52 protein-coding genes and 1 pseudogene are annotated in these 51,582 nt (G+C 69.3%); 37 read left to right on the top strand and 16 right to left on the bottom strand.

Annotated elements, in window-relative coordinates; genetic code table 11:
- Nucleotides 1-763: 763 nt before the first annotated feature.
- The 6 genes from IEX47_RS16885 to IEX47_RS16860 form a co-directional block, all read right to left on the bottom strand.
- Complete coding sequence (locus tag IEX47_RS16885) at nt 764-2,101, bottom strand: APC family permease (protein ID WP_188785190.1); 1,338 nt, start codon at nt 2,099-2,101, stop codon at nt 764-766.
- Nucleotides 2,102-2,128: 27 nt separating this feature from the next.
- A complete protein-coding gene (locus IEX47_RS16880) occupies nt 2,129-2,326 on the bottom strand; it encodes a hypothetical protein (RefSeq protein ID WP_188785189.1) in 198 nt (65 codons plus the stop codon).
- Between the two features lie 94 nt (nt 2,327-2,420).
- The gene (locus IEX47_RS16875) at nt 2,421-3,152 is read right to left on the bottom strand and encodes a VIT1/CCC1 transporter family protein (RefSeq protein WP_188785188.1); all 732 of its coding nucleotides are present in this window, start codon (nt 3,150-3,152) and stop codon (nt 2,421-2,423) included.
- Nucleotides 3,153-3,213: 61 nt separating this feature from the next.
- The gene (locus IEX47_RS16870; protein ID WP_188785187.1) at nt 3,214-3,927 is read right to left on the bottom strand and encodes a flavodoxin family protein; all 714 of its coding nucleotides are present in this window, start codon (nt 3,925-3,927) and stop codon (nt 3,214-3,216) included.
- A 159-nt stretch (nt 3,928-4,086) separates the two neighbouring features.
- Nucleotides 4,087-4,929: a glucose 1-dehydrogenase gene (locus IEX47_RS16865; protein ID WP_188785186.1), complete on the bottom strand. Its 843-nt coding sequence runs from the start codon at nt 4,927-4,929 to the stop codon at nt 4,087-4,089.
- Nucleotide 4,930: 1 nt separating this feature from the next.
- Nucleotides 4,931-5,845, bottom strand: coding sequence for a sigma-70 family RNA polymerase sigma factor (locus IEX47_RS16860; RefSeq protein ID WP_188785185.1), 915 nt, complete (start codon nt 5,843-5,845; stop codon nt 4,931-4,933).
- 151 nt (nt 5,846-5,996) lie between these two features.
- Between IEX47_RS16860 and IEX47_RS16855 the strand changes: the two genes are divergently transcribed.
- A complete protein-coding gene (locus IEX47_RS16855) occupies nt 5,997-6,170 on the top strand; it encodes a hypothetical protein (RefSeq protein WP_188785184.1) in 174 nt (57 codons plus the stop codon).
- Between the two features lie 46 nt (nt 6,171-6,216).
- Nucleotides 6,217-6,450, top strand: a complete 234-nt coding sequence (locus tag IEX47_RS16850) for a hypothetical protein (RefSeq protein WP_188785183.1) — start codon at nt 6,217-6,219, stop codon at nt 6,448-6,450.
- On the opposite strand, the gene IEX47_RS16845 is transcribed toward IEX47_RS16850, so the two are convergent.
- Nucleotides 6,421-6,933, bottom strand: a complete 513-nt coding sequence (locus IEX47_RS16845; protein WP_188785182.1) for a DUF6328 family protein — start codon at nt 6,931-6,933, stop codon at nt 6,421-6,423. The genes IEX47_RS16850 and IEX47_RS16845 overlap by 30 nt on opposite strands.
- Nucleotides 6,934-6,972: 39 nt before the next feature.
- Between IEX47_RS16845 and IEX47_RS16840 the strand changes: the two genes are divergently transcribed.
- The 3 genes from IEX47_RS16840 to thrS all read left to right on the top strand — a co-directional run bounded on the left by IEX47_RS16840 (nt 6,973) and on the right by thrS (nt 10,215).
- Nucleotides 6,973-7,299 carry a plasmid stabilization protein gene (locus IEX47_RS16840; protein WP_188785181.1) on the top strand — a complete coding sequence of 109 codons (327 nt, stop codon included), beginning with the start codon at nt 6,973-6,975 and terminating at the stop codon, nt 7,297-7,299.
- 127 nt (nt 7,300-7,426) lie between these two features.
- Nucleotides 7,427-8,110: a GAF and ANTAR domain-containing protein gene (locus tag IEX47_RS16835; RefSeq protein WP_188785180.1), complete on the top strand. Its 684-nt coding sequence runs from the start codon at nt 7,427-7,429 to the stop codon at nt 8,108-8,110.
- 122 nt (nt 8,111-8,232) lie between these two features.
- The gene (gene thrS / locus IEX47_RS16830; protein WP_188785179.1) at nt 8,233-10,215 is read left to right on the top strand and encodes a threonine--tRNA ligase; all 1,983 of its coding nucleotides are present in this window, start codon (nt 8,233-8,235) and stop codon (nt 10,213-10,215) included.
- 10 nt (nt 10,216-10,225) lie between these two features.
- Here thrS and IEX47_RS16825 read toward each other — a convergent pair whose 3' ends face one another.
- Nucleotides 10,226-11,353: a hypothetical protein gene (locus IEX47_RS16825; RefSeq protein ID WP_188785178.1), complete on the bottom strand. Its 1,128-nt coding sequence runs from the start codon at nt 11,351-11,353 to the stop codon at nt 10,226-10,228.
- A 130-nt stretch (nt 11,354-11,483) separates the two neighbouring features.
- On the opposite strand from IEX47_RS16825, the gene IEX47_RS16820 reads away from it, so the two are divergent.
- From IEX47_RS16820 to IEX47_RS16760, 13 genes are all read left to right on the top strand, one after another.
- Nucleotides 11,484-12,026, top strand: a complete 543-nt coding sequence (locus IEX47_RS16820) for an HIT family protein (protein WP_188785177.1) — start codon at nt 11,484-11,486, stop codon at nt 12,024-12,026.
- A 100-nt stretch (nt 12,027-12,126) separates the two neighbouring features.
- Nucleotides 12,127-12,747: a hypothetical protein gene (locus IEX47_RS16815; protein ID WP_188785176.1), complete on the top strand. Its 621-nt coding sequence runs from the start codon at nt 12,127-12,129 to the stop codon at nt 12,745-12,747.
- A gap of 113 nt (nt 12,748-12,860) precedes the next feature.
- Nucleotides 12,861-13,568: a hypothetical protein gene (locus IEX47_RS16810; RefSeq protein ID WP_188785175.1), complete on the top strand. Its 708-nt coding sequence runs from the start codon at nt 12,861-12,863 to the stop codon at nt 13,566-13,568.
- A 100-nt stretch (nt 13,569-13,668) separates the two neighbouring features.
- Complete coding sequence (locus IEX47_RS16805) at nt 13,669-14,439, top strand: inositol monophosphatase family protein (protein ID WP_188785174.1); 771 nt, start codon at nt 13,669-13,671, stop codon at nt 14,437-14,439.
- A 12-nt stretch (nt 14,440-14,451) separates the two neighbouring features.
- Nucleotides 14,452-15,081 carry a phosphatidylinositol phosphate synthase gene (gene pgsA / locus IEX47_RS16800; RefSeq protein WP_188785173.1) on the top strand — a complete coding sequence of 210 codons (630 nt, stop codon included), beginning with the start codon at nt 14,452-14,454 and terminating at the stop codon, nt 15,079-15,081.
- Nucleotides 15,082-15,141: 60 nt separating this feature from the next.
- Complete coding sequence (gene pdxS, locus IEX47_RS16795; protein ID WP_188785172.1) at nt 15,142-16,041, top strand: pyridoxal 5'-phosphate synthase lyase subunit PdxS; 900 nt, start codon at nt 15,142-15,144, stop codon at nt 16,039-16,041.
- Between the two features lie 34 nt (nt 16,042-16,075).
- Nucleotides 16,076-16,627 carry a DUF6891 domain-containing protein gene (locus tag IEX47_RS16790; RefSeq protein ID WP_188785171.1) on the top strand — a complete coding sequence of 184 codons (552 nt, stop codon included), beginning with the start codon at nt 16,076-16,078 and terminating at the stop codon, nt 16,625-16,627.
- Nucleotides 16,628-16,696: 69 nt separating this feature from the next.
- A complete protein-coding gene (locus tag IEX47_RS16785; RefSeq protein WP_188785170.1) occupies nt 16,697-17,602 on the top strand; it encodes an acyltransferase family protein in 906 nt (301 codons plus the stop codon).
- A gap of 62 nt (nt 17,603-17,664) precedes the next feature.
- Complete coding sequence (locus IEX47_RS16780; protein WP_188785169.1) at nt 17,665-18,666, top strand: AurF N-oxygenase family protein; 1,002 nt, start codon at nt 17,665-17,667, stop codon at nt 18,664-18,666.
- A 32-nt stretch (nt 18,667-18,698) separates the two neighbouring features.
- On the top strand, nt 18,699-20,168 hold the full coding sequence (locus IEX47_RS16775; RefSeq protein WP_188785168.1) for an FAD-dependent oxidoreductase: 1,470 nt from the start codon (nt 18,699-18,701) through the stop codon (nt 20,166-20,168).
- A gap of 25 nt (nt 20,169-20,193) precedes the next feature.
- Nucleotides 20,194-20,913 (top strand): TetR/AcrR family transcriptional regulator, encoded by a 720-nt coding sequence (locus IEX47_RS16770; protein ID WP_188785167.1) that lies wholly within the window; start codon nt 20,194-20,196, stop codon nt 20,911-20,913.
- Between the two features lie 9 nt (nt 20,914-20,922).
- Complete coding sequence (gene pdxT / locus IEX47_RS16765) at nt 20,923-21,534, top strand: pyridoxal 5'-phosphate synthase glutaminase subunit PdxT (RefSeq protein ID WP_188785166.1); 612 nt, start codon at nt 20,923-20,925, stop codon at nt 21,532-21,534.
- Between the two features lie 47 nt (nt 21,535-21,581).
- A complete protein-coding gene (locus IEX47_RS16760; protein ID WP_188785165.1) occupies nt 21,582-22,349 on the top strand; it encodes a YebC/PmpR family DNA-binding transcriptional regulator in 768 nt (255 codons plus the stop codon).
- A gap of 73 nt (nt 22,350-22,422) precedes the next feature.
- Here the strand turns inward: IEX47_RS16760 and IEX47_RS16755 are convergent, their stop codons facing one another.
- Nucleotides 22,423-22,893, bottom strand: a complete 471-nt coding sequence (locus IEX47_RS16755) for a hypothetical protein (RefSeq protein WP_188785164.1) — start codon at nt 22,891-22,893, stop codon at nt 22,423-22,425.
- A gap of 118 nt (nt 22,894-23,011) precedes the next feature.
- On the opposite strand from IEX47_RS16755, the gene IEX47_RS16750 reads away from it, so the two are divergent.
- The 10 genes from IEX47_RS16750 to IEX47_RS16705 all read left to right on the top strand — a co-directional run bounded on the left by IEX47_RS16750 (nt 23,012) and on the right by IEX47_RS16705 (nt 33,216).
- A complete protein-coding gene (locus tag IEX47_RS16750; protein ID WP_188785163.1) occupies nt 23,012-23,374 on the top strand; it encodes a DUF1801 domain-containing protein in 363 nt (120 codons plus the stop codon).
- Between the two features lie 49 nt (nt 23,375-23,423).
- Complete coding sequence (ruvC, locus tag IEX47_RS16745; RefSeq protein WP_188785162.1) at nt 23,424-23,966, top strand: crossover junction endodeoxyribonuclease RuvC; 543 nt, start codon at nt 23,424-23,426, stop codon at nt 23,964-23,966.
- Complete coding sequence (gene ruvA, locus IEX47_RS16740) at nt 23,963-24,559, top strand: Holliday junction branch migration protein RuvA (protein ID WP_188785161.1); 597 nt, start codon at nt 23,963-23,965, stop codon at nt 24,557-24,559. The genes ruvC and ruvA overlap by 4 nt, the downstream gene beginning before the upstream one ends.
- A gap of 59 nt (nt 24,560-24,618) precedes the next feature.
- Nucleotides 24,619-25,650 (top strand): Holliday junction branch migration DNA helicase RuvB, encoded by a 1,032-nt coding sequence (gene ruvB, locus IEX47_RS16735; protein WP_229662961.1) that lies wholly within the window; start codon nt 24,619-24,621, stop codon nt 25,648-25,650.
- Nucleotides 25,651-25,717: 67 nt separating this feature from the next.
- Nucleotides 25,718-25,981 (top strand): preprotein translocase subunit YajC, encoded by a 264-nt coding sequence (gene yajC / locus IEX47_RS16730; RefSeq protein ID WP_188785159.1) that lies wholly within the window; start codon nt 25,718-25,720, stop codon nt 25,979-25,981.
- A 1-nt stretch (nt 25,982) separates the two neighbouring features.
- On the top strand, nt 25,983-27,527 hold the full coding sequence (gene secD / locus IEX47_RS16725; protein ID WP_229662960.1) for a protein translocase subunit SecD: 1,545 nt from the start codon (nt 25,983-25,985) through the stop codon (nt 27,525-27,527).
- Nucleotides 27,527-28,726 carry a protein translocase subunit SecF gene (gene secF, locus IEX47_RS16720; protein ID WP_188785157.1) on the top strand — a complete coding sequence of 400 codons (1,200 nt, stop codon included), beginning with the start codon at nt 27,527-27,529 and terminating at the stop codon, nt 28,724-28,726. Before secD ends, secF begins: the two co-directional genes overlap by 1 nt.
- A complete protein-coding gene (locus tag IEX47_RS16715; protein ID WP_188785156.1) occupies nt 28,723-29,286 on the top strand; it encodes an adenine phosphoribosyltransferase in 564 nt (187 codons plus the stop codon). The genes secF and IEX47_RS16715 overlap by 4 nt, the downstream gene beginning before the upstream one ends.
- 44 nt (nt 29,287-29,330) lie before the next feature.
- Nucleotides 29,331-30,764 (top strand): glyceraldehyde-3-phosphate dehydrogenase, encoded by a 1,434-nt coding sequence (locus IEX47_RS16710; RefSeq protein WP_188785155.1) that lies wholly within the window; start codon nt 29,331-29,333, stop codon nt 30,762-30,764.
- A gap of 127 nt (nt 30,765-30,891) precedes the next feature.
- Nucleotides 30,892-33,216: a RelA/SpoT family protein gene (locus tag IEX47_RS16705; protein ID WP_373289248.1), complete on the top strand. Its 2,325-nt coding sequence runs from the start codon at nt 30,892-30,894 to the stop codon at nt 33,214-33,216.
- A gap of 6 nt (nt 33,217-33,222) precedes the next feature.
- Here the strand turns inward: IEX47_RS16705 and IEX47_RS16700 are convergent, their stop codons facing one another.
- Genes IEX47_RS16700 through IEX47_RS16690 form a run of 3 tightly spaced genes read right to left on the bottom strand, consistent with a single transcriptional unit; the run spans nt 33,223 to nt 35,395 of the window.
- The gene (locus IEX47_RS16700) at nt 33,223-33,630 is read right to left on the bottom strand and encodes a VOC family protein (protein ID WP_188785154.1); all 408 of its coding nucleotides are present in this window, start codon (nt 33,628-33,630) and stop codon (nt 33,223-33,225) included.
- Between the two features lie 10 nt (nt 33,631-33,640).
- The gene (locus IEX47_RS16695) at nt 33,641-34,117 is read right to left on the bottom strand and encodes a helix-turn-helix transcriptional regulator (protein WP_308423287.1); all 477 of its coding nucleotides are present in this window, start codon (nt 34,115-34,117) and stop codon (nt 33,641-33,643) included.
- A 3-nt stretch (nt 34,118-34,120) separates the two neighbouring features.
- Nucleotides 34,121-35,395, bottom strand: a complete 1,275-nt coding sequence (locus IEX47_RS16690; RefSeq protein WP_188785153.1) for a DUF349 domain-containing protein — start codon at nt 35,393-35,395, stop codon at nt 34,121-34,123.
- Between the two features lie 93 nt (nt 35,396-35,488).
- Between IEX47_RS16690 and IEX47_RS16685 the strand changes: the two genes are divergently transcribed.
- The 6 genes and pseudogenes from IEX47_RS16685 to IEX47_RS18155 all read left to right on the top strand — a co-directional run.
- Nucleotides 35,489-36,199, top strand: a complete 711-nt coding sequence (locus tag IEX47_RS16685) for an MBL fold metallo-hydrolase (RefSeq protein ID WP_188785152.1) — start codon at nt 35,489-35,491, stop codon at nt 36,197-36,199.
- Between the two features lie 8 nt (nt 36,200-36,207).
- Nucleotides 36,208-37,560 carry a histidine--tRNA ligase gene (gene hisS, locus IEX47_RS16680; RefSeq protein WP_188785151.1) on the top strand — a complete coding sequence of 451 codons (1,353 nt, stop codon included), beginning with the start codon at nt 36,208-36,210 and terminating at the stop codon, nt 37,558-37,560.
- Complete coding sequence (aspS, locus tag IEX47_RS16675; RefSeq protein WP_188785150.1) at nt 37,557-39,329, top strand: aspartate--tRNA ligase; 1,773 nt, start codon at nt 37,557-37,559, stop codon at nt 39,327-39,329. The genes hisS and aspS overlap by 4 nt, the downstream gene beginning before the upstream one ends.
- 209 nt (nt 39,330-39,538) lie before the next feature.
- Nucleotides 39,539-41,338 carry an ABC transporter family substrate-binding protein gene (locus tag IEX47_RS16670; RefSeq protein WP_188785149.1) on the top strand — a complete coding sequence of 600 codons (1,800 nt, stop codon included), beginning with the start codon at nt 39,539-39,541 and terminating at the stop codon, nt 41,336-41,338.
- 64 nt (nt 41,339-41,402) lie between these two features.
- Entirely contained in the window at nt 41,403-42,965 is a 1,563-nt protein-coding gene (locus IEX47_RS16665) for an ABC transporter permease (RefSeq protein WP_188785148.1), read from the top strand.
- Nucleotides 42,962-43,882, top strand: a pseudogene (locus IEX47_RS18155) (ABC transporter permease); the annotation flags it as partial. The gene IEX47_RS16665 and the pseudogene IEX47_RS18155, both read left to right, overlap by 4 nt.
- Before the next feature lie 53 nt (nt 43,883-43,935).
- Here IEX47_RS18155 and IEX47_RS18220 read toward each other — a convergent pair.
- Complete coding sequence (locus IEX47_RS18220; RefSeq protein ID WP_229662959.1) at nt 43,936-44,421, bottom strand: PH domain-containing protein; 486 nt, start codon at nt 44,419-44,421, stop codon at nt 43,936-43,938.
- Here IEX47_RS18220 and IEX47_RS16655 point away from each other — a divergent pair.
- The 3 genes from IEX47_RS16655 to IEX47_RS16645 all read left to right on the top strand — a co-directional run bounded on the left by IEX47_RS16655 (nt 44,420) and on the right by IEX47_RS16645 (nt 48,751).
- Nucleotides 44,420-46,102 carry an ABC transporter ATP-binding protein gene (locus IEX47_RS16655; protein WP_229662958.1) on the top strand — a complete coding sequence of 561 codons (1,683 nt, stop codon included), beginning with the start codon at nt 44,420-44,422 and terminating at the stop codon, nt 46,100-46,102. The genes IEX47_RS18220 and IEX47_RS16655 overlap by 2 nt on opposite strands.
- Before the next feature lie 145 nt (nt 46,103-46,247).
- Nucleotides 46,248-48,053, top strand: a complete 1,806-nt coding sequence (locus IEX47_RS16650) for an Ig-like domain-containing protein (RefSeq protein ID WP_188785145.1) — start codon at nt 46,248-46,250, stop codon at nt 48,051-48,053.
- Between the two features lie 80 nt (nt 48,054-48,133).
- Nucleotides 48,134-48,751 (top strand): hypothetical protein, encoded by a 618-nt coding sequence (locus IEX47_RS16645; protein ID WP_188785144.1) that lies wholly within the window; start codon nt 48,134-48,136, stop codon nt 48,749-48,751.
- A gap of 493 nt (nt 48,752-49,244) precedes the next feature.
- Here IEX47_RS16645 and IEX47_RS16640 read toward each other — a convergent pair whose 3' ends face one another.
- The 3 genes from IEX47_RS16640 to IEX47_RS16630 are packed head-to-tail and all read right to left on the bottom strand — an operon-like array spanning nt 49,245 to nt 51,204.
- Entirely contained in the window at nt 49,245-49,688 is a 444-nt protein-coding gene (locus IEX47_RS16640) for a lamin tail domain-containing protein (protein ID WP_188785143.1), read from the bottom strand.
- 17 nt (nt 49,689-49,705) lie between these two features.
- The gene (locus IEX47_RS16635) at nt 49,706-50,470 is read right to left on the bottom strand and encodes a polyphosphate polymerase domain-containing protein (protein ID WP_188785142.1); all 765 of its coding nucleotides are present in this window, start codon (nt 50,468-50,470) and stop codon (nt 49,706-49,708) included.
- A 35-nt stretch (nt 50,471-50,505) separates the two neighbouring features.
- A complete protein-coding gene (locus IEX47_RS16630) occupies nt 50,506-51,204 on the bottom strand; it encodes a DUF4956 domain-containing protein (protein WP_188785141.1) in 699 nt (232 codons plus the stop codon).
- Between the last annotated feature and the right edge of the window lie 378 nt (nt 51,205-51,582).

Here is a 51,582-nt window from a genome sequence, read left to right as displayed (position 1 = left end):
GATTCACCCGGTGGCCGCGCCTACGTTGGAGGCACGCGCTCACTCAGGACGTCGTACACCACTCTGCTGGACTCCACTCCGTCCAGCGCGGTCGGGGCGGCGATGGGTGCGAGCTCGACCCCGCGCTCCGTCGGCTGATTGCTCATTAGGACCCCTCCTCCAAGCACAGAAGCCTTCCACACGGCGGAGGGCAGTTGGTGCGTTTTGCAAACAAGAACCGGTCGGCCCAGGGCATTGAGGAGGGAGGGGTCATGAGGTCCTTAGATCGCGACGCCCCAGCGGTACCGGTCTGCCGTGGTCACCCACAGTGGAGACGCCGTCACGATCTCCGGGGCCGCCCCGAAGCCTCACCCTGGGTGCGTGGTTACGGCTGTCGGTGGTCACCGTCGGCGAAGACAGTCACCACCGCAGGCGCAGCACGAAAGTGCAGCAACGCTGCAGCAGTTCAATGCTGCGAACGCTCGATATCGAGCGCACGCCACGCTCAGATCACCCACGTAGAGCCCCGTGGCTGTAAGTCCTCACCTAGCGCCCAAGCAGACCGCGTGGGGGACTAAGTGAGGGACTATCGAGTCCGACGGGCCGCACCGCGCGAGCCACTCAGTGCCCCTGATTCACGCTCGAAAGCCCATCCCGCTTGGCGACGCACGCGCTCTGGACGTAATTGACACGGAAGAGGTCACTGGTTCAAACCCAGTATCGCCCACCACCACGAAACAGCCCCTGACCAGCGGAGACGCCGGCAGGGGCTGTTTGCATCCGCCTAGCGAGCCCCGGCTTCTGCGACGCCGGTGGGCCTCCCGCGGGACACCCAGACCTGCCACAGGTACGCCGCGACGGCGGCCGAGGCGAGCAGGGCAACGACCCCGTCGACCCTCGTGGCGTTGACCGCCAGCACCATGGCGACCAGCAGCGCGCCGAGAAGGTTGAGGGCGAGCCGTCCCCAACGCCCCTCGCGCCACGACAACCGGGCACATCCGACCGTTGCGGCGAGGAAGCTCGCGAAGACGGCGACGGCGTAGAAGGGGACGAGCCGCTGCTCGCTGCCGCCCGCGGCGACCAGGATCGCGGCAGCCACCAGGACCAGGCTCACGCCCCACTCGGGGACGAGGAAGCGGTTGATGCGTCCGAAGGCGTGAGGGACCAGTCCCTGGCCGTTGGCGCCGAGGGTCGCCAGCGCCCGCAGCACCCCTGACCCGGCGAGGTAGGAGGACGCCGCCGCGGAGAGCAGCAACAGGGCGCTCATCGCCTGGAACGCAGCGAACGCACGACCGTCGCCGATCGAGCCGCGCGCGACCTCGGCGAGGAGGGTCGAGTCCTCCGGCGGCAGGCCCGTCCGGAGTCGAACTGCGGCCGCAGCGAACCCGACGGTCAAGGCGCCGACGATGCCGACCATGAGCCATAGGGTCCAGCGGCCGAACGTACGCCGGGTGGCGTCGTCGAGCTGCGCCAGCTGAGCGATCGCGTTCGACGGCGCCTCCACCCCGGTGGCGAGCGCCATCCCCAGGGGTATCGCCAGGGCGAGCGGCACGAGAGCGGCGTCGGAGACGAGCGGGGCCGTGGCCGCATGCGACGCTCCGGCCCGGTCGGGGTCGCCGAGAAGGGCGCTCCCGATCACAGCCGCGGCCAGCAGGATGAAGAGCTGCGTCGCGATCGCGAAAGCGACGCGCCCTGACTGCCCGAGCAGCACGACACCGGCCACGAGCACCACCAGGGTCAGCGCCAGGAGGATGCGGACGGGCTCGAGCCCGGGTGCGTAGGCGATCAGCGCGGATGCACCCGCAGAGCAGCTGACGGCGACCGTGAGGGTGAAGTCGACCAGCAGCGCGCCCAGCGGAATGAACGCCCAGTCCTCGCCGAAGGCGGCGGCGACACCCTGGGGACCTCCGCCGCCGCTGGGGAAGCGCTGGATCAGGTGGTCGTACGTCGCCGAGACGATCGCGATGACGGCGATCACGGCAGCCATCGTGGGGAAGAGGGTGGCCAGGTCGCCCTTCAGCCCGCGCAGTGTCGACTCGATGGCGTACGCCACCGATGAGACCGGGTCGGCCATCACCGTGAAGGCGAAGGCCATGAAGAGCTGGAGCCGGCGCAGTGTCATGGCGCCGACCCCGGCCCGGGCCATCCGTCAGCGGCGATGGTGGCGGTCCCGCCAGGAGTCGCGGGCGTGGATGACCCGGTTCGCCCCCTGGATGGCCGCGTACGTCGCGATGGCGGCGACGGCGAGGAAGGGCGATGCCAGGAAGCGGCCGACCTCCTCCACCTCGTCGACCGTCTCGTCGCGCCACCCCTCGACGATGTCGTGTCGCACCTTGCTGCTCGTCATGGTGCACCTCCGTTCACTCCGACCGTGCGCCTCTCCCGGTGCCGCACGGCAGGGGAGGAGGTCATCGCAGCGCGGGCCTGAGGTCCTGCGGGCGCTACACGATGCCGGTCGCGCCCAGTGCCCGGCCGACGGCGTACGTGATGGCCATCGCCAGGAGGCCACCGAGGAGGACGCGCGCCATCGCGCGTCCGCGCCGGGCGTCACCGAGGTGCGCGGAGATGTAACCCGTCGCGACCAGACCGAGCGCCACGGCCACGACGATGCAGGGCAGCCGGTGCCAGGCGATCAGCGAGGCGAGGATAGGGACGAGGGCGCCGAGGCTGAAGGCGATGGCGGAGGAGATCGCCGCGTGCCACGGGTTCGTGAGCTCCTCCGAGTCGATGCCGAGCTCGAGCGCGAGGTGCGCCTTGAGCGGGTCGGCCTCCGTCAGCTCGTGGGCCACGGTCCGTGACGTCTCGGGGGAGAGGCCGCGCTGCTCGAGCAGCCCGATCAGCTCGCGGAACTCCTCCTCGGGCTCGTGCTTGAGCTCGTGCTTCTCCTTGGCGATCAGCGCGAGCTCGGTGTCGCGCTGGGTGCTGACGGAGACGTACTCACCCAGTGCCATCGAGATCGCTCCGGCGGCCAGGCCCGCGATGCCTGCGGTCAGGATGGCCGTGGGCTCCGGGGTCGCCGCCGCCACGCCGATGACGAGGCCTGCGGTCGAGACGAGGCCGTCGTTGGCTCCCAGTACGCCGGCGCGCAGCCAGTTCAGCCGGTTGCCCATCGAGGCGGCGTGCGGCTCGTCCGGATGGGCCAGCGGTGGCTGCTCACTCATGTCGTTCGCCATGCCACGGACGCTAGCAGCGGCCGGCCTTCGGGAGGAGGAACGGCCTCCGCGACGCGGGGGCTCAGGACCGGTACTCCGGGTTCTCGAAGTCGAAACGGGCGCCGGCGTCCCAGTCGCGCCGCGACGTGCCGTACGCCGGGACCCCGCCCGCGTCCTTGAGCATCTGCGCGAGGTGCATCAGGTTCCAGGTCATGAAGGTGGTGTTGCGGTTGGTGAAGTCGTTCTCGGGGCCACCGCTGCCCGGGTCGAGGTACGACGGCCCCGGGCCGGCCTCGCCGATCCAGCCCGCGTCGGCGTTCGGAGGGATCGTGTAGCCGAGGTGCTGCAGCGAGTAGAGGACGTTCTGGGCACAGTGCTTGATGCCGTCCTCGTTGCCCGTGATGACGCACCCGCCGACGCGGCCGTAGTAGAGGTACTGGCCCTTGTCGTTGAGCATCCCGCTGAGCCCGTAGAGCCGCTCGATGACCCGCTTCATGACGCTGGAGTTGTCGCCGAGCCAGATCGGGCCGGCGAGCACGAGGATGTCCGCCGCGAGCACGCGCGGATAGATCTCCGGCCAGGCGTCGGTCTCCCAGCCGTGCTCGCGCATGTCCGGATAGACCCCGGTCGCGATGTCGTGGTCGACCGCCCGGAGCACGTCGACCTCGACGCCGTGCTTCTGCATGATCTCGACGCTCGCGTCGAGGAGGCCCTGGGTGTTGCTCACCTCCGGCGAGCGCTTGAGCGTGCAGTTGATGTACATCGCCTTCATGCCGGTGAAGTCGGGGGCATCCATCGGGGCTCCTCCTGTGTCGAGGCTTCGACCATGGCACGGCGCCGGTCAGGCCGCCAGAGCCCGACAGGACCGACGCGCAAGACGGTCGGGCAGGACGGGCGGGAAAGGACGAACGGCCCCGGCACTCGGACACCGGGGCCGTTCGCGATGGGGGCGGCCTCAGAGGACCGGGCGACCACCCGTCACGGCAAGCCGCGCGCCGGCGACGTACGACGCCTCGTCGGAGGCGAGGAAGACGTACGCCGCGGCGAGCTCGGCCGGCTGGGCAGCGCGGCCGAGCGGAGTGTTGTCGCCGAACTCCTCGACCTTCTCCGCGGGGAAGGACGACGGGATGAGCGGCGTCCAGACCGGGCCGGGGGCGACGCTGTTGACCCGGATACCGCGCGGGCCGAGCTGCTGGGCCAGCGAGGCACAGAAGTTGGCGATCGCGGCCTTCGTCGCGGCGTACGCGGCGAGGGTCGGGTTGGGGTCGTCACTGTTGACCGACGACGATCCGATGATCGAGCTGCCCTCCCCGAGATGGGGCAGCGCGGCCTTCACGAGGCGGAACATCGCCCCGATGTTGACGGCGAACGTGTGCTCCCACTCCTCGTCGCTCACGTCGGCGATCGAGTCGTGGGCCATCTGGTACGCCGCGTTGCAGACGAGCACGTCGAGCTTGCCGAGGTCCGACACGGTGCGCTCGACGAGGCTCCGGCAGTACGCCGGGTCCGCGAGGTCGCCGGGCAGGAGGAGTGCCCGCTGGCCGGCGTCCTCCACGAGGCTCGCCACCGCCTTGGCGTCGGGCTCCTCGGACGGCAGGTGCGAGATCGCCACGTCGGCGCCCTCGCGGGCGAAGGCGATCGCGACCGCGCGCCCGATGCCACTGTCGGCGCCGGTGATCAGGGCCACCTTGCCGGCGAGCCGGCCCGAACCGCGGTAAGTCTCCTCACCGCAGTCCGGGACCGGCTCCATCCGACCCTGCAGACCCGGCGGTGCCTGGTGCTGTGCAGGGAATCCCATGTCAGCTCGCCGGCCTCAGCTCTGCCGGGAGCGGACCGCGCGGCCGCGGGACCTGCAGCGGCTTGACCGCTGCGGGAGCACCGGGCGGCGTGCTCGGCGGCGTCGGCCGGGTGAGCTCCGCACGCAGATCGGTGAGGATCCGCGTCAGCAGGCGGGAGACCTGCATCTGCGTCACGCCGATCTCGTGACCGATCTCCTTCTGCGTCAGCCCGTCGAAGAAGCGCATCCGCAGGATCCTGCGGTCACGCTCGCCGAGCTTGGCGATCGCCGTGCTGAGCATGGCGCGCGCCTCGGCCGCCTCGAACCCGGGGTCCTCGTCGGCCATGAGGTCGCCGAGGGAGGTCCCGGACTCGGAGCGGATGGGCTGGTCGAGCGAGCTGGGGGAGAAGCAGCCGTCGGCGGCCATGGCCTCCGCGACCTCCTCCACGGGCTCGCCGATCTGCTCCGCGATCTCCGCCAGGTCCGGCTCGTGGCCGGTGGTCTGCTGGAGCTCGGAGCGGGTACGGACCACCTCTGCCTGCAGCTCCTGGATCCGGCGCGGCGGCCGGACAGTCCACCCGTGGTCGCGGAAGTGCTTCTTCACCTCACCACGGATGGTCGGGACGGCGTACGCGAGGAAGTCGCCCGAGCGGTCGGGGTGGAAGCCCCGCGCTGCCCGGACGAGTGCCATGAACGCGACCTGCTCGAGGTCTTCGAGCGGAATGCCACGTCCGGCGTACGGCGCCGCGAGGGTGCGTGCGACGGGCATGTTGATGCGAACCACTTCGTCGAGCGCCTGGTCGCGCTCGGCCTGCGAGGTGGTGGCGTGCGCGAGGGCGAGGAGCTCCCTCGTGCGCTGGCGCCGCTGGAGGCGGCTGGGAGTGGTGCCGTGCGGAACCAGAACCGCGGTAGGTGCAGAAACGGAAGAGAGGTGCATGACGATCCTTGAAAGGTTCGTGCCGGCCTGCCCACGTCTTGAGCAGGGCTGAGTCACCTGTACTGCTCTTCGAACCTAGACCGGTCCAGACCACCTGTGCAACCCCGGACACACGATGCATGAAGGTTCGTCCCGGGGGTACGCCTACTCCATGAACTGGACCTACTGGCTTGCCGGAGCGATCGCCCTCGCGTTCATCGCGAGCATCCTGATTTTCGCTGCCATGCGCGACCGAGGACGGGGCAAGGAGGTGGTCAGCGACCTTCCCGCACGGACCGCGCCGGACCCGGCCGCCGACCCGCATGAGCCCCGAGCCCGCGGGTAACTGCGCCGTGAACGGCCTGTTCCCGACCCCCAGGAGGGAGAGCCCGATGGCTCAGTTGACCGAGGCCGGTGTCGTCACCGGCACCGCTGACAAGGACTACAACCTGATCTGGTTCACCGAGACCTGCCTGAGCAACGCGCTGCGTCTCGAGACCTACATCGAGGACGCGCGTCGCTCCGGCGACGACGAGGCCGCCGCGCTCTTCGTGCGGGCCCAGGAGAGCTCCATCCGCGGAGCCGAGGAGGGCAAGTCACTCCTCCGGGGTCGGCTCTCGGCCTGACTCCACGCGCCGTCCGGCCGTCCGGGCGGCGCCCACCAGCGGCACGGCCGCCCACAGAGCGCAGAACAGGACGAGGGCGAAGGCGAGACAGCCGTAGGCGACCGCCCGCGAGGCCACCAGGTCGATGACGAGGAAGAGGATCCCGCTCGTCACGAGCGCCAGCACCGCGAGGCCGCCGAGGGCGCACCAGTTGGCCGCCTCGACGACCAGCCTCCGCTGGCGGCGTCGGAAGAGCACCCGGTGGAACGCGACGGGCGCAACCAGCAGCGACGTCGCCAGCAGCGAGCCGCAGAAGACCACGACGTACGCCGTGAGCTGGACGTCGTCGAGTGTCTGGAACCGGTCCGAGAAGGGGACCGTCAGCAGGAAGCCGGAGAGCAGCTGGACGCCGGTCTGCGTGACGCGCAGCTCCTGGAGCAGCTCGTGGAAGTTGCGGTCCAGGGTCTGCGGGTCGTCCGGGTCCGGACCGGGTACGTGCCTCATGACGGTGACGTACCCCGATGCGGAGAACGGAGAAACGTGATGCCACAGCGAGCCTGGAGCAAGAAGCGCGAGCGCCAGTACGAGCACATCAAGGAGGGCCTCGAGGAGCGGGGCAAGCCGGAGGACCTGGCGGAGGAGATCGCGGCGCGCACCGTCAACAAGGAGCGCGCCCGGCACGGCGAGGCCAGGGAGTCGAGCCGGACCTCGACGGACGACATCTCGTCCGGCCGTCGTGGTGGCCTCCGGTCGCACAGGGGCGAGGGCGGACGGACCCGTGACCAGCTCTACAACGAGGCGCGGCGGAAGGGGATCAAGGGCCGCTCGAAGATGACCAAGGCCGAGCTCGAGCGCGCCGTCGACAGCTGAGCGGGCGTGACGCGGGTCAACCCGTGGGACGGAAACGGCACGCGGGCCCCGGGTGGGCGCTACGGTTTGGAAGGGGGCAGGATGGCTGCCGACCCCTGTCCTGTTGATCCCGTTCCGGAGGTGGCCCGTGCCCGAGTCCCGCTCGGCGCTGAGCTTCGCCCAGCTTGCCCACCAGCTCCACGAGCAGGGCGGCTTCGAGGAGACGATCGACCTTCTCCTCGACTCCGCTCCGGCCCTCGTGGGGACTGACTGCGCGAGCGTGCTGATGCTCCGCCACGGCCGTCTGGTCGAGAGCGGCCCGCGCACCGCCGAGGTCGCCGACAAGGCCGACCGGTACCAGGTCGACCTCGCCGAGGGTCCGGCCTTCGTCGCCGTCGGCGAGGAGCACTCGGTCGTCGTCAAGGACAGTGCCACTGACCCGCGCTGGCCGCAGTGGGGACCTGCCGCCGCCAACCTCGGACTGCACAGCGCACTCTCGGTGCGGCTATGGACCTCCAAGCACACGCTCGGTGCGCTGACCTTCTACGCCAGCCGCACGTCGGCGTTCGACGTGGACGAGGTCGCGATCGCCGAGATCATCGGTCGCCACGCCTCCGTCGCGCTCGCTGCGGCCCGCCAGGAGGAGTCGCTCACCCAGGCCATCGACGCGCGCAAGCTCGTCGGCCAGGCCCAGGGCATCCTGATGGAGCGCTACGACCTGGACGACGCGCAGGCGTTCGACGTGCTCCGTCGCTACTCGCAGACGACCAACACCAAGCTCAACGAGGTCGCGCGCCAGCTGGTCTCGACGCGCAAGCTGCCCGACCTCTGAGGGGTCAGCGCGCAGGTCAGCGCGCGGGGCAGCCGACCGTGGCGTCACGCGGCGGCGTACGTCGCTAGGATTCCGGGCGAGGCGGGGCCGTATCCCGCACGCCGTCTTTCGAGGGAGTCCCCGTGTCCGACATCAAGATCGCCATCGTCACCGCCAACGGGACGGAGGAGCGGACCGTCGAGACGGGCACGAGGGCGTGGCAGCTCTTCGTCGACAACGCCGACGTCATCGCCGCGCGTGTCGGGGACCAGCTCAAGGACCTCTCCTATGAGCTCGTCGACGGTGACACCGTCGAGGGCGTCGCGATGGCGAGCAAGGACGGCCGCGACATCCTGCGCCACTCCTGCGCCCACGTCCTCGCGCAGGCCGTGCAGGAGATCTTCCCCGAGGCGAAGCTCGGTATCGGCCCGCCGATCGACAACGGCTTCTACTACGACTTCGACGTCGAGACGCCGTTCGTGCCGGAGGACCTCGAGAAGATCGAGGCCCGGATGAAGAAGATCATCAAGGACAACCAGAAGTTCTCCCGCCGCGTCACCAACGACGACGACGCGCGCGTCGAGCTCGCCGACGAGCCCTACAAGCTCGAGCTGATCGGCCTCAAGGGCTCCGCCGCCGAGGCCGCCGAGGGTGCCTCCGCCGAGGTCGGCGCGGGCGAGCTGACCATCTACGACAACCTGAACCGCAACGGCGAGACGGTCTGGAAGGACCTCTGCCGGGGCCCGCACCTCCCGACCACGAAGCGGATCCCGGCGTTCAAGCTGATGCGCTCGGCCGCGGCGTACTGGCGGGGCAGTGAGAAGAACAAGCAGCTGCAGCGCGTCTACGGCACCGCGTGGGAGTCGAAGGAGGCCCTCGAGGAGTACCTCCACCTGCTCGAGGAGGCCGAGCGTCGCGACCACCGGAAGCTCGGCAAGGAGCTCGATCTCTTCTCGTTCCCCGACGAGATCGGCTCGGGCCTGCCGGTCTTCCACCCCAAGGGCGGCGTCATCAAGCGGGTCATGGAGGACTACGTCCGCCAGCGCCACATCGAGGAGGGCTTCTCCTACGTCGGCACCCCGCACATCACCAAGGACGGCCTCTTCCACACCTCGGGCCACCTGCCGTACTACGCCGACACGATGTTCCCGCCGATGGAGTTCGAGGGCACGAACTACCAGCTCAAGGCGATGAACTGCCCGATGCACAACCTCATCTTCAGCTCGCGCGGGCGCTCCTACCGGGAGCTGCCGCTGCGCCTGTTCGAGTTCGGCCACGTCTACCGCTACGAGAAGTCCGGCGTCATCCACGGCCTGACCCGCGTGCGCGGCTTCGCGCAGGACGACTCGCACTCCTACTGCACCAAGGAGCAGGCCCCGGCCGAGGTCAAGCACCTGCTCAACTTCATGCTGACGGTGCTGCGCGACTTCGGCCTCCAGGACTTCTACCTCGAGCTGTCGACCCGCGACGACTCGAAGAAGGACAAGTTCGTCGGCTCCGACGAGGACTGGGCGGTCGCCACCCAGGTGCTCGCCGACGTCTGCGCGGAAACCGGCCTCGACCTCGTGCCCGACCCGGGTGGCGCGGCGTTCTACGGCCCGAAGGTGTCGGTCCAGGCCAAGGACGCCATCGGCCGCACCTGGCAGATGGGCACCGTCCAGTACGACTTCAACCAGCCCAAGGGCTTCGGTCTGGAGTACGTCGGTCCCGACGGCACCAAGCACCAGCCGGTGATGATCCACTCGGCCAAGTTCGGCTCGATCGAGCGGTTCTTCGGGGTCCTGCTCGAGCACTACGCCGGCGCCATGCCGCCGTGGCTCGCGCCGGTCCAGGTGACCGCGATCCCGATCGCGGAGCGCCACGTCGACTACCTGTACGACGTCGCGAAGCAGATGAACGCGCTCGGCCTGCGGGTCGAGGTCGACGAGTCCGACGACCGGATGCAGAAGAAGATCCGCAACGCGCAGCTGCAGAAGGTGCCGTTCATGATGATCGCCGGCGACGACGACGTCGAGAAGGGCGCGGTCTCGTTCCGCTACCGCGACGGACGCCAGGACAACGGCGTCCCGATCGCCGAGGCCATCGAGCGCGTCAAGGCAGCCGTCGCGAGCCGCGAGCAGGTCTGACCGGCACCGTTCACGTGTCGCAGGCGTTGCCGTCCTTGGTGGCGACGTCGACGCCTGCGAGGTAGGCCAGCGGCCCGAGCAGGTCGTCGCGGACAACGACCCCTGCCCGGGTGACGTAGCGGGTGGTGTCGCCGGCCTGGTCGGGGAACTCGGCGGGCCAGCGCTCGTCGGTGGTGTCGTTGACCGCGACGGTGATGCTGCCGACGTGGATCTGGAGCGGAAGCCCGCCCGGGACGTAGTGCTGCGTGTGGGCCACGACCGTGGTGCCGACGGTCACGGTCGTGGTGATGTCCAGGGTCTGCACACCGGATGCCGTCGTGAACGTCGGCTCCGGCCCGATCGCGTCGCACGAGGCCCGGACCTCGGCCCAGAGGCCCGTGGCCGCGATCGTCACGCCTCCTGTGCGCAGCACGACCTTGCCGAGCTCTGCGCGCCCGTAGGCGTGGTCCCCGACGGCGGGTGGGGTCTGGTACATGCGTGCGACCTCGGGCGCGACCTCCTGGTACTCCGCCGCGTCCGTTGCCTCGAGGCTTCCGTCCTCACTGACGTAGGAGGCGCGCCGGCGCGCGCCGTTGTTGCACTCGGCGGTGAACGGGTCGCCGCTGAGGGTGTCGACGTACTTCATTCCGTAGACCGGCAGGCCGACGCCGAAGGCGGACTCGCTGTGCGGGATGGTGAGGCACCAGAAGGTGCCGTCGCGCGTGGTGTCGGTGACGCGGGCGGTGGCAGTGGGCGTGGCGAGCTGGGCCGGTCCGTCGAACCAGGAGACGCGGGCCTCGTAGACGTACGGGTTGACGCTGTCGTAGGCATCGCCGGTGATGGTGAACGCCGCGTTTGCCGTGGTCGACCCCGCGGGCACGGTCACGTTGTCGACCTGCCCGGTCGGGAGGAAGAGCGTGGACGAGCCGGGGTACCTCTTGAAGAGCTCGAGCCGGAACGTCACGTCGCCGGTGACCGGGCTGCTGAGCGTCGGGGTGAAGACGAGGTCGGTGCTCGCTCCGTACGCCGGTTCAGTTGCCGTGACGTCCGGGATGGCCAGCGTGGGCGCAGCATCCGCGGTGGCCGGCCCTGCCAGGCCCGGTGTCAGGAGCGCGAGGGCGGCCAGGGCAATGGCGGTGGAGGTGCGGCGTGCGTGCATGGCGGGACTCCGATCGACGTGCCGACGGCCGCCCCGAGCGCGGTGGGACATCTGTTCAACGCCGCGCATGGGCGCGAGGTCACGCCCCGGCAGGTCACCGGCTCTTACGGCCATGCGCGAGGATGGGCCCATGCGCAGCGATGACGACGTGCTCCGGCAGGACGGCGTGGGGGAGCCTGACGGGCTCGAGCGGCTCTGGACGCCCCACCGGATGGCCTACATCAAGGGTGAGTCCAAGCCCGAGGACGAAACCGCGGCGCAGTGCCCGTTCTGCCGCATCCCGACTCTCGAGGACGAGCCCGGCCTCGTCATCCACCGCGGCACCACGGCGTACGTCGTGCTGAACCTGTACCCGTACTCGCCCGGCCACCTGATGGTGGTGCCCTACCGCCACATCGCGGACTACACCGAGACGTCGGCGGAGGAGGCGGTCGAGATCGCCGGGCTGACCAAGAGGGCGATGGAGGTCGTCCGCACGGTCTCGGGCGCCCACGGCTTCAACATCGGCATGAACCAGGGCTCGATCGCGGGTGCCGGCATCGCCGCCCACCTGCACCAGCACGTCGTGCCCCGGTGGTCCGGTGACGCCAACTTCATGCCGATCATCGGCCGGACCAAGGTGCTTCCCCAGGTCATGAGCGACACGCGGAAGCTGCTCGCCGAGGCCTGGTGATCGCGGCCCCTGGAGGGGTTGATCTACCCGTCGGTCAGGCGGAGTGTGAGGGGGAGCGGCGGCGCCGCCGGGGTGCCGTCCCCGACCGAGGGAGAACGACGTGTTCGCACGCTCCACCACCATCACCGGATCGCCTGCGGAGGTCGATGCCTGCATCGGCTACATCCGCGACGACGTGATGCCGATGATCATGCACATGGACGGCTGCGTCGGCCTGTCCCTGATGGCTGACCGCGAGCGCGGCCAGTGCATCGCCACGAGCTCCTGGCGGGACGCCGAGGCACTCAGCGGGAGCTTCGACGACCTCGCCACCGTCCGCGACCGGGCGACGGAGCTGATGCACGGCACCCGCCACGTCGAGGAGTGGGAGATCGCGTCCATGCACCGCGACCACGCGACGGGTGACGGGGCGTGCGCCCGCGCGGTCTGGCTGCGCACCAACCACACCGACATGGACCGGGGCATCGGCATCTACCGCGACGTCCTGCTGCCCATGCTCCGTGACCTGCCGGGCTTCTGCAGTGCGAGCCTCTTCGTCGACCGGGCGACCCAGCGGGCGTGCGCGACGACGTCGTTCGACAGCATGGAGGCGATGGCCGCCAGCCGCGAGGAGAGCTGGGCGATCCGCGAACGGGGCGTCCGCGACGCCGGGGTGGACGTCCTGGACGCGGCGGAGTTCGAGCTCTGCATCGCCCACCTGCGCGTGCCCGAGCTGGTCTGAACCTGCGAGGCGCGATGCTTGTATGACGCCCTGGATTCCCGCGGCTTCCGGGAGCATCATGACGCCAGTCCTCGCCTGCATGGGGCAGGCGGGGCTGCCGACAGGGGACTCCCGTGCGTCGCTTCATCCTGCTCACCGTGCTCGGCCTCGGGGCCACCTCACTGACATGCTCGCCGGCCTCGGCGGTCGACGCCACGGCGCCTCCGGGACACGCCCACTGCGAGGCCTGGCTCGGCTACACCAAGGACGTTCAGGGTGGCCGGACCGGGAGGGTCGTGCTGGACGCCCCGGGCTGCCCGAACGCGCTTCGGACGGGCACCGAGTACAGCGAGTCCGCGAACGACGTGGATCCCCAGCTGACCATCGAGGTCTGGGCGTCGTCGTACCGCATGTCGACGGGGAACTTCGTCCCGGGCGCGACCTCGGGCTCCGCAGGTGCCTGGGTGGAGATGTCCGACGTGCGACCCGAGGTGCTCTACATGTACTCGCCGCGGATCCCGTTCGGCACGGGTGCCGACCTGGCTGCGGTCAAGAGCCAGGTGACGTTCGACTGCTTCGGCACCGACTTCCTCGGAGTGAGCGCCTGGTCCACGGTGGGCGCCGCAACGGCCCCGACGCGCGTGCTCCTGCCCGACGGCCAGACGCTGGTGGAGACCAACAGGACCATCCGCCGGCCGGTGGTCGACGCCAACGGCCTCACCGGCGAGGAGGTCGTGCAGCAGGCGATCGTCTACACCTACCTGCCGACCGGGGCCCAGCGCGTGATCGGCGAGAGCCGTCTCGTCTACTACGGCAACCCCTGCGACAGCTGGGTCGTGTGACCGCGCTCGCCCGGACATGAAGGGCGCCGGCACGCTGCGTTCGCCTGCGCGTCACCCACGTGATGGAGGACGGTCGCGCGGGGCCGGTAACGTCCAGCGCATGAGCGACCTCGCCGCGGACCTCGAGCTGGCCGCCTCGCTCGTGCGCGAGGCGGGCCAGCTCGCCGCACGCATGCGCGGCGAAGGACTCGCCGCAACCGCCAAGGGCTCCCTGTCCGACATCGTCACCGCCGCGGACCACGCCGCTGAGGAGCTGATCGTGGCCCGCCTGCGGCAGGAGCGGCCGCAGGACGGCATCCTCGGCGAGGAGGGGTCGGCGTACGACGGGGTGTCGGGGCGCACCTGGGTCATCGACCCGGTCGACGGCACATGGAACTTCTTCCACGGCCTCGACTGGTGGTGCTCGGCCATCGCGCTCACTACGGACGAGGACGTCCTGCTCGGAGCGGTGCACCACCCGGCCACCTCCACGACGTACGCCGGAGGACCGGGCGCGCCGGCCACGTGCAACAGCGAGCGGCTCGAGGCCCTCGTCGACCGCCCCGCTGCCGAGGTGTGCGCAGCGACGTACCTGCACCCCGACCGCCACGCGACGGCCGTCGGCGAGGCGTGGCGCCGGGCCGTCTCCCTGCCCGCCACGCTGCGGGTGCTCGGCTCCGGCACGATGGATGCGATGGCGCTCGCGACGGGCACGCTCGGGGTGAGCTTCCAGCACGACGTCCCGCTGTGGGACCGGCTCCCCGGCGAGGCGATCGTGCGGTCCCTCGGCGGCGTGCGGCGCGAGGTCGAGGCCGGGGGAGTGACGTGGAACGTGCTCGGCGTCGCGACCACGGTCGACCAGGTGGCCGCGGCGCTGGCCGACGGGCGCTAGCCTGCCGCCACCATGCTCGAACGCTTCCGCGGCTTCTGGTCCGCCCTCATCGCCCCGCTCGCCAGGCTCTTCCTCCGCCTCGGGATCAGCCCCGACGCGGTGACCATCGTCGGCACCCTGGGTGTCTGCGCCGGCGCGCTGATCTTCTTCCCGCAGGGCAAGCTGCTGACGGGCGTCCTCTTCATCACGGCGTTCGTCTTCAGCGACATGGTCGACGGCAGCATGGCGCGCATGTCGGGGCGCACGTCGGTCTTCGGCGCCTTCCTCGACTCCACGCTCGACCGCATCGCCGACGGCGCGATCTTCGCCGGGCTGGCGCTCTACTTCGCCAGCCCCCACGGCGACGACCTGATCCGCCTCGGCTCGGCCGACCTCTACCAGGTGCTCTGCCTGGTCTCCCTGGTGATGGGCAGCGTGACGTCGTACGTCCGCGCCAAGGCGGAATCGCTGGGCATGACCGCCCAGGTCGGCATCGCCGAGCGGGCCACGCGCCTCGTCTTCACGCTGGTCGCCACCGGCCTCGCGGCGATGTTCCACCTGCCCTACCTGATCGAGGCAGTTCTCTGGTTCATGGCCGTGGCGAGCACGATCACCGTCGGGCAGCGCATCTGGACGGTCCGCGAGCAGACCCTGGCGGCGTGAGCCCCCTCACCCCGGCGGTAGGCTTGGGCGTTCCCCGAACCCAGTCTTGAAGGACCAGCAGTGAGCGACCAGCAGACCCAGGCCACCGGCACTTCGCACGTCAAGCGCGGCATGGCCGAGATGCTCAAGGGCGGCGTCATCATGGACGTCGTCAACGCCGAGCAGGCCAAGATCGCCGAGGACGCCGGCGCCGTCGCGGTCATGGCGCTCGAGCGCGTCCCCGCCGACATCCGCGCCCAGGGCGGCGTCTCCCGGATGTCCGACCCCGACATGATCGACGGCATCATCGAGGCCGTCTCCATCCCGGTCATGGCGAAGGCCCGCATCGGCCACTTCGTCGAGGCCCAGGTGCTGCAGTCCCTCGGCGTCGACTACATCGACGAGTCCGAGGTGCTGACCCCGGTCGACTACGCCAACCACATCGACAAGTGGGCCTTCACGGTTCCCTTCGTCTGTGGCGCGACCAACCTGGGCGAGGCGCTGCGCCGCATCACCGAGGGCGCGGCCATGATCCGCTCCAAGGGCGAGGCCGGCACCGGCGACGCGTCCAACGCGGTCACCCACATGCGCACCCTCCGCTCGCAGATCCGCCGCCTGACCACCCTCGACGCTGACGAGCTCTACGTCGCCGCCAAGGAGCTCCAGGCGCCCTACGAGCTGGTCAAGGAGATCGCCGAGACCGGCAAGCTTCCCGTCGTCCTCTTCACCGCCGGCGGCATCGCCACCCCGGCCGACGCCGCGATGATGATGCAGCTCGGCGCCGAGGGCGTCTTCGTCGGCTCCGGCATCTTCAAGTCGGGCAACCCGGCCCAGCGTGCCGAGGCGATCGTCAAGGCCACGACCTTCCACGACGACCCCGACGTCATCGCCAAGGTCTCCCGCGGCCTCGGCGAGGCCATGGTCGGCATCAACGTCGACGAGATCCCGCAGCCCCACCGCCTCTCCGAGCGCGGCTGGTGAATGACGCCGGCTGAGCCTGTCGGACCCGCGACACATGAGTAACACCGTCGAACGCGCGGAGCGAGAGCTCCGCGCGTTCGCGCGTCTCCAGGTCAGGGCGGGCCTCCTGCCCGATTCGGAGCAGCTGGCCGAGGTCCGTGAGGCGGTCGCGGCCGAGCTGCCGCACAGCGACCCCGAGATCCTCGCGCGGGCCTGGCTGGCCGCCGCCCGCAAGGAGCTCCTCACGGAGCAGGCGACGTGGCCCGCCACCACCGACGTCGACCGCCTCCGCGCGGCCTTCATGGAGTGCCAGCAGCACGGCGTCAAGGTGCTCGCCGGCGTGGAGGACCACTGGGCCGCCCGCCGCGCACTCGAGGAGGACGCCGGGCAGCTCCGCGGTGTCATCTGGTTCGTGCCGATGGACGTCTGGCACGCCGTCGACACCCCCATGCTCGAGGTCAACCTGTGGCACCCCTCCGGCGCCAACGCCGCCGCCGGTGACCCGCTGACGACCTCCGTGCTGACCTGCCTGGAGCGTCACGGTCTGAAGGCCCGCTTCGACGAGGGACGCATCGAGGTCGCGGCCCTCTGGCAGCGACGCCTCTGATCGCCCTGTGGTGGTGACGTTCACCGCCACGTCTCCGCACGGACACGCGGCCCGTGTTCGCTGCTCGGCATGGACCGGGCGCGCATGGACTGGATGGACACCCTCCGTGGCGCGGCGGTCCTCGCGGTCGTGGTCCTGCACGTCCAGCTGACCACCTCTGCCGTCACGGGTGACCCGCTGTTGCCGCTGGCCAGGCTCGACGAGCAGCTGGCCGGCGTACGGATGCCGCTGCTGATGCTGCTGAGCGGGGTGCTCCTGCCGCGCTCGCTGGCGAAGGGTTTGCGGCGTCACGTGAGCGGCAAGGTCCGCGCCATCCTCTGGCCGTACGCCGTCTGGACCGCGATCGACCTCGGGCACCTCTTCGCCGACGCCGTGGTCGCCGGGCGGCCGGTGCCGTGGCGACTTGTCGGGGAGGCGATCTACGACCCGACCGGCTACCTGTGGTTCCTCGCCTGGCTCTTCGTCTTCCACCTCGCCGCCGGCCTCCTCACGGAGCGGGCGCGCACGATTGCTGCCGTAGGCGGGCTGGTCCTGGCCCACGTCGTGCATCCGGCGTCGCCGGAGCTGGCCCGCCTCGTCTGGCTCCTCCCCTGGTTCCTCGCCGGCGACGCCCTCGCGCGCACAGTGCCCGCCGCCCTGCCGCCCGGTGCGGGTGCGGCGGCCAACCGGCTGGGGATCGCGCCGCTGGCAGCGGTGGGGCGCAGCTCGATCGTCTACTACGTCAGCCACCTGCCCGTCGTCGTGTACGCCGTCCCGCTGCTGTGGTCGGGGCTCGGGGTGCACGCGCCCTGGCTGGTCTCCGTGCTGGCGCTCGGTGCCTCGCTGGCGATCTCCGCGACGCTCGCGCGGGTCCAGCGCGCCCCGTACTGGCGCTGGCTCTTCGCGTGGCCTGAGCGTGCGGCGCGGAGGAGTGTGATGGAGCCCACGGTCGGAAAGGGCTGCTTTCCTGTTCTCCGTGACGCCTTGTCCCATTAACGTTGTGTGGACACAGTGTCTCAGGTAATCCGGGGACCAGGTTCGACCACGAGGTGAGTGACATGACGACTGACGTGACCTACGAGCAGCACCTGGCGACGCTCTCCCAAGGCTCGGTGGACCTCCACTTCGACCCGTTCGTCGACATCGACTGGGAGAGCTACGACGTCTCCGCGGAGAACCCCCAGTGGATCCTTCCGGCTGAGCACGAGATGGGCGCCCACCCGTGGTACCAGTCGCTCTCCGAGGAGCGTCAGCGCGAGATCGGCCGCGCCTACATGGCCCAGGTCGCCAAGGTCGGCCTGGAGTTCGAGAACCTCCTCATCCGTGGCCTCATGCAGTACGTCTACGACCTGCCGAACGGCTCCGCGGAGTTCCGCTACGTCACGCACGAGGCGACCGAGGAGACGCACCACACGCAGATGTTCCAGGAGTTCGTGAACCGCTGCGAGGCGGATGCCCCCGGCATGCCGCAGTGGACCAAGACGTTCCTCATGCAGACGTTCATCCCGGGCTTCGCCCGGCTCTTCCCCGAGTTCTTCTTCATCCTCGTGCTCGGCGGCGAGGAGCCGATCGACCACATGCAGAAGGTCTACCTGCGTGCCGGCGAGGGCAAGATCCACCCGCTCATGCGGCGGATCATGCAGATCCACGTCGCGGAGGAGGCGCGCCACATCTCCTTCGCCCACGCGAAGCTGACCGAGGACGCGCCGGGCATGGGCCGGATCCGTCGCGGGCTTCTCTCCGTGCTCACGCCGATCGCGTTCCGGATCATGGCCGACATGATCCTGATCCCGCCGGGCCGCATGTGCCAGGAGCTCGGCATCCCGCGCGAGGTCATCAAGGACATCTACTGGGAGGCTCCGGAGCGCCGCGTCGTCCTCAGCGAGATCTTCGGTGACGTCCGGATGCTGTCGACCAAGGTCGGCCTCGTGGACAACCGCGTCGCCCGCCTGCTGTGGAAGCGTCTCCACATCGGCGGCGCCCCGTCCCGCTACCGCGGCGAGATCCACGACCGCTCGATCCACGACCGCGAGCTCGCTCAGCAGCACCACGCTGCCTGATCCGGCCGACGTCGCTTCCCCGAAGGTCCCTCATGCCCCACGTCGTCACCCAGTCCTGCTGTGCCGACGCCTCGTGCGTCATCGCCTGCCCCGTCAACGCGATCCACCCGGGTCCGCTCGAGGACGGCTTCGCTCTCGCCGAGCAGGTCTACATCGACCCGCAGACCTGCGTCGACTGCGGCGCCTGCGTCTCGGCCTGTCCGGTCGGCGCGATCAAGGCGCACACGCGGCTCGCTCCCTCCGAGCTGCCGTTCGTCGAGCTCAACGCGGACTTCTTCCGCGACGCCGACCGGTCCACGCGTCCGGTCCTGGCGCCGCTGCGCAAGCGGTTCCGCCCGGCGGCCGAGACGCTCCGCGTCGCCGTCGTCGGCGCCGGCCCCGCGGGCCTGTACGTCGCCGACGAGCTGCTGCACTACCCGGGCGTGACCGTGACGGTGCTCGACCGGCTCGGTGTGCCGCACGGCCTGGCCCGCTTCGGCGTCGCGCCCGACCACGAGCACACGCGCAAGATCCGCACGCTCTTCGAGACGATCGAGAAGCAGGACGGCTTCACCTACGAGCTCGGCGTCGAGGTCGGCCGCGACGTCACTCACGAGCAGCTCATGGCGGCGTACGACGCGGTCGTCTACACGGTCGGCGCATCGGCAGACCGCGCCATGGGTGTGCCCGGCGAGGACCTGCCCGGCAGCGTCTCGGCCACGAGCGTCGTCGGCTGGTACAACGGGCACCCCGACCACGCCGACCTCGGCCCCGACCTGTCGGGCGAGCGCGTCGTCGTCGTCGGCAACGGCAATGTCGCCCTCGACGTCGCGCGCATCATGACCGCCGACCCGGAGGCGCTCGCGTCCACCGAGATCGCGCCCGCCGCGCTCGCTTCCCTCCGCAGCAGCTCCGTGCGCGAGGTGCTCGTGCTGGGCCGTCGCGGTCCGGCCGAGGCTGCGTTCACGATGCCCGAGCTGGTCGGCCTCGCCGGCCTCACCGACGTCGACGTCCTCGTCGAGGGTGGGCTCGCTGGCCTGGAGGGCCTCGAGGCGTCGCCCAAGCTCGACCTGATCCGCGAGATCGCCCGGCGTGAGCCCGGGGCGGGGGAGCGTCGGCGCATCGTGCTGCGCTTCCACACCGCGCCTGTCGGCGTCGTCGGCGACACCCACGTGACCGGCCTCGAGGTGGCCCGCACCGAGCTCGTGACCGGTCCCGACGGCGTACGCCGCGCCGAGCTGACCGACGACCGTGAGGTGATTCCCGCGTCGATGGTGCTGCGCAGCGTCGGGTACCGCGGCCGACCCGTTCCCGGCCTGCCGTTCGACGAGACCAGCGCCACGATCCCCAACGTGGCGGGGCGTGTCGAGCCCGGCGTGTACGTCGCGGGCTGGATCAAACGTGGACCGACCGGCTTCCTCGGCACGAACAAGACGTGCGCGGAGGAGACCGTCGACAGCCTTCTCGCTGACGTCGCCGCCGCACAGAACGTGGCCGGATCTGACAAGATGGCGACCCGATAACAACCTTCCGGGTCGAAAGTGGGTCATGGGGACCGACGAGCAGCAGGTCGATGGGCGCAGTGTCCGCTGGGAAGCACACAAGCGCGAGCGCCGTGCTGCCATCATCCAGGCCGCCATCGAACTCACTGAGGCCCATCCGCCGGGCACGGACATCCACGTCCAGCTGATCGCGAAGCAGGCCGGCATCGGCCGCCCGGTGGTCTACCGCCACTTCGCTGACCGCGACGACCTGGACCGCGCGGTGCAGCGGCAGTCGCTGCAGATGCTCAACGACCACGTCTTCGCCCCGGGCATCGCCGAGGGTGGCCTGCGCGAGGTCATCGAGCGGGGTGTGTTGCGCTACGTCCAGTGGGCACACGAGCATCGCGCACTCCACCGCTTCGCCATGCGCGAGCTGCCGGGCAAGATCGACAACCCCGTGCGCAACGCCATCCGCGGCATCTCCGTGCAGCTGAAGCCGCTGCTCCTCGAGGGTGGCAAGGTGCTCGGCGTCGAGCTCGACGAGGACGACGCGGCGATGGTCGACCTGGTCGCCTTCGGCGTCGTCTCCGAGGTCGTCTCCGCGGTCCGCCTGTGGCTGGCGCGGGGCGAGGACCGCAAGCCCGACCCCGAGCCGCTGGCCTACCGGCTCGCGCAGCTGATCTGGTACCAGCTGGACGGCATGGCTGCCACGCGCGGCGGCAAGCTCAACCCGGAGCTCTCGCTGTCGGACCTCGCCGGGCTCTTCCCTGCGTCCGAAAACTAGAATCATCGGGTGAGCACCCCCAGCAGCCTGACCATCGGCGTCCTCGCCCTCCAGGGCGACGTCCGCGAGCACCGCGCCATGCTCGAGCAGTGTGGCGTCTCCGCCGTCGGCGTACGCCGTCCGGAGGAGCTCGCGCAGGTCGACGGCCTGGTGATCCCGGGCGGGGAGTCGACGACCATCGGCAAGCTCGCCGGCATCTTCGGCCTGCTCGAGCCGATCCGCGCCGCCCTGCGCGACGGGCTCCCGGCGTACGGCACGTGTGCGGGGATGATCATGCTCGCCGACGCGATCGAGGGCGGCACGGCCGACCAGCAGACGTTCGGCGGCATCGACGTCGTCGTGCGGCGCAACGGGTTCGGTCGCCAGGTCGACTCGTTCGAGGCGGTGGTGGACTTCTCGCCGTCGTGGCACGACCACTTCGACTACCCGGCCACCTTCATCCGCGCGCCGTACGTCGAGAAGGTGGGCGACGGCGTCGAGGTCGCCGCCACGGTGACGGACGAGCAGGGGGATAGGATCGTCGCGGTCCGACAGGGGCGCCTGCTCGCCACGTCGTTCCACCCGGAGATCACCGGTGACACCCGGATCCACGAGCTCTTCGTCGAGCTCGTCCGGTCCTGACGGTCCGCCTGGTCCCACCGCACGAGCACGACGACGGAAGAGAGCGCATGTCCGGCCACTCCAAGTGGGCAACCACGAAGCACAAGAAGGCGGCGATCGACGCCAAGCGGGCCAAGAGCTTCGCGAAGCTGATCAAGGTCATCGAGATCGCAGCCCGGGCCGGCGGTGCCGACACGTCCGGCAACCCGGCGCTGGTCGACGCCATCCAGAAGGCGAAGAAGTCGTCGGTCCCCAACGACAACATCGACCGCGCCGTCAAGCGCGGTGCAGGCCTCAGCGGTGACAGCGTCGCCTACGACACGATCATGTACGAGGTCTACGGCCCGTCCGGTGTCGCGCTGCTGGTCGAGTGCCTCACCGACAACAAGAACCGTGCCGCGATGGAGGTCCGCACCGCGGTCACCCGCAACGGCGGCACCATGGCCGACCCCGGCTCCGTCTCGCGCCTCTTCGGCCGCAAGGGCATCGTCGTGGTCGCCAAGTCGCAGGACGGCAAGGAGATCGACGAGGACACCGTCCTCGAGGCGACCCTCGACGCCGGCGCCGAGGAGGTCAACGACCTCGGTGACTCCTGGCAGGTCCAGTGCGAGGCGACCGATGTCGTCGCGGTCCGCACGGCGATCCAGGAGGCCGGCCTCGACTACGACTCCGCCGACGTCGAGTTCGTGGCGTCGATGGACATCCCGGTCGCTGACGCCGCCACCGCCGCCAAGGTGATCAAGCTCGTCGACGTGATCGACGACCTCGACGACGTGCAGAACGTCTTCTCCAACGCCGACATCCCCGACGAGCTCCTCGAGGAGCTCGACGACTGAGTTTCACGAACGACGACCTCGGTCGCGGCGCCGCGAGGCTCCGTGACCGAGGTCGCTGCGTGTGCAGACGTGGTCAGTCCGTGAAGTAGAACGGTGCGCCGAGCGGGACCATTTGGCTCCAGCCCTTCACGGCGGTGGTCGACATCACCTGGTGGCCGACCTTGCCCCAGTGAACGTAGCCGCCGCCAGAGGGCCCACAGCCGAGGCTGGTCCAGTAGGCCGCGCCGTCGGACCAGCGGTAGCCGCGGGCCTTCACGCAGATGGAGCCGCTCGACCACGGCGGAACCGTCCATGCGACGTAGATCTTCGGGTACTTCACCACCGAGGTGGTGTGACCACACGAGCCGTGCCATGTCTTGCTCCAGTAGCCCGGCGTCGCGTAACCGGCCGCCTCGTAGGCGCCGCAGGAGACGAGCTTCAGGTTTGCAGTGGTGCCATGGTCCTCGGGCGCCGGTCTGGACGCGGCTGTGGTCGAGGTGCTGACCTGCGCGACCAGGAGTGCGGCCAGACAGGCGAAGAGGGCGAGCTTGAGCTTGAGGATCATGGTGAGCCTCCCGATAGGCGTAGTGGGTCGGGTAGCGAGTCTGGTGGCGGCTGTGCGCGCGGGGCATGAGTACCTGTGCGCACCTTGACGGCACGGGCGTCGGCGGGAGACTGGGCCCATGACAGAGGTCGACGCCTACCTGGATGAGCTCTCGCCGGCGGAGGCAGAGGTGATCCGCGGCTACTACGCGCGTGCCCTCACGCTGGTGCCGGAGGCCGTGCCGGGCAGGAAGTACGGCATGGCCTGCCTGACCTACCGCGATCGCGGTCTCGTCGCGATCATCCGCACGGAGGCGGGGTTTTCGCTCTTCCCGTTCGGCTCGGAGCCGGTCGCGCTGGCCCGCCCACTGCTCGACGGCCTGCCGACCACCCGCGGAGGCGTGCAGTTCACCGCCGACCGTGGCGTCCCCGATGCGGCGTACGACGGGATGGTGCGGTGGACCCGCGACCACATCGACCGCACCCTTGGCCCCACGCGCTGACCCGCGTGTCGTCGCCGTACGTCGGAGGCGCGGCCGTTAGGGTTCGAACATGCGTTCGCAGACCCGTGTGCTCGGCATCGACCCCGGCCTGACCCGCTGCGGGCTCGGCGTCGTCGAGGGGTCGATCGGCCGGCCGCTGTCGCTCGTCGACGTGGGCGTGGTCCGCACGACGTCGAGCCTCCCGGTCTGGGAGCGGCTCGTGACGATCGAGAAGGGCGTCGACGCCTGGCTCGACGAGCACCGTCCCGATGCCGTGGCCATCGAGCGGATGTTCGCGCGCTCCGACGTCAGCACGATCATGGGCACGGCGCAGGCTGCCGGCGTCGCGATGGTCTGCGCCGCCCGGCGCGGCATCCCGGTCGCGATGCACACGCCGTCGGAGGTGAAGGCCGCCGTCTCCGGCAACGGCCGCGCCGACAAGGCACAGGTCGGCCTCATGGTGACGCGCATCCTCCGGCTCGACGCGATGCCGAAGCCCGCCGACGCGGCCGACGCGCTGGCGCTGGCGATCACCCACATCTGGCGCGGTGGCGCCCAGTCCCGACTCGAGGCGGCCGTCGCCGCCCAGGCACTCAAGGCAGGATCCCGTTGATCGCTCACGTCCGCGGCACCGTCACCGACCTCGGCCTCACCAGTGCCGTACTGGAGGTGGGGGGAGTCGGTCTCGAGCTCCAGTGCACCCCCGGCACCCTCGCCACGCTGCGTCACGGGGCGCAGGCGACGCTGCCGACGAGCCTCGTCGTACGCGAGGACTCGCTGACGCTCTTCGGCTTCCTCGACGACGACGAGAAGTCGTGCTTCGAGCTCGTGCAGACCGCCAGCGGCGTCGGGCCGAAGCTGGCGCAGGCGATCCTCGCCGTGCTCGGCCCTGACGACCTCCGGGTCGCCATCGCCGGCGAGGACGTCAAGACGCTCACGAAGGTCCCGGGCATCGGGCAGAAGGGCGCCCAGCGGATCATCCTCGAGCTCAAGGACCGCATCGGCGCCCCCGTCGGCCGTGGTGCTGCGCGCGTCGCGCCCGCGGCAGACGCGTGGCGTGCACAGGTGGTCGAGGGCCTCACCGGCCTCGGCTGGTCGGCGAAGGAGGCCGAGAAGGCCGTCGACGTCGTCGCACCCGACGCCGGCTCGACGCCCGACATCGGTGCCGTGCTGCGTGCGGCGCTGCAGACGCTGCGGAAGGCCTGACCTCCATGGCGTACGACGACGTGGAGCTGTCCGCGCTGGAGGCCGAGCACCTGGCCCGGATGGAGGGCCGCCTGACCGCCGCCGAGGCGGACTCCGACGAGCGTGCCGTCGAGGCCGCACTGCGCCCGCGGACCCTCGACGAAGTGATCGGCCAGGAGCGGGTCCGTGAGCAGCTCGGCCTCGTGCTCGATGCCGCCAAGGCACGTGGCCGCGTGCCCGACCACGTGCTCCTGTCGGGGCCTCCGGGTCTGGGCAAGACCACCCTCGCGATGATCATCGCCGCGGAGATGGAGGCGCCGCTGCGCCTGACCAGCGGTCCGGCCATCACCCACGCCGGTGACCTGGCTGCGATCCTCTCCGGCCTCAACGAGGGAGAGGTCCTCTTCGTCGACGAGATCCACCGGATGTCGCGGCCGGCGGAGGAGATGCTCTACATGGCGATGGAGGACTTCCGCGTCGACGTGATCATCGGCAAGGGCCCGGGCGCCACCGCGATCCCGCTCGAGATCCCGCCGTTCACGCTGGTGGGCGCCACGACACGTGCCGGCCTGCTGCCGGGCCCGCTGCGCGACCGCTTCGGCTTCACCGGCCACCTGGAGTTCTACGAGCCCCACGAGCTCGACGGCATCGTCCGTCGCAGCGCCCACCTGCTCGACGTCCAGCTGACCGACGAGGGTTCCGCCGAGATCGCCGGTCGGTCGCGCGGCACGCCACGCATCGCCAACCGGCTGCTGCGCCGGGTGCGCGACTACGCCCAGGTCCGCGCTGACGGCGTCGTGACGCTCGACGTCGCCCACCGTGCACTCGACCTCTTCGAGGTCGACGCCCTCGGCCTCGACCGCCTGGACCGCGGCGTGCTCGACGTGCTCTGCCGGCGGTTCGGCGGGGGACCGGTGGGTCTCTCCACGCTGGCCGTCGCGGTCGGCGAGGAGCGCGAGACGGTGGAGGAGGTCGCCGAGCCCTTCCTGGTCCGCAACGGCTTCCTCGCCCGCACGCCGCGGGGCCGTATCGCGACCCCGGCAGCGTGGGCGCACCTCGGCCTGAGGCAGCCGCCCGGCACACCCGGGGACGACCCGCTGCCCGGTTCGTGACGCGGGCTACACTGCACCGTCGGTCGCTCCGCGGCCCGTTGTCGACTCCTCCGAGAGGCCTTGATCCGTGTCCTTGACGGACCTTGCCGCGTGGCTGCCCATCCTGGGTATCTTCGCCGTTTTCTGGTTGCTCATCATCCTGCCCGCACGTCGCCGCCAGAGGGCGGCGGTCGAGATGCAGTCGCAGCTGACCGTCGGTGACCGCGTGGTCACCTCCGGCGGGATCTTCGGCACCATCTCCCGCGTGGCGGATGACCGGGTCGGCCTCGAGGTGGCCCCCGGCGTCGTCGTCGACATCGCGCGCGGCGCACTCGTGGGCAAGGAGGCCTGACGTGGCAGCAGCAAAGGTGGCGCGGCCCGGCCGCACCCTCATCCTCTTCCTCGCCGGTCTCGGCGTGCTCTTCGGTCTCGTGGCCATCGGTGGCACGTGGAAGCCCGAGCTCGGGCTCGACCTCCAGGGCGGCCAGCGCATCACGCTGCGCGCCAAGGAGGCCAACGTGAAGCCCGACGCGATGGCCGAGGCCGTCAAGATCATCAACCAGCGCGTCAACGGCTCCGGCGTGGCCGAGGCCAACGTCTCCAGCCAGGGCAACCGCAACGTGGTCGTCTCGATCCCGGGCAAGTCCAACCAGAAGCTGGTCGACATCGTCCAGCGGCAGGCTCGGCTCGGCTTCCGCCTGATCGCGTGCTCGTCGGAAAACCCCGGGCCGTGCGCGACCGGGGGCGGCACGCCTGCCAAGGCCAGCGGTCGCGCCGAGGAGGCGCTCGCGTGGCGCAAGGCCCCGCCGGCCGCCTGGGTGACCCGCTTCGAGCAGAGCACGTGTCCGCCGGGCGGCGGCGCTGCGCTGCAGAGCGGTGAGAAGTCGGCCTCCGAGGACGTCGATGCGCCGGGCACGCCCATGGTCGCCTGTGACGCCAACGGCAGGAAGTTCCTCCTCTCCGCGGCTCCTGTCGAGGGCAAGGACCTCTCCAACGCGAGCGCCGGCCAGGGACAGAACGCGGTCGACTACCTCGTCGACCTCCGCCTCAAGAAGGACGGCGCGGCACGGTTCCTGAAGGTCTCGAAGGCGCTCTACTCCAACGGCCAGGAGGCGTTCGCCATCGTCCTCGACGGCAAGGTGCTGCAGACGCCGAGCATGGTCGATGGCAACCTCAGCTCGCGCTCGAGCATCACGGGCCAGCGCTCCCTCCGCGAGGCCACCGACCTCGCCACCAGCCTCAAGTTCGGTGCGCTGCCGGTCGCCTTCGAGTCCGACCCGAAGAACGAGACGATTGGCCCCTCGCTCGCTGGCAACCAGCTCTCCGCAGGCATCTGGGCGGGCATCGTCGGCCTCGCGCTCGTCATGCTCTACTGCCTGCTCTACTACCGCGGCCTCGGCCTCGTCGTCATCGCCTCGCTCATCGCAGCCGGCCTGTCGACGTACGCCATGGTGCTGCTGCTGGCGGGTGCGGGCTTCACGCTCTCCCTGCCGGGCATCGCCGGTCTGATCGTGGCGGTCGGCATCACCGCTGACTCCTTCATCGTCTTCTTCGAACGCATCCGTGACGAGATGCGCGACGGCAAGACGATGCGCGTCGCGGTCGAAGCGGGCTGGGTCCGAGCGCGGAACACCTGCCTGGCGGCCGACGCGGTCTCGCTGTCGGCGGCGCTCGTCCTCTACATCTTCGCGATCGACGAGGTCCGCGGCTTCGCCTTCACCCTGGGCCTGTCGACGGTCATCGACCTCGCGATCTTCTTCTGGTTCACCAAGCCGGCGGTCTCCTGGCTGGGCCGGTTCCACTTCTTCAGTTCCGGCCACAAGCTCTCGGGCCTCGGCACGGAGACGCTCGGCGTCGACGCTCCGGCGTCTGCAGCGATCACGGGAGGGGCTGCCTGATGGGCAAGTTCTCGCGCCTCGGCAACGACCTCTACAACGGTCACAGGTCGATCGACTTCGTCGGTCGCTGGAAGCGATGGTACGCCATCTCGGCGGTCATCGTCATCGTCGCGATCAGCGGCCTCGTCGTCCGGGGCCTCAACCTCGGCATCGAGTTCGTCGGCGGCACGGAGTACTCCGTCAGCCTGCCCTCGGAGAAGGTGACCCAGCACAACGCCGACAAGCTCCGCGACGTGGTGGCGGGCCTCGGCATCAAGGACGCCGAGCAGCCGGTCGTCACGACCTCCGGCGAGAAGGCGATCCTCGTCCAGACCGAGCCGCTGTCCAGCGACGACATCACCAAGGTGAAGTCCGCCATGGCGAAGGCGGTCGGCATCCACGTCGGCGACATCTCCCACGACTCGATCGGCTCGAGCTGGGGCAAGGACGTCCTCAACCGGGCGATCCTCGGCCTGATCGTCTTCCTGGTCATCGTGGTGCTCTTCATCTGGGCGTACTTCCGCGAGTGGAAGATGTCCGTGGCCGCGATCGTGGCGCTTGCCCACGACCTCGTCATCACCGTCGGCATCTACGCGCTGTCCGGCTTCGAGGTGTCACCGGCGACGGTCACCGGCATCCTGACGATCCTCGGCTTCTCGCTCTACGACACGGTCGTCGTCTTCGACAAGGTCCGTGAGAACACCACCGGCGGCAAGGCCGCCAGCCGGTCGTACGCCGAGGGCGCCAACCTCGCCGTCAACCAGACCCTGGTGCGCTCGATCAACACGTCGATCGTGGCGCTGCTGCCCGTCGCCGCGATCCTCTACGCCGGCGTCGTGCAGCTCGGCTCGGGCTCGCTCAAGGACCTCGCGCTCGCGCTCTTCGTCGGCATGGCCGCGGGTGCGTACTCCTCGATCTTCATCGCGACCCCGCTCGTGGTGCAGCTCAAGCGCAACGACGGCGACGTCGAGGCGATCAACCGCCGCGCCGCCGCCCGTCGGGCCGCGGTCGACCCGTACGCCAGCGTGCCGTCGTTCGCCGAGGGCATGCCGGTCTACGCCGACCCGACGACCACGGCGCTGGAGCAGGCCCGCCACGGCATCGACCCCGAGCAGCAGCGCGCGGCGGCCCAGCGGCCGATGACGCGCGACCGGCTGCCGAAGGGCTACCTCAAGGAGCAGGAGAACCTCCCGGAGGAGCTCGAGGACGACGGCCGATGAGCGTGCTCGCCCCGGAGGTGCGTGACGAGGTCGAGCGGGCTCTCTCCGCGTGCGTGATCGACGTCGTCGACTACCCGCAGCCGGGCGTGATGTTCAAGGACATCACCCCGATGCTCGCCGACCACGACGCGTTCACGGCGGTTGTGACGGCTCTCGCATCTGCTGGACGTGACGAGGACGGCAACGTCATCGTTGACAAGGTCGTGGGCATGGAGGCGCGCGGGTTCATCCTCGCCGCCCCTGTCGCCCTCGCCCTCGGAGCCGGGTTCGTCCCGGTGCGCAAGGCGGGCAAGCTGCCGCGTGAGACCCACGCCGTGTCGTATGCCCTCGAGTACGGCGAAGCCACCCTGGAGATCCACCAGGACGCGGTCCAGCCGGGCGAGCGGGTGCTCCTGGTCGACGACGTGCTGGCCACCGGCGGCACCGTCGCGGCCACGCGCGAGCTCGTCGAGTCCTGCGGGGGCACCGTCCACGCCGTCTCGGTCCTGCTGGAGCTCACGTTCCTTCCGGGACGCGAGACGAATCCGGGCCTGACGGTCACCTCCCTCGGTACCGTCTGACCGCCTGAACCTCACTGAACCGTTCGAGAAAGAGAAGCACTGACGTGACGTCTGACCACTTCGCCGACTGGAAGCGCCGGGAGGCCCTGGCCGAGGCGATGATCCCGATCATCGGCCAGCTCTACCGTGAGCGCGACGTCACCGTCCTGGTGCACAGCCGGTCGCTGGTGAACAAGTCGGTCATCAGCATCCTGAAGACCCACAAGTACGTCCGCCAGATCGTGGGCAAGGAGCTGGGCATCGAGGACACGTTCCCGATCCTGCAGATCCTCGCCGGCCTCGACCTCGGCCCCTCCCGCGTCGACATCGGCAAGCTCGCCCTCGCGTACGCCGAGGACGGCCAGGGCAAGACCCTCGAGGAGTTCGTGACCGCGGCCGTCGCCGGCGCCACGGGCGACAACAAGCTGGTCCGCGAGGGCTCGACGGACGTGGTCCTCTACGGCTTCGGCCGCATCGGCCGCCTCCTGGCCCGCCTGCTCATCGAGAAGTCCGGCTCGGGCAACGGCCTGCGCCTGCGCGCCGTCGTCGTGCGCAAGGGCTCCGACGACGACCTCAAGAAGCGCGCCTCGCTGCTGCGCCGCGACTCGATCCACGGCCAGTTCAACGGCTCGATCTCGATCGACGAAGAGCGCAACGTCATCATCGCCAACGGCGTGGAGATCCAGTTCATCTACTCCAACGACCCCTCCGAGGTCGACTACACGGAGTACGGCATCAACGACGCGATCCTCATCGACAACACGGGCAAGTGGCGTGACCGCGAGGGTCTCTCCAACCACCTGCGCCCGGGTGTCGCCAAGGTCGTCCTGACGGCGCCGGGCAAGGGCGACGTCAAGAACATCGTCCACGGCGTCAACCACAACACGATCGAGGCCAGCGACAACATCCTGTCGTGCGCCTCCTGCACGACCAACGCGATCGTCCCGCCGCTCAAGGCGATCGAGGACGAGTTCGGCATCGTGCACGGCCACGTGGAGACGGTCCACTCGTTCACCAACGACCAGAACCTCCTGGACAACTTCCACAAGGGCGACCGTCGTGGCCGCTCGGCGCCGCTCAACATGGTGCTCACCGAGACCGGTGCCGCCTCCGCGATCAAGAAGGCGATGCCGGACTTCGGCGCCCACATCTCGGGCTCGTCGATCCGCGTCCCCACCCCGGACGTGTCGATGGCGATCCTCAACCTGACGCTGAAGCGCGAGACGACGAAGGAGGAGCTCAACGACTTCATGCGCAACGCGTCGCTGCACTCCGACCTCAAGCGCCAGATCGACTTCACCACGTCCAACGACGCCGTCTCGACCGACTTCGTCGGCTCGCGCCACGCCTCGATCTTCGACGCCAACGCGACCATCGTGAACGGCACCAACGCCATCGCCTACCTCTGGTACGACAACGAGTTCGGCTACTCGTGCCAGGTGGTCCGCGTGGTCCAGCACATCTCCGGCGTGGAGTACCCGCTCTTCCCGACTGCCTGACGGAGTCAGGCACGTCACCTCGACAGGCCCCGTGCCGCAGGTTCGCCTGCGGCACGGGGCCTTCGGCGTATGACGGGAGTCACCACTCGGCGTACGGCGGGAGGGTGGTGGCCCCTAGGATGAAAAGGTGACCGACGACAGCTCCACCACGCCGGTGCCCGCTACGCCGCAGGCCCCGGCCCCCGAGCCGATCGGCGCGCAGTCCGCGCGCCGGATGCGGACGCGCCTGGCCCGCATCGGTGCGCCCCAGCGCGGGGGCACCAACCCGGTCCTCGAGCCGCTCTTCCGCTCCGTGCGCGCGAGCCACCCCAAGGCCGACCTGGCCCTGCTGGAGCGGGCCTACACGACGGCAGAGCACTACCACCGCGACCAGCGTCGCAAGAGCGGTGACCCGTACATCACCCACCCGCTCGCGGTGACGACGATCCTCGCCGACATCGGAATGACCGAGGCGACGCTCTGCGCGGCGCTGCTCCACGACACGGTCGAGGACACGGCGTACAGCCTGGAGGAGCTGCGGCGCGACTTCGGCGAGGAGGTCGCCCAGCTCGTCGACGGCGTCACGAAGCTCGACAAGGTGCAGTACGGCGCCAACGCCGAGGCCGAGACGATCCGCAAGATGATCGTCGCGATGTCGCGCGACATCCGGGTCCTCGTGATCAAGCTCGCGGACCGGCTCCACAACATGCGCACGCTGCGCTTCGTGAAGCAGGAGACGCAGGAGCGCAAGGCCCGCGAGACGCTCGACATCTTCGCGCCGCTGGCCCACCGGCTCGGCATGAACACCATCAAGTGGGAGCTCGAGGACCTCTCGTTCGCGACGCTCCACCCCAAGATCTACGACGAGATCGTGCGGCTCGTCGCCGAGCGCGCACCGTCACGCGACAAGTTCCTGGCCGAGGTGATCGCCCAGGTCGAGGCGGACCTGCGCGAGGCGAAGATCAAGGCGACGGTCACCGGCCGGCCGAAGCACTACTACTCGATCTACCAGAAGATGATCGTCGGCGGCCGCGACTTCTCCGACATCTACGACCTCGTCGGCATCCGTGTCCTCGTCGAGGAGGACCGCGACTGCTACGCCGTCCTCGGTGTCCTGCACGCCCGGTGGAACCCCGTCCTGGGGCGGTTCAAGGACTACCTGGCGATGCCGAAGTTCAACATGTACCAGTCGCTGCACACGACGGTCATCGGCCCGCACGGCAAGGCCGTGGAGATGCAGGTCCGCACCTACGCGCAGCACCGCCGCGCGGAGTACGGCGTGGCAGCCCACTGGAAGTACAAGGAGGACGGCCGCAACGGCGTCGACACCGAGCGCCTGGGCGACAAGGACGACATGTCCTGGGTCCGGCAGCTGCTGGACTGGCAGTCCGAGGTCGAGGACCCGGGGGAGTTCCTGGAGTCGCTCCGCTTCGAGATGAACCGCGCGGAGGTCTACGTCTTCACCCCGCGCGGCGACGTGATCGCGCTGCCCGCCGGGGCGTCACCGGTCGACTTCGCGTACGCCGTGCACACCGAGGTCGGGCACCACACGATCGGCGCCCGGGTCAACGGCCGGCTCGTCTCGCTGGAGTCGCAGCTGGAGAACGGCGACGTCGTGGAGGTCTTCACCTCCAAGGCGCCCAACGCCGGTCCGTCGCAGGACTGGCTCACGTTCGTGAAGTCGCCGCGTGCGCGCAACAAGATCCGCCACTGGTTCACCAAGGAGCGGCGCGACGAGGCGATCGAGCACGGCAAGGACGAGATCGTGAAGCTCATGCGCAAGGAGGGCCTGCCCCTCAAGCGCCTGATGTCGCACGAGGCGCTCTCGGAGGTCGCCGCGCACTTCAAGCTCGCCGACGTTTCCGCGGTCTACGCCGCGGTCGGCGAGCACCAGCTGTCGGCCGCCGCCGTCGTACGCCGGGTCATCGAGCTGCACGGCGGCGACCAGGGGGCCGCGGAGGACCTCGCCGAGGGCGTCACGATCACCGGCCGGACAGGCCGCACGCCACGGTCGTTCGGCTCCAGCACCGGTGAGGTGCCGGTGCTGGTCAAGGGTGCCGACGGCCTGTGGGTCAAGCTCGCGAAGTGCTGCACGCCCGTGCCACCCGACGACATCCTCGGCTTCGTGACGAAGGGCGGCGGAGTCTCCGTTCACCGCACCGACTGCACGAACGCCACCGACCTCAAGGGCCAGCCGGAGCGGCTGATCGAGGTCGAGTGGGAGGTCAGCGCCAAGGCGACCTACCTCGTCAACATCCAGGTCGAGGCGCTCGACCGCTCGCGGCTGCTGTCGGACATCACGATGGCGCTCTCCGACGCCCACGTGAACATCCTGTCGGCGTCGCTCAGCACCTCGCGCGACCGCGTGGCGAAGTCGAAGTTCAGCTTCGAGATGGCCGACGCCAAGCACCTCGACAACGTCCTGCGGGCGGTGCGCGGGGTGCCCGGCGTCTTCGACGCCTACCGGATCTGAGGCGGGTCAGCCGAGCGGCTGGTTGATCCTGACCATGTTGCCGGCCGGGTCGCGGAACGCGCAGTCGCGCACGCCGTACGGCTGGTCGAAGGGCTCCTGGATGACGTCGGCGCCGGCCGCCTCGAGCTTCGCGAAGACCGCGTCGACATCGTCGACGGCCACGATGATCGCGCGGAGCAGGCCCTTGGCGAGCAGCGCGGAGAGGGCCTCGCGGTCGGCCGGAGTGGTGTCGGGGGAGCCGCCGACGGTCTCGAGGACGACCTCGACGTCGGGGGTTCCCGGAGCGGCGATCGAGACCCAGCGGAAGTCGCCCATGGAGACGTCCTTGGTCACGGTGAAGCCGAGGAGGTCGCGGTAGAAGGCAAGGGCCTTGTCGTGGTCGTCAACGGTGATGAACGTGTGTGAGAGCTTCATGTCAGCGAGCCTAGGAGGCCGGGGGCGGGGTGCGCTTCTCCGATCCTGACCGATCTCCAGCGGCCTCGGCAGGCACGGCTGCGGCGGGGCGCATGGGCCGCGTGACGACCTTGGCGACGCACCCGGGCAGGGCGGCGAGCCAGTCGTGGTCGCCCGCGAGCGCGGCGGCACGGTACGCCGACGGGGTGGTGCCGACCAGCCGCGTGAAGCTCGCCGAGAACGAGCCGAGCGACGTACAGCCGACGGCGAAGCAGGCGTCCGTGACGGACATGCCGCCGCGCAGCAGCGTCATCGCCCGCTCGATGCGGCGCGTCATCAGATAGCCGTACGGCGTCTCGCCGAACGCCTCGCGGAAGCTGCGGTGGAAGTGGCCGGCCGACATGTGTGCGGACGCAGCGACCGCCGGCACGTCGAGTGGCTCGGCGTACCGGCGGTCCATGAGGTCACGCGCCCGCCGCAGCGCCCGGAGGTCTGCGGGGGAGAGCACGGCTCAGCCGGAGAACTCGGAGCTGACCTTGCGGGCCATCTCCAGGAACTGCTGCTTGTTGGCGATGTCGGACTCGAGCTGCTTGACGCGCTTGTCGTCGCCCGACGCCTTCGCCTTGTCGAGCTTGGCCTGGACCTCGGCGATACCGGCCTCGAGCTGGGCGACGACGCCCTCGGCGCGAGCGGACTTCTCGGGGTCGGACTTCTTCCAGACCTCGTCCTCGGCCTGGCGCACGGCCGTCTCGACCTTGCGCATCCGGCCCTCGAGCTCCTTGATGCGGTCGCGCGGGACCTTGCCCGCGGCCTCCCAGCGCTCGGCCAGGTCGCGGAGCGCCTTCTTGGCTGCGTCGAGGTCGGTGACCGGCACCAGCTTCTCGGCCTCGGCGAGGATCTGCTCCTTGACCTCGGCGTTGGCGGCGAACTCCTGGTCCAGCTCGGCGTTGGCAGCGTCGCGGGCGCCGAAGAAGGCGTCCTGGGCGCCACGGAAGCGCTTCCAGAGCTTGTCGTCGACCTCGCGCGGGGCGGGACCGGCGGCCTTCCACTGCTGCATGAGCCGGCGGTACTCGCCTGCGGTGCCGCCCCAGTCGGTCGAGCCGGCGAGCGCCTCGGCCTGCTCGGCCAGCTTCTCCTTGATCGCCCGGGCGGCGTCGCGCTTCTCGTTCTGCTCGGCGAAGTGCGCCTTGCGGTGACGGGTGTACGACGTGCGGGCGGTCGAGAAGCGGCGCCACAGCGTGTCGTCGCTCGCGCGGTCGAGGCGGGGGAGACCCTTCCACTCCTCGAGGAGGTCGCGGAGGCGGTTGGCGCCGTTGCGCCAGTCCTGGGAGGTCGCGAGCTTCTCGGCCTCGGCGACGATCTCCTCCTTGCGGGCCTTCGACTCCGCGGTCTTGGCGGCACGCTCGGCCTTCTTGACCTCGCGCTGCTCGGCGATCACCGGGCCCAGCGCGTCGAGCCGTGCGACGAGGGAGTCGAGGTCACCGACGGCGTGGGCGTCGACAACCTGCTCGCGGACCTTCTTCACCGAGCCGGCGGCCTCCTCGGGCCCCAGCGCACCGCCCTTGACCCGCTGCTCGAGCAGGTCGACCTCGAAGGCCAGCGCGTCGAAGCGGTCGGTGAAGAACTTCAGCGCTTCCTCGGGCGTGCCCTCGGGGTACTGCCCGACGGCGCGTTCGCCCTCGGCGGTGCGGACGTAGACGGTGCGGTCCTCGGCGACCCGTCCCCAGTCGGCAGACGCTCCCGGAGTGGGCGCGGCCGAGGGGGTCGTGTCCTGCTGCTCGCTCATGGTTGCCCATCGTAGTCACACGGGTCCCGGTGCAAGGCAGGCAATCGGTAGGCTCTGACGGTCCGCAGTACTCGAGGCAGATGAGGTCACCACGTGTTCATCGCCGGATTCCCCGCCGGTTCCTGGGGCACCAACTGCTACGTCGTCGCGACGGAGCCCGGTGCCGAGTGCGTGGTCGTCGACCCCGGGCAGAACGCCGCGAGCGGTGTCGACGAGCTGATCCGCGAGCACAGGCTCAAGCCGGTCGCTGTCCTGCTGACCCACGGGCACATCGACCACATGTGGTCGGTCACCCCCGTCGCGGGCACCTACGATGCCACCGCGTGGATCCACCCGGCCGACCGCCACCTGCTCACCGACCCGATGGCGGGCATCTCACGCGAGTCCGCCCAGATGCTGCTCGGCGGCAAGTACGAGTTCACCGAGCCCGACGACGTGCGCGAGCTCGGTGACGGCAACGTCCTGTCGATCGCCGGCCTGGAGATCACCGTCGACCACGCGCCGGGCCACACGCAGGGCTCCGTCGCCTTCCGCACGCCGTACGGCGACCAGGGGATCTCCGAGGTGATGTTCTCGGGCGACCTGCTCTTCGCCGGCTCCATCGGTCGCACCGACCTGCCGGGTGGCGACCACGCGCAGATGCTGACCAGCCTGCGCGACAGGGTGCTCCCGCTCGCCGACGACATCGTCGTGCTGCCGGGCCACGGTGAGCAGACCTCCATCGGTCGCGAGCGCGCGACCAACCCCTACCTGCTCGACCTGCTGCGCTCCGGCGACGCAGGGCGCGTCACCCGAGGACTCTGAGGCATCCCATGGCCAAGCCCACGCCGCTGAGCGGCTTCCCCGAGTTCCTGCCTGCCGACCGCGTCGTCGAGCAGCAGGTGATCGCCACGCTCGCCCGCACCTTCGAGCTGCACGGCTTCGGCAACATCGAGACCCGCGCCGTCGAGCCGATGGACCAGCTGCTGCGCAAGGGCGAGACCTCCAAGGAGGTCTACGTGCTCAAGCGCCTCCACGACACCGAGGGTGACGCGGGCATGGGCCTGCACTTCGACCTCACCGTGCCGTTCGCGCGCTACGTCCTGGAGAACGCCGGCAAGCTGGAGTTCCCCTTCCGCCGGTGGCAGATCCAGCCGGTCTGGCGCGGTGAGCGGCCGCAGGAGGGGCGCTACCGCCAGTTCACGCAGGCCGACATCGACATCATCGGGCGCGACAACCTGCCGTTCCACCACGACGTCGAGGTCGCGCGGGTCATGGTCGAGGCGCTGTCGCAGCTGGAGTTCCTCCCCGGCTTCCGGCTGCAGGTCAACAACCGCAAGCTGATCCAGGGCTTCTACGAGGGCGTCGGCGCTGATGACACCGACAAGGTCATGCAGGTCATCGACAAGCTCGACAAGCTGCCGGTCGAGAAGGTCCGCGAGCTCCTGCAGTCCGACGCCGGTCTCGACGAGAAGCAGGCCGACCTCTGCCTCCAGCTCGCCACGATCGAGTCCGAGGACGCCTCCTTCGTCGACGCGGTCCGTGCGCTCGGCGTCGAGAGCGAGCTCCTCGAGGAGGGCCTCGCCGAGCTGGCCGCCGTCGTCGCGGGTTGTGCGTCGGTCACCTCCGACACCGTCAAGGTGGTCGCCGACCTCAAGATCGCCCGCGGCCTCGACTACTACACCGGCACGGTCTTCGAGACTCGCCTGACCGGCTTCGAGTCGCTCGGCTCGATCTGCTCGGGTGGCCGTTACGACGCGCTCGCCTCCGACGGCCGCAGCACCTACCCCGGTGTCGGCATCTCGCTCGGCGTGAGCCGCGTGCTCGTCCCGCTCGTGCAGAAGGGCCACCTCACCGGCTCGCGTGCAGTCCCGAGCGCCGTGCTCGTCGCGCTCAACGAGGAGGCCTCGCGCCCCGCGGCCGACGCGGTCGCGCAGCAGCTCCGCGCGTCCGGCGTACCCACCGAGGTGGCGGCGAAGGCGGACAAGTTCGGCAAGCAGATCAGGTACGCCGAGAAGCGCGGCATCCCGTTCGTCCTCTTCGAGCGCACCGACGAGCAGGGCGCCACGACGTACGAGGCCAAGGACATCCGTTCGGGGGAGCAGGTGACCGTCGACCCGGCCACCTGGACCCCACCCACCATCGACCTGAAGCCCCAGGTCATCACCAAGGAGCAGCAGTCTTGATCCGCACCCACGACGCCGGCACCCTCCGTGCCGAGCACGTCGGCCAGACCGTCACCCTCGCCGGCTGGGTGGCCCGTCGCCGCGACCACGGTGGCGTGGCATTCATCGACCTGCGCGACGCCAGCGGCATCGCCCAGGTGGTCATCCGCGACGAGGAGCTCGCCCACTCGCTGCGCAACGAGTACGTCATCAAGGTGACCGGTGAGGTCGTGGCGCGCACCGCGGGCAACGTGAACCCGAACATCGCCACCGGTGAGGTCGAGCTGGTCGTCGCCGAGCTCGAGGTCCTCAACACCGCGGCTGCCCTGCCCTTCCAGATCGACGACCACATCGAGGTCGGCGAGGAGGCACGCCTCAAGTACCGCTACCTCGACCTGCGTCGTACCGGCCCGGCCGCGGCGATCCGCCTGCGTTCGGAGGTCTACAAGGCGGTCCGCGACGTCCTGGCCGGCCGCGGCTTCACCGAGGTCGAGACGCCCACGCTGACCCGCTCCACGCCCGAGGGCGCCCGCGACTTCCTCGTGCCTGCCCGCATGCACCCGGGCAGCTGGTACGCCCTGCCCCAGTCGCCCCAGCTCTTCAAGCAGCTGCTCATGGTCGGCGGCATCGAGAAGTACTTCCAGATCGCGCGCTGCTACCGCGACGAGGACTTCCGGGCCGACCGCCAGCCGGAGTTCACCCAGCTCGACATCGAGATGTCCTTCGTCGACCAGGAGGACGTCATCGAGATGATGGAGGACGTCATCACGGCGATGTGGGCCACCATCGGCGTCGAGGTGCCGACCCCCCTCCCGCGGATGACGTACGCCGACGCGATGCGCCTCTACGGCTCGGACAAGCCCGACCTCCGCTTCGGCAACCCGCTGGTCGAGTGCACCGAGTACTTCGCCGACACGACGTTCCGCGTCTTCCAGGCCGAGTACGTCGGCGCCGTGGTCATGCCGGGTGGCGCGAGCCAGCCGCGCAAGCAGCTCGACGCGTGGCAGGAGTGGGCCAAGCAGCGCGGCGCGCGCGGCCTGGCGTACGTCCTGGTCCAGGAGGACGGCACCCTCACGGGTCCCGTCGCGAAGAACCTCTCCGAGACCGAGGCCGCCGGTCTGGCCGCCCACACCGGCGCCAACCCGGGCGACTGCATCTTCTTCGCCGCCGGTGCCACCAAGTCCTCGCGTGCCCTGCTCGGCGCCGCACGCCTCGAGATCGGCAAGCGGCTGGGCCTGCTCGACCCCGACACGTTCGCCTTCACCTGGGTCGTCGACGCCCCGATGTTCGAGCCTGCCGGCGACGCCGTCGCCTCCGGTGACGTCGCCGTCGGCGCGGGGGAGTGGACCGCGGTCCACCACGCCTTCACGGGTCCGAAGCCGGAGTTCCTCGACACGTTCGACACCGACCCGGGCAGCGCGCTGGCCTACGCCTACGACATCGTGTGCAACGGCTCGGAGCTCGGTGGCGGCTCGATCCGTATCCACCGCGAGGACGTGCAGAAGCGCGTCTTCAAGGTGATGGGCATCGGCGAGGAGGATGCCCAGGAGAAGTTCGGCTTCCTGCTCGACGCGTTCAAGTTCGGCGCCCCGCCGCACGGCGGCATCGCCCTGGGCATGGACCGGATCCTGCAGCACCTCACCAAGACGGACTCCATCCGCGAGGTCATCGCCTTCCCGAAGTCGGGTGGCGGCTACGACCCGTTGACCGCTGCGCCCGCTCCGATCACGGAGCAGCAGCGTGCCGAGGCCGGCGTGGACGCCAAGCCGGAGGAGCCCGCCGAGGCCTGAGGCGCCGCGCCTGGCGATCACAACAGAACAGTCACCGAGTAACGATCCGGACACGCACCACGGCGCGTGTCCGGATCGTTACGTTCAGGTGATCGCCAGACCAGTTGTCCGGTCCTAGTGTCCCCTCAGGGGGTGCCTGTCGGGTGCCCGCAGAACCGAGGAGGAACGGGATGAACAACTCCAGGCGCCGCCGCGTAAGCGTGGCAGCGGTGGGACTCACGGTGGCGGCGACCGCGCTCGCGGCCTGCAATGGCGTCACGAAGAGTGAAGAGGGCAGTGGGTCTTCCGAGCTGACGGTCGGCTGGAACCAGCCGTTCTACTCGCTCAACGACCAGACGGGCACCGGCAACAACGTCACCAACGCCAACATCGCGTACCTCACGAACTCGCAGTTCAACTACTTCGACGCCGACAACAAGCTGCAGAAGGACACCTCGTTCGGCACGTACGAGAAGACCTCCGACAGCCCGCTGACGGTCAAGTACACGCTCGCTGACACGGCGAAGTGGTCCGACGGCGTGCCGGTCTCGGCCGCCGACCTGATCCTCGGCTACGGCGCCAACAGCGGCAACTTCAACACGGTCAAGGCCGACGATGTGAAGACCGACGAGAACACCGGCGCGACCACCGCACCGAAGGGCGAGGCGTACTTCAACGCCGCCGGTGCCGGCGCCAACGGCTTCCAGTACATCTCGAAGTTCCCCGAGGTCAGCGCCGACGGCAAGTCCGTCACGCTCACCTACGACAAGCCGTTCGCCGACTGGGAGCTCGACTTCTTCAACGTGCTGCGCACCCCGGCGCACGTCCTCGCAGCGGAGGCGCTCGGCACCACGGACGCCGACGCCGGCAACGCCGCGGTGATCAAGGCCTTCCAGACGAAGGACAAGGCAGCGCTCGCCAAGCTCGCCAACTTCTGGAACTCCGGCTACGACTTCGCCGACACCCCGAAGGACAAGCAGCTCCTCGTGGGCAGCGGTCCGTACGTGGTGAGCGCGGCCAAGAAGGGCCAGTACGTCACGGTCAAGAAGAACCCGAAGTACGAGGGCGACCACAAGGGCAAGGTCGACCAGATCACGGTCAAGTTCTTCACCGACGCCACGCAGGGCCTCGCGGCTCTCAAGAACGGTGAGATGTCGGCGTACGAGGGTCAGGCGACCGTCGACTCGGTCAAGGACGCCCAGGGCAAGGGTCTCGACATGATCCGCCGCCCGGAGAGCACCTACGAGCACATCGACCTGACCGTCAACAACGGTGGTCCGTTCGACCCGAAGAGCTACGGCGGCGACGAGCAGAAGGCGAAGCTCGTCCGTCAGGCGTTCCTCATGGCCTACCCGCGCCAGGAGATCATGGACAAGATCATCAAGCCGATCGTGCCCGACAGCGAGCTGCGCCAGTCGCTGGTGACGTTCGCCGGTGCGCCCGGCTATGACGAGATCTCCAAGACCAACGGCGCAGCTTCGTATGGTGCCGGCGGCGAGGAGGGCATCGCGAAGGCGAAGGCGCTGCTGAAGCAGGCCGGCGTCACCAAGGCACCTGTCGTCCGTGAGATGTACGACAAGACCAACCCGCGTCGTGCCGCGGAGTACGCCCTCGCGGCGGCCGCCGAGACCAAGGCCGGCTTCAAGATGGTCGACACGGGCGACGGCGACTGGAGTGCGAAGCTCGGCAACAAGTCCTACGACGCGATCTTCTTCGGCTGGAACAGCACGACGACGTCCGTCCTCGGCTCGATGGCCAACTACGTCGGTGGCGCTGGCTCCAACTTCCAGGGCTACAAGAACCCGACCGTGGACAAGGCCTACAACCAGCTGCAGTTCACGACCGACCAGGCCGAGCAGATCAAGCTGCTCAAGACGATCGACACCGCCATCTACGGCGACGCCGTGACGCTGCCGATCTTCGAGTTCCCCGGTGTCGTCTTCTACGACAGCAAGACCATCGGTGGCCTGGACCCGGCGTACCTCTCGCCGAACATGTTCTACGGCTTCTGGAACTGGACCGCCAAGTAGAAAGAAGCCACGCCTGAGTGGGGTGCGTCCGGCGACGGACGCACCCCACGCGGGTCATGACGCCATGATCACTTTTCTTGCACGACGCCTGACGACCTCCGCGATTGTCGTCCTCATCTCTTCCTTCCTCATGTACTTCTTGGTCGCGATCGCCGTGGACCCTCTGTCGGTCCTGCGTTCCAGCACGATGCCGTCGGCCGCGAAGCAGCAGCAGATTGCCCACCTGACTGCCCAGCTGCACCTCGACGAGCCGGTGATCGTCCGCTACTTCGACTGGCTCAAGGGCGCCGCGGGGTGCACCTACGGCATGTGTGACCTCGGCACCAACTGGCGCACGCACGAGGCGGTGACCTCGATGCTCAGCGGAGCCGTCGTCACGACCCTGCAGCTGGTCCTGGTCGCCACCGTGCTCGCGGTCGTGATCGGTGCCGCCATCGGCATCGTCAGCGCGCTGCGGCAGTACAGCGGTTTCGACTACAGCATCACCTTCATGTCGTTCCTCATGTACTCGCTCCCGGTCTTCTGGGTCGCGGTCATGATGAAGTCCTTCCTCGCCATCGACTTCAACGACTTCATCCAGAATGGTGGGCAGTTCTCCGCCGTCTGGATTATCGGTGTCGCGCTCGTAACCGGTCTCGCGGTGGGCGCAGCCTGCGGCGGAGGCCGTGGGCGGATCCTGCGCATCGGTGCCATCACCGCGTTGGCGGTCGGAGCCCTCATGGTCTACGCCAACCTGACCGAGTTCTTCGTCACCCCAAGCTCCGGCGGGCCCCTGGACCTCCTGCGCGTGCTCGTCTTCTCGGTCGCGATCGCGTTCGGCATCACGGCGCTGAGCACCGGCCTGCGCAACCGCAAGGCGCTGTACTCCGCGCTCACGGTCGCCGGCATCGGTGCCGCGCTGTACTACCCGATGCTCTACTTCTGGAACGCCGTACCCGCCTCGTGGCCGATCGTCCTCCTGCTCGGTGTCGTCGCGATGCTCGTCGGCATCGGCGTCGGCTTCGCCTGGGGCGGCACGGAGCGCAGCCGCTCCGCACGCACGGCGGCGATCACGGCGTTCTTCGTCGCGGGGATGCTCTTCCTCGACCGGCTGGCACAGACCTGGTACGACTACGCGCACTCCTCGTGGGTGCACGGCCGTCCGATCGCGACGTCGGGTGACTCGACGCCCAACCTCGGCGGCTCGTACTGGATGCACACGACCGACCTGCTGACCCACATCCTGCTGCCGTCGATCACGCTCGTGCTCGTCTCCATGGCGTCGTACACCCGCTATGTGCGCGCCTCGACACTCGAGGTGCTCAACCAGGACTACATCCGCACGGCGAGGGCCAAGGGCCTGACCGAGCGGACGGTCATCATGCGCCACGCGTTCCGCAACGCGCTGCTCCCGCTGGCCTCGGTCGTCCCGGTCGACATCCTCTTCGTCCTGGGCGGTGCGCTCATCACCGAGACCGTCTTCGGCTGGTCGGGCATGGGCAACCTGTTCGTCACCGCGCTCCACGAGAACGTGCTCGACGCCGCCATGGGCTATCTGCTGATCGTGGCGGTGCTCGCACCGCTGGCCAACATCGTCGCTGACCTGCTCTACGCGGTCCTCGACCCTCGCATCCGGGTGGACGCATGACACACGACCTTCACTCCGTGGAACGCTCCGGAGAGCACCTCGAGGGGCCGATCGAGAACGCGATCGAGCTCAAGGAGGTCATGGGCCTGTCCCAGGGCCAGATCGTCCGCAAGCGGTTCCTCCACCACAAGGGCGCCATCGGTGGCGTTCTCGTCCTGATCGCCGTGGTCCTGCTGGCCTTCAGCTCGGTCGGCTTCCGGATCCTGGGCGTCGACGTGCCCGGGTGGTGGCGGTGGAACGTCACCGACCTGCCGCAGATCGTCGACGACGGCGATCCCAGCTCGGCCTTCGGGGTCATCCCGTGGGGGATCCACCCCTTCGGCCAGGACGACGTCGGCCACGACGTCTTCGCACTGGTCATGAAGGGCACCCAGACCTCGATCATGGTGATGGTCGTCGTGGGCCTCGTGGCCATGGTCATCGGCATCGTCGTCGGCGCCGTCTCCGGCTACTACCGCGGCTGGGCCGACCAGGCCCTGATGCGTCTGACCGACCTCTTCCTCACCTTCCCGGTGATCGTCGTCGGCGCGGTGCTCGGCAAGAAGTTCAACCACGCTGCACCGTGGATGCTCGCCGCAGTGCTGGGCGCGATCCTCTGGATGACGCTGGCTCGTCTGGTGCGTGGTGAGTTCCTGGCACTGCGCGAGCGGGAGTTCGTCGATGCGGCGCGGATCTCCGGCGCAGGCCCCACGCGGATCATCTTCAAGCACATTCTGCCCAACGCGATGGGCGTGATCATCGTCCAGACGACGCTGCTGATGTCGTCGGCCGTGCTGCTGGAAACAGCCCTGTCGTTCCTCGGCTTCGGCATCAACCCGCCGCAGGTCTCCCTGGGCTGGCTGGTCTCCAACTACCAGAGCGCGTTCAGCTCACGCCCCTGGCTCTTCTGGTGGCCCGGTCTGGTGATCGTCATCCTCGCGCTCTGCATCAACTTCATCGGCGACGGCCTGCGCGACGCGTTCGACCCTCGTCAGAAGAAGGTGCCCAGCGCCAAGGCGATGGCGAAGGCCGACACGAAGGCCGCAGCCACGAGCACGTCGCTGTTCCAGCGGATCTCCGGCCGCGGCGGCGCGAAGCGGGGGTCGTCGAGATGACCAGCCGCACGATGCTCCTCGAGCTGGCGCAGGACGTCCTCGTGCAGCCGTCCGCGCTGCGGCGCTGCCCAGGAGGTGTAGGCGCCGTGCTTGGTCTGGATGCGCAGGCCGAGGCGACCGTTGACGGACTCGATCGTCGGCCACGGCACGTGGACGGTGCGCAGCGGGTTCGCCAGCACCACCTCGCCGGGGCTGATGTCGACGTACGGACGCACGTACGCCGCGTAACCCGCCAGCCCGAACACCAGCGCGCACAACGTGCGCACGCTCATCAGCTCACCAGCGGCGGCCAGGGCGACCGTCACCACCACGGCGACACCCATGGCCGTCCATCCCAGGAAGCGTCCGGAGTGAATGCGCATGTCTGATCGTCCCATCCTCGAGGTCACCGACCTCAGCGTCGAGTTCTTCGTCGACGGCGAGTGGATCGCCGCCGCAGAGGGAGTCAACTACACCGTCGGTCGCGGCGAGGTACTGGCCATCGTCGGCGAGTCCGGCTCGGGCAAGACCCAGACGTCGATGTCGCTCCTCGGCCTGCTGCCGTCCAACGGCCGCGCCACCGGCAGCGCGAAGCTGGACGGCAAGGAGCTGATCGGCCTGACCGGGGCTCCGATGCGCCGGGTCCGCGGCAAGGAGATCGCGGTGATCTTCCAGGAGCCGATGACCGCGCTCAACCCGGTGTACACGATCGGCTTCCAGATCGTGGAGACCCTGCGGTCGCACTTCGACCTGACGCCGAAGGCCGCCAAGGCTCGCGCGATCGAGCTCCTGACGATGGTCGAGATCCCGGACCCGGAGCGTCGCTTCGACAGCTTCCCGCACCAGCTCTCGGGCGGACAGCGCCAGCGGGCGATGATCGCCCAGGCGCTCGCCTGCGAGCCGAAGCTGCTCGTCGCCGACGAGCCGACGACCGCACTCGACGTCACCGTCCAGGCCGAGATCCTCAAGCTCATGCGCGACCTCCGCAGCCGGATCGACTGCGGCATCATCCTGATCACGCACGACATGGGGGTGGTGGCTGACATGGCCGACCGGATGATCGTCATGAAGGACGGCAAGGTCGTCGAGCGTGGCGACACGGTCGAGGTCTTCGAGCACCCGCAGGACGCCTACACCCAGCGGCTGCTGGCTGCCGTTCCGTACTTCGGCAACCCCCGCACGGACTTCGAGATGCCGTCGGTCGACTACAGCGCCGCTCCCGTCGTCCAGGCGACCGACCTGGTGCTGAAGTACCCACGCCGCGGCAAGCAGCCCGAGTTCACCGCCGTCGAGGGCATCTCCTTCCACATCAGCCCCGGTGAGGTGCTCGGCCTCGTGGGCGAGTCCGGGTCGGGCAAGACGACGGTCGGTCGCTCGCTCGTCGGCCTGCAGCCAGTCGCCTCAGGCTCGCTCCTGGTCGGCGGCATCGAGATGCGCGGCGCCCACGCCCGCAAGCTGCGGCCCCTGCGCGAGAAGGTCGGGTTCGTCTTCCAGGATCCGGGCTCGTCGCTCAACCCGCGGCTGCCGATCGGTGAGTCGATCGGCGAGCCGATGTACCTCCACCGCAAGCTGCGCGGCAAGGCGCTCAGCGACCGCGTGGAAGAGCTCCTCGACTCGGTGCAGCTCGCGCGGAGCTTCCGAAACCGCTACCCGCACGAGCTGTCGGGTGGCCAGCGGCAGCGTGTCGGCATCGCTCGCGCCCTGGCACTCGAGCCGGAGCTCCTCGTCGCCGACGAGCCGACGTCCGCGCTCGACGTCTCGGTGCAGGAGCGCGTGCTGGCGCTCTTCCACGAGCTGCAGCAGTCCCGTGGCTTCGCCTGTCTGTTCATCAGTCACGACCTCGGTGTCGTCGAGCAGCTGACGCAGCGGATCGCCGTCATGCACAAGGGCCGCATCGTGGAGATCGGGCCGCGCGACGAGGTCGCGCACGACCCGAAGGACGACTACACGAAGCGCCTGGTCTCCGCGGTTCCCGTGCCCAACCCCACGGAGCAGCGCCTGCGCCGCGAGGAGCGCGACCGCCTGATCGAGCAAAGCAGGCTCGCCGCCGGCCACCGGCCCTGACCCTCCCGGGCACCGGACCTGAGTGTCCTCGGACGCTGCGCCTGCCGCAGCGTCCGAGGAACAGGCGAGTAGTTCTCCCCATCGACGTCGCCCGCTGGACTCGGCTAGGTTGACGCCACTTGCAGTGCACAAGGGGGATCAGGACGTGCTTTCTCGGGCGCGTACGCGTGAAGTCGTACGCCGGCGCAGGACCACCGTCGCGGCATCGACCGCGCTTGCCGTCATCGCCGGCATCCTCGTGGCGTACGCCGTCAACGCTGACGGCTACCCGGTGCACAAGGCCGAGCTCAACGACGGCGGCGTCTGGGTGACCAACCAGGCCATGGGCGCGATCGGGCGGCAGAACGTGCCGGTCGCCCAGATCGACGCCCGTGTCTTCGACGGTGACCCCTTCGTCGCGCGCACGTCGCTCGACGTCTTGCAGGACGGCTCGGCGATCGTCTCGGTCGACCGCTCCACAGGCAGCCTGATGCCGGTCGACGCCGCCTTGGGCAAGGGCCTCGACCAGCAGCGCGTGACAGCCGGTGGCCGGCTGGCGCTGCTCGGTGGCGACTCGCTCGCATCGGTCGATCCGACGACCGGCAAGGTGTGGGCGACCACCGTCGACCCCTCGATCGGGGCGATGTCGCTCGACGGCCTGACTGCCGACACCCGGCCGGTCGCCCGGGCCGGCGGAGGCGCCATCGGCGTCGCGGGGCGGGACGGCACGGTCTACGTGGCGTCGACCGACGAGGGCCGGCTCGTGTCCCTGCGCCGGGCGGACGATGGCCCCGGGTTCACGGCGCCGACGACCGAGAAGCTCGGTGCCGACATCCCGGGTGCGCTGGCGCAGATGTCCGCTGTCGGCGGCCAGCCCCTGATGCTCGACGACAAGGGCAACCTCGCAACGCCCGACGACGCGCTGACCAACGTCGGTGACGGCGCGCTGCTCCAGCAGGCGGGGCCGGACAGCTCCGACGTCCTCGTCGCCACGCCCGAGTCCCTGCTGGCCGTGGGGCTCGACGCCGGCACGAAGCGGGTGCTGCAGAAGGTCGGGCCCCAGCAGTCCGCAGCCGCTCCCGTCGTGATGCCCGGCGGCTGTGCCTTCGCGGCGTGGGGGAGCGGTGTGACCGGCACGCTCTCCTCGGTGTGCGACGACCGCGTGCAGACCTACACGTTCAAGATCCAGACCGGCGCCGACCTCGTCTTCCGCGTCAACCGCAACCAGGTGGTCCTCAACGACCAGAAGTCGGGCATGACGTGGGACGTCACGTCGGGCTCGCCCCAGCTGATCTCCAACTGGGAGGCGTTCCGCCGGAAGACGAAGCAGAAGGACGATAAGGACAGCGAGAAGACGGAGGCGGAGACCTCCACGCCGCCCCAGGCCAACCCGGACCACCTCGGCGTCCGCGACGGTCGTACGTCGGTGCTCCACGTGCTCGACAACGACCTGATCGGCTCCGACGGCATCCTCTCGATCGTGGACGTCAAGGGCGTGACCCGCGACGACGTGCAGGTCAGCATCGCGCCCGACCGCCAGACCTTGCTCGCCACTGTCGACCCCGGCGTCTCGGGCACCGTCCACTTCGGCTACACCATCTCCGACGGCGGCTCGCGCCGTAGCTCCCAGGACGACGGCGAGGTCACCCTCACCGTCCGCGACGACGCCGGCAGCGGGACCCCGAAGCTGCGCAAGCACGCCACGGCACCGACGTACAGCGTCACGGCGGGTGGGGTGCTCGAGTTCCCGGTCACCAACGACTGGCGCGACGCCGACTACGGCGACCCGGTCGTGGTGCAGGGAGCACGTGGCGCCGGCGGCCTCGAGGTGAGCACCACGGCGCTCGGCCTGGTCCGGGTTGGTTGTGTCAACTCGAACTGGCCCCACGGTGACGGCTTGACCTGGCCCCACCTGGGCGACTCGACCTTAAACTCTCAGGCCTTCACGAGGCGCCTCGGCCAAGGCCGATAGAAAATTGGAGTACCCACGGTGGCCGCCGCGAATTCGTAATGTGACGCCTGTCGCAATTCTGCGTTCCAGAGGGGGACTTGATGGACGGATCGACGTGGCGCCTTCGGGTTGGCGCATTTGTTGTCGTGCTCGCAACAGTCGGCCTGGGGCTCCAGGCGCCCGCACACGCGGCCGACGCCCCGGTCGCTGACCCGGCGTCGTTGACGGAGGATCCGATCACTGATCCGCCCGTTCCCGCGCTCGAAGACCAGCCGTCGCAGTATGTGCTGGCTGACTCAACAGCGGAGGCGGCCGCCATCCTCGATGCGCTCGCCTCCGGCGGATCGGCCAGTATCAACGCCGCCAGCGTCCAGTACGGCCCCTGTGTCCTCTATCCGAGCGTCGTGTACCTGCGTGCATCGAGCGGCTACGGCGCAGTCGGGGCCAAGCCGTACACGAAGTGCAGCGTGGCCGTGACGAGCATCCACCACGAGACGACCCTGAAGTACAAGTGGGCACTGTGGTGGCGCTCAAAGGGCCCCTACACGGGCACGAACTACGGAGCTGCTTCCTACACTTCGTACAACGTTGAGTACTGGTGCAAGAGCTCTGAATCCACCACTTGGGCCGGAACCACGTGGGGCAGCATCCTCTACCGCGGAAACACGTACTACGCCCGCGTCTACCAGGGCCAGCAGCAACTCAAGTGCGGAGCATGAAACTGCCGACTCCTAAACTGTTCCATCGGCAAGCCGAGCGCGATCAGCCGACTTGCTGCTTCGTCTACGCCCGAACAGGACCTGGGCACAGCGAACCCTTCGCTGGAGTCGTCGCGACTGATGCTGACGCGCGCCAAGTTGCAAGTCGCGTCAGGCGGACATTCCCGGATTTAGAAGTACGTTGGGAGGCCGTGCCATGGCACGGCACCGCCCCCGGGCCTATCCCTGGATCCGGTGCCTTCGTCGTTCTTGAGGGAGCTCCAGACAACGAGATTGGCATCGGCGCATTTGCCGATGGCAGCCAAGCAGCGGAAGCGCTTGCCGCGCAGGGGCCAGCCGAATCCTCCGCGCACATCCGCTACGTTCGCGTGGGTGACTGGCTGCTCGGCGGCTCGCCCACCAGGTGAAGGACAGCAGGCGACCCCTTGACAAGGACACTTTGACCGTGCCGTCAAAGCGTCCTTGTCAAGGGGTGGCCTGGGGGCTGGCAGGATTAGCAGTACATGGTTGTGCCGCCGCCTGCGTAGCGGCAGGTGTCCATGGTCGTTCCGCTGCTGTTGCGGAGGACGGCGTAGTCGCCGTCGTTGTTCCAGACCGCTCCGTTGGACGTCGCAGTCGCGACGTTGCCCCAGTAGCGCTTGGTCGTGGTGTTGGTGCCGCGCCCGGTGTAGAGCGTGAGGGAAGCGCCGGCGGCGACGCGGGTGGTGCCGAACTTGTAGTACTGGTTGTCGGTGCCAGGCGAGCTCCAGATCTTCCAGCCGGTCAGGTACTTCGCGGAGCTGGAGAAGTTCTTGAACACGATGTATTCGGTGTTCAGGTCGGTGCCGCTTTGGGCGTAGTGGATCTTCGTGATCCGTAGCGAACTGGCCGCCTCGGCGGGGGCAGACAGCAACGCCAGCAGGAGGGGCACGGCGACGAGGGTGAGGACTCGCTTCATGTCAGCTTCTTTCGGGGTTATCCGGCGATTGCCGGAGCGAAGTAGGTACGGACGACGCGGCGCCACGGCGCCGAGGGGAGGTCGGGTCGGAGCAGCGCGACGGCCGCGCAGTACTTGCTGACCTTGACCGGCCTGACCCCGAGCTGGCGCAGGGCGCGATCGGCGCTGGAGGCTCCGCGACCGGACTTCGTCTCGATCATTGCGAACTGCGAGCGCAGGCCGGCCACGCGCTGCGTGTCGCTCTCGGTGAGCCGGAGGTCCACGTCGACGGTGACGCGTGCATCGGTTGTCAATGACACGAGTGTCGCCCGGCGGTTCGTCGTCGCATAGGAGGGCGCGAGGGGGCCCGGCAGGGGCTGGCGGTAGGCGTTGGCGACGACGTCGGAGACGAATGCGTGGCCGGGTTCGCCCAGCCGCGGCACCGGACCGCCGACCTCAAGCTCGCCGAGGTAGGGAACGCGAGTCTTGCGCGTCACCGCCCGCAGGCCCTTGTGCTTGACCTCCAGGAAGTGAGTCCCGGTGTCGGTGTAGGTCCGCAGCCGCACCTTGTACCGGCGTCGCCGCCCCTTCAGATGGTCCCGGTACGTCGCGAGGTCGGCGGTGTCGAAGTAGGTGGAGTGGTAGCCCATCAGCCGCTTCCCGCCGATCTCCAGCACCGCGAAATCGTCGTCCACCAGGTCAAAGAAGCGGTCCAGCGTGGACGCGTCGACGAAGTACTTCCGGTCCACCCGCGTCATCAGCGCGGCGCGCTCGTTGACCTCTTCCAGCCCGAGCCCGGCCATCCGGGCAGTCGCGGCCTCGAGGATCGCTGAGGCGCTCACAACGACTCCAGCGCCTCAGGAGCCTGAGCGGCGCGCGCCTCGGCAACACGCTGACCGTCGATCCGCCGTGGACGTGCCGCCTCGGCTGGCAAGGGCCGGAGGCGTACGTCGACAAGCATCGTCTCCCTCACATAATCGACCTGCTGGACGATCACGTGGAGCACCTTGCAGTTCATCCGCGCTTCGAGGTCCGCGCGCAGGTCGTCCTCGGTCGCGTGGACCGTGTCGAGGGTGACCAACTGGCGCTGCGAGTTCGGAAGCACCACACCGTTGTCCAGCAGAGCCATCAGGACGACCACGGCGATGTTGAGCAGGTTCACCAGCCATCGGTCGTGGAAAGTCATGCCGTTCAGCAGCCCGATGACCAGCGCCACGACGTAGTAGGCGACCTCCTGATGCGCAACCTGGTCAGAGCGAAGCCGAACGATCGACAGGATCGCGAAGAGCCCGAAGCCGAACCCCATCCCAACCTGGGCCTGATTAACGATCAGGACTCCGACGGCGAAGAGCCCGACATTGAGCGCCATGAACGCAAGCACCAAGTCAGACCGGCGGTGACGCCGGTAATAGACGCCGAAAGTGATGGCGAGCATCGTCACCACGTCGACCGCCAGCGAATGCAAAATGGCTCCACTGCGGTCGCTCACCCAGTTCTCCCAGAAGAACGGGTCAACAATCAAGGACGCAACTCCCATGCGAAATCTCCCCCCTCAAGGCAGCCTAGCAACACTGCCTCACCAACTATATGTCACAAACACCCTCTCGTGTTTCAGACGGGTTCATCTAACGTTCATGACGCGCCCGCTTGAACATCGGACAACGGGTGGTTGTGCCAACTCGTTGCGGCTGACGGCGTGATCTCGGGCCCGGGCCCTGATGCCTAGGGCCTTTGTTGCCCCACGCACACGTGGGACGCTTGGATCTGTCAGGGCCGTGGCGATGCGTCCCCCCGTCGTCGCTGCGGCCCTGCGCCAGACAGCGTCGGGGAATGGTCAAGTCCCTAGGCGTGGTGTACGAAACGAATCCTCCGTCGGGCGTGTCGCTAGGCGCTGATGGCGACCTCCTCGGTGATC

Origin of the sequence: Nocardioides phosphati (assembly GCF_014646375.1) — a bacterium.
GTDB lineage: Bacteria > Actinomycetota > Actinomycetes > Propionibacteriales > Nocardioidaceae > Nocardioides > Nocardioides phosphati.
This window is presented reverse-complemented; position numbering and strand designations above follow the sequence as displayed.

Bases quoted from the DNA above. Each gene is read 5' to 3' on its own strand.
- IEX47_RS16840 (WP_188785181.1), top strand. From the start codon at position 6,973: ATGCCACAGCGAGCCTGGAGCAAGAAGCGCGAGCGCCAGTACGAGCAC.
- IEX47_RS16860 (WP_188785185.1), bottom strand. From the start codon at position 5,845: ATGCACCTCTCTTCCGTTTCTGCACCTACCGCGGTTCTGGTTCCGCAC.
- IEX47_RS16790 (WP_188785171.1), top strand. From the start codon at position 16,076: ATGAGTAACACCGTCGAACGCGCGGAGCGAGAGCTCCGCGCGTTCGCG.
- ruvB (WP_229662961.1), top strand. From the start codon at position 24,619: ATGGAGGGCCGCCTGACCGCCGCCGAGGCGGACTCCGACGAGCGTGCC.
- IEX47_RS16665 (WP_188785148.1), top strand. From the start codon at position 41,403: ATGATCACTTTTCTTGCACGACGCCTGACGACCTCCGCGATTGTCGTC.
- IEX47_RS16865 (WP_188785186.1), bottom strand. From the start codon at position 4,929: ATGGGATTCCCTGCACAGCACCAGGCACCGCCGGGTCTGCAGGGTCGG.
- IEX47_RS16715 (WP_188785156.1), top strand. From the start codon at position 28,723: ATGAGCGTGCTCGCCCCGGAGGTGCGTGACGAGGTCGAGCGGGCTCTC.
- IEX47_RS16855 (WP_188785184.1), top strand. From the start codon at position 5,997: ATGAACTGGACCTACTGGCTTGCCGGAGCGATCGCCCTCGCGTTCATC.
- hisS (WP_188785151.1), top strand. From the start codon at position 36,208: ATGGCCAAGCCCACGCCGCTGAGCGGCTTCCCCGAGTTCCTGCCTGCC.
- IEX47_RS16880 (WP_188785189.1), bottom strand. From the start codon at position 2,326: ATGACGAGCAGCAAGGTGCGACACGACATCGTCGAGGGGTGGCGCGAC.
- IEX47_RS16775 (WP_188785168.1), top strand. From the start codon at position 18,699: ATGCCCCACGTCGTCACCCAGTCCTGCTGTGCCGACGCCTCGTGCGTC.
- IEX47_RS16850 (WP_188785183.1), top strand. From the start codon at position 6,217: ATGGCTCAGTTGACCGAGGCCGGTGTCGTCACCGGCACCGCTGACAAG.
- IEX47_RS16820 (WP_188785177.1), top strand. From the start codon at position 11,484: ATGCGCAGCGATGACGACGTGCTCCGGCAGGACGGCGTGGGGGAGCCT.
- IEX47_RS16785 (WP_188785170.1), top strand. From the start codon at position 16,697: ATGGACCGGGCGCGCATGGACTGGATGGACACCCTCCGTGGCGCGGCG.
- IEX47_RS16750 (WP_188785163.1), top strand. From the start codon at position 23,012: ATGACAGAGGTCGACGCCTACCTGGATGAGCTCTCGCCGGCGGAGGCA.
- IEX47_RS16645 (WP_188785144.1), top strand. From the start codon at position 48,134: ATGGACGGATCGACGTGGCGCCTTCGGGTTGGCGCATTTGTTGTCGTG.
- IEX47_RS16845 (WP_188785182.1), bottom strand. From the start codon at position 6,933: ATGAGGCACGTACCCGGTCCGGACCCGGACGACCCGCAGACCCTGGAC.
- IEX47_RS16630 (WP_188785141.1), bottom strand. From the start codon at position 51,204: ATGGGAGTTGCGTCCTTGATTGTTGACCCGTTCTTCTGGGAGAACTGG.
- pgsA (WP_188785173.1), top strand. From the start codon at position 14,452: ATGCTCGAACGCTTCCGCGGCTTCTGGTCCGCCCTCATCGCCCCGCTC.
- IEX47_RS16770 (WP_188785167.1), top strand. From the start codon at position 20,194: ATGGGGACCGACGAGCAGCAGGTCGATGGGCGCAGTGTCCGCTGGGAA.
- IEX47_RS16635 (WP_188785142.1), bottom strand. From the start codon at position 50,470: ATGGCCGGGCTCGGGCTGGAAGAGGTCAACGAGCGCGCCGCGCTGATG.
- IEX47_RS16825 (WP_188785178.1), bottom strand. From the start codon at position 11,353: ATGCACGCACGCCGCACCTCCACCGCCATTGCCCTGGCCGCCCTCGCG.
- IEX47_RS16780 (WP_188785169.1), top strand. From the start codon at position 17,665: ATGACGACTGACGTGACCTACGAGCAGCACCTGGCGACGCTCTCCCAA.
- IEX47_RS16875 (WP_188785188.1), bottom strand. From the start codon at position 3,152: ATGGCGAACGACATGAGTGAGCAGCCACCGCTGGCCCATCCGGACGAG.
- IEX47_RS16885 (WP_188785190.1), bottom strand. From the start codon at position 2,101: ATGACACTGCGCCGGCTCCAGCTCTTCATGGCCTTCGCCTTCACGGTG.
- IEX47_RS16755 (WP_188785164.1), bottom strand. From the start codon at position 22,893: ATGATCCTCAAGCTCAAGCTCGCCCTCTTCGCCTGTCTGGCCGCACTC.
- IEX47_RS16640 (WP_188785143.1), bottom strand. From the start codon at position 49,688: ATGAAGCGAGTCCTCACCCTCGTCGCCGTGCCCCTCCTGCTGGCGTTG.
- IEX47_RS16690 (WP_188785153.1), bottom strand. From the start codon at position 35,395: ATGAGCGAGCAGCAGGACACGACCCCCTCGGCCGCGCCCACTCCGGGA.
- IEX47_RS16700 (WP_188785154.1), bottom strand. From the start codon at position 33,630: ATGAAGCTCTCACACACGTTCATCACCGTTGACGACCACGACAAGGCC.
- IEX47_RS16805 (WP_188785174.1), top strand. From the start codon at position 13,669: ATGAGCGACCTCGCCGCGGACCTCGAGCTGGCCGCCTCGCTCGTGCGC.
- IEX47_RS16870 (WP_188785187.1), bottom strand. From the start codon at position 3,927: ATGGATGCCCCCGACTTCACCGGCATGAAGGCGATGTACATCAACTGC.
- IEX47_RS16760 (WP_188785165.1), top strand. From the start codon at position 21,582: ATGTCCGGCCACTCCAAGTGGGCAACCACGAAGCACAAGAAGGCGGCG.
- IEX47_RS18220 (WP_229662959.1), bottom strand. From the start codon at position 44,421: ATGCGCATTCACTCCGGACGCTTCCTGGGATGGACGGCCATGGGTGTC.
- IEX47_RS16655 (WP_229662958.1), top strand. From the start codon at position 44,420: ATGTCTGATCGTCCCATCCTCGAGGTCACCGACCTCAGCGTCGAGTTC.
- secF (WP_188785157.1), top strand. From the start codon at position 27,527: ATGGGCAAGTTCTCGCGCCTCGGCAACGACCTCTACAACGGTCACAGG.
- ruvC (WP_188785162.1), top strand. From the start codon at position 23,424: ATGCGTTCGCAGACCCGTGTGCTCGGCATCGACCCCGGCCTGACCCGC.